Here is a 56242-nt window from a genome sequence, read left to right on the forward strand (position 1 = left end):
CCCGCCCGCCCCTCCCAGTCCACGCTCGGAGCAGTACGCATGTTTGGTGGCGATCGCCTTTCGCGCCTGGGTCACTTCAGCCCGCAGTTCCCCGACGCCGAAGCCCTGCACAAGGGTCTGGCGCACTGGAACCACGCGCGCCTCGCGCCGACCGCGCCCGTCGATGACTGGCGTGAGGAGCTCGACCGTGAGCGCCTGATGAAACGCCTGGAGGGCGAATTCATCGAAGCTTTCCGCGCCCATGTCGCCTCGCTGGTCGCCAAGGTCCCGGAGGATCCGGAGGGCTTCGTCGCCTGGTTCGAGGCGCTGAAGGACCACGGCCCCGGCCAATGGGACCCGCTGTTCGACTGGCTCGAGGGCGAGGCGTCGCTGGAGGACATCAAGTGGTTCCTGACCCAGGAGGCCGCCGGCGAAGCGGGTTTCGACGATCTCGTCGCCATGACCCAGGTCAAGATCCCCGACCGCGCCAAGCTGGAGCTGGCCCGCAACTACTGGGACGAGATGGGCCGCGGCAACGCCCGCGGCATGCACGGCCCGATGCTGGAGCGCACCACCGCCACGCTGGGCCTGACGCCGACCATCGACACCACCCTGTGGCAGTCCCTGTGCCTGGCCAACACCATGACCGCCCTGGCCACGACGCGCCGCTATGTCTGGCACTCGATCGGCGCGCTCGGCGTCGTCGAGCTGACGGCGCCCACTCGGGTGTCGTGCGTGGACGCCGGCCTCAAGCGCGTCGGCGTCTCGCCGGAGGCTCGCAAGTACTTCGCCCTGCACGCCCAGATCGACATCGAGCACTCCAAGGCCTGGAACGCCGAGGCTCTGATCCCGCTGGTGGCCGAGGACCCGTCGCGCGCCCGCTTCATCGCTGAAGGGGCGGTCATGCGCCTGATCTGCGGCGAGCAGTGCTTCGACACTTACCGCGCGCACCTGTGGGCCCACACCCATCCGCTCGTCTACGCCGCCGAGTGAGGACGCGTCATGGGTGAGGACAAGCTGCTCCGGTTTGCGATCGCTCCGACAATCGGCGGTGCGTGGCTCTGGCGAACGATCGAGCGCGACGGACGCATCCGGGGCCAGGGCGTCGCGCCCAGCAGGAAACTGGCGGCCGCCTTGGTCGTCCAAGACATCATCGCGGCGCGACTGGCCCAGCCGGAGCACCTCGCCGCCCCTCTTCCCGCAAAGGCGGCATGATGCGCGTCACAGAGACCGCTGTTTACAAGGGTCCCCACCTCTACGCCTCGCGGCCGATGGTCCGCATCCAGCTGGACCTGGAGCAGTTGGAGCACTGGCCGACCAATCGGATCAACGGCTTTACCGACCGACTGCTGGCCGCCCTGCCCGGCCTCGAGGATCACGGCTGCTCCTACCAGACCCACGGCGGCCTGGTCCTGCGGATGCGGGAGGGTACTTGGCTGGGCCACGTGATCGAGCATGTCGCCCTGGAGCTACAAAAGCTGGCCGGGACGCCGGTGACGCGGGGCAAGACACGGTCCGTCAAAGGACGGCCGGGCGTCTACAACATCCTCTACGCCTACGACGGCGCAGGGCTTGGCCGCGCCGCCGGCCGCGCGGCGGTCGAGTTGGTTCATAGCCTGCTGCCGCGCGAGCTGCAGGGCGTTGAGGGCCTGGAGCGCATCGCCGAGCCGCTGCTCGATCTCGCGCCGCCGCTATTCGACCTGCCCCGCACCCTGGAGCGCTTGGGCGCCATCGCTCGCCGCGAGGCTCTCGGTCCGACCACCCGCTCCCTCGTTCAGGAGGCGCGTCGCCGCGGCATTCCCGTCCAGCGGCTGGACGAGCACAGCCTGATCCAGCTAGGCTGGGGGGCGCGGCGCAAGCTGATCCGCGCCAGCATCACCGGCCAGACCAGCCACATCGCCGTCGAGACCGCCGGCGACAAGGCCCTAACCAAGGCGCTGCTGTCGGAGGTGGGCCTGCCGGTCCCGCGCGGCGCGGTCGTACGGACGGTGGAGGACGCGCTCACGCACGCAAGCCGGATCAACGGCCCCCTGGTGCTAAAGCCGCTCGACGGCAACCACGGCCGGGGCGTCAGCCTCGACCTGCGCACGCGCGAACAGGTCCGCTGGGGTTTCGAACAGGCCATCCAGCACGGCCGACGCGTGATCGTCGAAGAGCAGTTCGTCGGCCGCGACTACCGAATCCTGGTGGTCGGCGGTCAGGTCGCGGCCGTGGCCGAGAGGGTGCCGGCCCGCGTCGTCGGCAACGGCGAGAGCACCGTCCGAGAGCTGATCGACGCCGTGAACCGCGATCCGCGTCGCGGGATCGGCCACGAGAAGGTCATGACCCGCATCGCCATCGACGACCAGACGCGCGACATGCTGGCCCGCGCGGGTCTGACCCTGGAAGATGTCCCGCTTCCCGGCGCGGTCGTCGTCCTGCGGGCCACGGCCAACCTCTCGACCGGCGGCTCGGCGATCGACCGCACGGACGTGATCCATCCCGACAACGCCAGCATCGCCCGACGCGCGGCCTTGACGGTAGGCCTGGACGTCGCCGGCATCGACTTCATCGCGCCGGACATCACCCGCTCGGTTCGCGAGACCGGCGGCGGCGTCGTCGAAGTCAACGCCGCGCCCGGCTTCCGCATGCACCTGGAGCCCTCGGAAGGCGCGTCGCGCGACGTCGCCAGGGCCGTCGTCGCCGACCTGTTTCCGCCCGGGACCCGCAGCCGCATCCCGATCGTCGCCGTCACCGGCACCAACGGCAAGACCACCGTGGTCCGGATGGTGGCCCGCATCGCGCGCGAGATGGGCAAGACCGTCGGCCTGACCAACACCAGCGGCGTCTATATCAACGACGAGCAGATCCTGGCCGCCGACGCCAGCGGCCCCAAGAGCGCCCGCATGGTGCTGCGCGACCCGACGGTCGATGTCGCCGTGCTGGAAACCGCCCGCGGCGGCATGCTGCGCGAAGGTCTCGCCTTCGACCGCTGCGACATTGGCGTCGTGCTGAACGTCACCGCCGATCACCTCGGGCTGAAAGGCGTCGACACGCTGGAGGACCTGGCGGCCGTGAAATCGATCGTCGCCGAGTCCGTCTCACGGCGCGGCGTCGCGGTGCTGAACGGCGACGATCCCCTGACCCTGCGCATGGCCCGCCACGCCGGCGGCCGCGTCGCCTATTTCACCCTGAACGGCGGGCCCGAGATGAGCCCCTTCCTTCAGAAGCACGTGGCGCAGGGCGGCCTGCTGGCCGCGCGGGAGCCGTCGATCCATGACGGCGAGCTGGCGCTCTACGATGGGGGCCAGCGCTGGTCGGTGGTCGAGGCGGACGAGATCCCCGCGACCCTGCGCGGCCTCGCCGGCTTCAACATCGCCAACGCCCTGGCGGCGATCGCGGCGGGGCACGGCCTGGGGGCGAGCCCGGAGGTCATGGCGCGGGCCCTGCGGGCCTTCACCTCGTCGCACGCCGAGAACCCCGGACGCTTCAATGTGCATGACGCGCACGGCTTCCGCGTCATCGTCGACTACGCCCACAATCCCGGCGCCATGCGAGCGATCGGCGAACTGATCGGCCGCCTGCGCTCGGACGTCGGCCGCGTGATCGGCGTGGTCAGCATTCCGGGCGACCGCCGCGACGAGGACATCCTGGAGATGGGCGCTTTGTCGGCCGAGATGTTCGACGAGCTCATCTTCCGCGAACGCCCCGATGGTCGCGGCCGCCCGGCCGGTTCGGTCGTGTCGCTGCTGACCGACGGCGCCCTCGGCGCCGGCTTCCCAAGCGATCGGGTGCACCGGATCCTAAGCGAAGCCCGCGCCGTGGAGACGGGACTGCGCATGGCCCGGCCCGGCGATCTGGTCATGGTCTTCCCGACCTCGGTGGACGCCGTCTGGAAGCAGGTGGTGGACTTCAAGCCCGCCGCCCCCGCGTCGGTCGAACCGGGAAAGGACGCCTATGTCTGAGGGTCGCTGGGCGATCATCGTCCACGGCGGGGCGAAGGACATTCCTCCCGAGCGCTGGCAGATCCACCGAGACGGCTGCCTCGTCGCCCTCGCGGCCGGCCAAGCGATCCTGGAGGCCGGCGGCTCGGCGCTGGACGCCGTCGAGGCGTCCGTGCGCGCGCTGGAGGACGATCCGACCTTCAACGCGGGCTACGGCTCGGTCCTGAACGCCAAGGGCGAGGTCGAGTGCGACGCGGCGATCATGGACGGGCGCACCCTGGACGTCGGCGGGGTGGCGGCCGTCAAGACGCTGCGCCATCCGATCTCGGTGGCCACGGCCATGCTGCCGGAGCGCCCAGTCCTGCTGGTCGGAGACGGCGCGGAGTGCTTTGCCCGCGAGATCGACGCCGAGCTCTGCGATCCGCGCGACCTGATCGTCGATCATCCGGAAGCCGACGATCCCGGCTGCGACACCGTCGGCTGCGTGGCGCTCGATATCCACGGCGACATCGTCGCCGGCGCCTCGACCGGCGGCTTGAAGGGCGCGCGGGCCGGACGGGTCGGTGACTCCCCTCTGCCCGGCTGCGGCCTCTACGCCGATAACGCCACCGGCGGCGTCTCGTTGTCCGGCGAGGGCGAAAGTCTCATTCGGGTAACGTTGGCCTCGCGCCTGATGCGGGCGCTCGAGAGCCTGCCGCCAGGCCCCGCGATCGAGACGGCCCTTGCCGCCCTCGCCCGCGTCGGCGGCGAGGCCGGACTGATCGTCATCGACGCCGAAGGGCGCATCGACTGGGGCCACAACAGCGCCCAGTTCGCCGTCGCCCACGCTAGCTCGAACCGCCCGCCGCAGGCTTTCGTCAGCCGCGCCGAAGACACCGCCAAGGACGCCGAATGACCCTCGCCCACGCCAATGCCGAAGGCCCGCTGATCATCATCGGCGGCCACGAGAACAAGGATGGCGACAAGGTGATCCTGAAGGCGGTGGCCGAACGTCTCAAGGGCGGCCGCCTGGTCATCGCCACGGTGGCGTCGCACAATCCGGAAGGCTATTTCGAGACCTATCAGAAGGCGTTCGAGCCGCTGGGGATCAAGGAGCTGGTCGAGCTCTATGTCGAGGATCGCGCCGAGGCGCACGATCCGGAGAAGCTGGGCCTGCTGGACGATGCGGCGGGCGTATTCTTCTCGGGCGGCGACCAGCTGCGGATCAGCAGCCAGATCGGCGACACCCCCATCGAGGCCCGCATCCGCGAGATCTGGCGCGCGGGGGGCGTGCTGGCCGGCACCTCGGCGGGCGCCTCGGTGATGAGCGACACCATGATGGTGCGCGGCGCCAGCAGCGAGAGCCACCGGATCGGCGACCTGCAGATGGCGCCGGGGCTTGGCCTGGTCCGCGACGCGATCATCGACCAGCACTTCGCCGAGCGCGGCCGCATCGGCCGGCTGCTGGGCGCCGTCGCCCAGAGCCCGCGCGTGCTGGGCCTGGGCATAGACGAAGACACCGCCATCATCCTGGAGGGCGACGACTTCGACGTGATCGGCAGCGGCGCGGTCTATGTGGTGGACGCCGAGGGCGTCAGCGCCTCGAATATCGCCGAGGCGCGGGCCGAGCGGGCCTTGTCGATCTTCGACGTCCGCATGCACATCCTGGCGCACGGCGACGGCTTCAACCTCAGGAACCGGCGGCCGCACGGCCACCCGACGCGGCCGGGGCAAACATAGCGGCGCCTTCTCAAACCGCGTCGCTCTGCAGGCGCAGGTAGGTCGGATCGAACAGGGCGAAGTCGGCCAGCCGGTCCCATTCGGGAATGGTCACTTGGACGCCCTTCCACTCGATCAGCCCTTCGCGGCGCAGCTCCATCAGAACCCGGTTCACATGGATGGGCGTCAGGCCCAGCACATCGCCGAGATCGGTCTGGGTCATCGGAATCTTCACCTGTCCATCGCTGGCCAACCCCGCGGCCTCCAGACGCCGGTAGAGCTCGCAGACCAGGTGCGCCAGCCGGCTGACGGCGTCCTGCCGCCCCATGGTCACCAGCCATTGCCGATGGATCGCGCCGTCGATGACCGTCTCCAGCCAGAGCAGGCGGCCCAGGTGCGGATGCTGCTCGGTCAGCCGGCGCAGGTCCGCGTGCTGGGCGTAGGCCACGACGCAGTCCGCCAGAGCCACGACGCCGTGGTCCATCTGCCGCATCAGCATGCTGTGCAGGTCGACGAAGTCGCCGGCGACGTTGATCTCGGTCAGCTGCCGCCCGCCCGCCGCCGTCAGGTTGAAGCGCGCGCAGAAGCCGCTGACGACAAAGGTGCTGTAGCTGGGCCGGTCGCCCGGCGCGATCAGCACGCCGCCCGCCTTGATCGCGCGCTCGGGGCCCAGAAGGCCGCTGAGCACGTCCCGCTCGACGGGGGACAGCGCGTCGCGCCGCGCCAGCTTGGCCGCCAGGAGAGCGATGTTTTGCGAAGAGGACATGGCGGACGCTGCAGCTCCTTCAGAGTTCGATCGGAGCCCGCGACCGATCAAAAGATGGCCGCGGCTAACCTAGGTTAGGGTGGGACTTCGCGGACGCGCCTAAGGCGGAGCGCTCTCGCGGAGATTTTGTATTGCCGAGTTCCACCGCTCCCCGCCTCAACGAACGAAGCCGCCATTTCGTTGTCGCCGCTCCCGCGCCGCGCGCCGGAGCGTCGGCGTGAACCGGCTGCTGATCGCCAGCCTCGACCGGTTCGGCCCGCTGCGCGACGGCGTCCGGGACGATCTGATGACGTGCTCGCAGGAGGCCCGATTTTTCGAACCCGGCCAGGTCATCGTCCCCGCGGGGGCTCGCTCGCGTCTGAGCCTTCTGGCGCGGGGTCTCGCCGTAAAGCAGCAGGTGCTGCCCGACGGCGGTCGACAGATCTTCGGCGTGGCCACGCCGGGGGACCTGATCGACCTTGGCGGTCTTTACGTGGGTCTCGACCATGAAGTCCGCGCCTTGGGCGCCTGTGAGGCGCGGATGACCACCGCGCACGAACTGCGCACGATGTTGCGCGCTCACACCAACCTCCTGGCGGCCTTGTGCCGCGCGGTGCTGACCGAGGCCCAGCAGCAGCGCAACTGGATGGTTGGCCTTGGCCGCCGGACCGCGCTGGCGCGGGCGGCCAATCTGTTCTGCGAGGTCTATTGGCGGCAGACGGCGCTGCGCTTGGCCGGCGACGGCAAGTGCGACTTCCCCGCCGTCCAGGCCGATATAGCCGACGCCCTGGGCCTGTCGGTCGTGCACGTGCATCGCGTGCTCCGCACCCTGCGCGACGACGGCTTGGCGACCCTGCGCAACGGGGTGCTCAAGATCAGCGACTGGGACGCGCTGGCCCGACTTGGCGGCTTTGACCCCGAACGACTGCGTCCACAGCAGGACCCCTCGGACATCGCCTCCAGACCCGCCGGGGCCTGATCCGCGCCCTCGATCAATTGATCGGAAACAAGGTCACAGGAAAGCGCCCTCCGCCCCTGAAAAACGCCCTCGACGCGCATTGCCCACGCGCGCTTGGAACCCGGGCCCGAACGGGTCCTTGATCTGGCGTGTGATGGTCGCCCGGCGACAGTGTGCGTGGTGCGCGGATGAAGACCTACCACTTCGACATCGAGAGCGGCGCGGTCGAGACACGCGAGGTCCTTATCGCGGCCGACGATGCGGCGGCCGTTCGCCAAGCGGTCCTGCTGCTTTCCGAAATTCTGCGCGACCATGCGCTGGTGGCCAAAGGCGACATCGAGGTGCGTATCCGCGTTCGTGACAGGGTTGGCCGACCGATCTGGGCCGGCGCCTCGTCCGTCCACGCCTTGGCCCCGCCGCCGCCGTAGCGGCGACACCTCGAAAAACTTCACCGGAGACACACGTCCGCTCGCCAGGCTCGACCGTAGCTAGGAGCAAGCGCGCGTTTTGCGTCGAACTCCAGGAGACCGTCGATGAGGCCCTTGCACGGAGAGTTTCCGGCGAATCCTGAAGGCGTTCCCCTGCGGATCGCCGTGATCGGCGCCGGGATTTCGGGTCTCTCCAACGCCTGGCTCCTCAGCCAACGCCACGACGTCACCCTGTTCGAGTCCGCCGATCGCCTGGGGGGCCACGCCCACACGGTCGAGGTTTCGACCGCCAAGGGGCCCGTCCCGGTGGACATGGGCTTCATCGTCTACAACGAGTTCAACTATCCGAACCTGACGGCGCTGTTCCGCCATCTGGGCGCGCCCACCAAGCATGCGGACATGTCGCTGGCCATCTCGCTGGACGACGGCGACCTGGAGTATGGCAGCAAGAGCCTAGCCTCGCTGTTCGCCCAGCCCAGCGCGCTGCTGCGGCCGCGCTTCTGGTCGATGCTGCGCGACCTGAACCGGTTCTACCGCACCGCGCCCGGACACCTGGCGACGCTCGACCCGGTCGTGTCGCTGAGCCAGTACCTGCGCGACAACGGCTATGGCGCGGCGCTGAGCCAGGATCACCTGCTGCCGATGGCGGCGGCGATCTGGTCGGCGACGATCGAAGGCGCCGGCGAGCACCCCGCCGCGGCCTTCATCCGCTTCTTCGAGAACCACGACCTGCTGCGGTTCGTCGGCCGGCGCACCTGGCGCACGGTGGACGGCGGCAGCCGCGCCTATGTCGACGCCCTGGGCGCGGCCTTCAAAGGAAAGGTTCGCCTGTCGGCGCGGATCAAGGCCGTGACGCGCTCCGACAATGGCGTGAAGATCGTCGAGGCCGATGGCGGCGAGAGCACCTTCGACCACGTGGTCTTCGCCACCCACGCGCCCACCACCCTCTCGCTGCTGGCCGACGCCGACGCGCGCGAGCAGGCGGTGCTGGGCGCCTTCCGCTATACGACCAACGAAGTCGTGCTGCACCAGGACAAGCGCCTGATGCCGCGCCGGCGTCTGGCCTGGGCCAGCTGGAACCATCTGGGCCGCCGCGACGATCCCGCCAGCGGCTGCGTCAGCTACTGGATGAACCACCTGCAAAGCCTGAAGGGCGCGCCGCCGCTGTTCGTGACGCTGAACCCGCATATCGCGCCGCGCGAGGCGTTGGTCCACCAGGTCCGCAGCTTCGAACATCCGCACTTCGACGCCGGCGCCCTGAGGGCGCAGAACGACCTATGGAGCCTGCAGGGCGTGCGTCGCACCTGGTTCTGCGGCGCCTATTTCGGCGCGGGCTTCCACGAGGACGGCCTGCAGTCGGGCCTCGCCGTGGCCGAGCAGCTGGGCGGCGTCCGTCGCCCCTGGACCGTGGCCGACGAGAACGGCCGTATCCCGCTGCGCGCCCCGCAACGGCTGGAACAGGCCGCCTGATCATGAGCGCCTCGGCGATCTACGAGGGAGTCGTGACGCACCGGCGGTTCTCGCCCGCCTCGCATCGCCTGCGCTACCGCATCTTCATGCTGCTGCTGGATCTGGACGAGCTGACCTCGCTGGCCTCCAGGCTGCGGGTGCTGAAGTTTGGTCCGTTCGGGCTGATGTCGTTCCGCGCCGCCGATCACGGCGACCGCTCGGGCGGCGACCTGAAAGCCTACGCCCGCGCGCGCCTGGCCGAAGCGGGCATCGAAGCCGACGGGCCCGTGCGCCTGCTCTGCATGCCGCGCATCCTGGGCTACGGGTTCAATCCGCTCAGCCTGTACTTCTGCCACCGGGCCGACGGCGAGTTGGCCGCGATCCTCTACGAGGTGCGCAACACCTTCGGCCAGCGCCACAGCTATCTGGCCGCCGCGCCCGAGCCCGGCGTCGCGCCGGTGCGGCAGAGCGCGCCCAAGCGGTTCTTCGTCTCGCCGTTCATGGACATGGACCTGACCTACGACTTCGACATCCTCCCGCCGGGCGAGGCCGTCGTGGTCAATGTCTCGGCCCGTCGCGGCGACGACGCCATCCTGACCGCGCGGTTCGGCGGAGAGCGCCGCGCCCTCACCGACGCCAATCTGCTGAAGGCGTGGCTGAAGCATCCGCTGCTCAGCTTCAAGGTCATCCTGGGCATCCATTGGGAGGCCCTGAAGATTGTCGCGCGCGGCATCTGGCTGCGTCCCCGCCCGCCGCTGCCGCCTGAGCCCGTGACCCTCGGCGCCGCGCCCCAAAGCTAGAGTCATCCAAAAAGAGCCATTCGGCGTATCATGGACATGCATGCGACTCAGGCCGCCCAATCCAGCTCTCGACATCGCGCCGTGACGACCACGTCGCGCGACTTCGACGACTGCGTGCTGCGGATCGCGGCCGATCGCGACCGCGAGGCCTTCGCGACGCTGTTCGACCACTACGCGCCGCGCGTGAAGGCGCTGCTGATGCGCAGCGGATCACCCGCCGCCGCCGCGGAGGAACTGGCGCAGGAGACCCTGCTCAGCGTCTGGCGCAAGGCGCATTTGTTCAACCCGGAACGCGCCTCGTCGGCCGCCTGGATCTTCACCATCGCGCGCAACCTGCGCATCGACAGCCTGCGGCGCGGCGACGCCAGCGTCTACGCCGCCGACCTCGCCCTGGCCGCCGAAGAGCCTGAGCAACCCGACGCAATCCTCAGCGGCGCCCAGGACGCCGAACTGGTCAGGGCCGCCATGCGGACCCTGAACCCAGACCAAGCCCGAGCAATCGAGATGGCCTTCTTCCAAGAGCAAACCCACACCCAGATCTCCCAGGCCCTGGGCGTCCCCCTCGGAACCGTCAAGGCGCGCATCCGCTTCGGCATGATGAAACTGCGCGCATTCATCGAGCGCGACGGCGGAGGCGCCGCATGAGCTTGCGTCGCCAACCCAGCGAGGAACGCCTGCTGGCCTACGCCGCCGGCACCCTCAGCGCGCCCGAGGCCGTGGTCGTCGCCACGCACCTGGCGCTGAAGCCGCAGACCCGTCCGTGGGCGGACCTTGGCCGCGCCGTCGGCGGCGCCCTTCTCGAAGAGGCCGAGCCAGTCTCACTCGACGCCGGCGCGCGCGACGCGGCCTTGGCGCGCCTCGACGAGCCGACGCCGGCGGAGGAGACCGTCCTTCCGAAGTCGGCGGATCCCTCCCTGCCCGAGCCGCTTCGCGGCCTGCCGCTGGGTCCGTGGCGTTGGGCGGGTCCAGGCGTGCATGTGCGCAACGTCATCGGCCCCCGTGACGGCGACTGCCGCGTGATCCTTCTGCGGATCGCGCCGGGCCAATGCGCGCCGCGCCACACGCACGGCGGCGTCGAGCTGACCTGCGTGATCAGCGGCGCCTACGCCACCGAGGACGGCGTCTTCGCCGAAGGCGACCTGGAAGAGGCCGATCCGAACGTGACGCACCAGCCGCGCGTGGTCTCGCCCGAGCCCTGCCTGTGCGTCGCGGCGCTGGACGGCCAGATCGTGCTGCCTGGTCGCCTGGGTCGCTTGCTGGCGCCGTTCGTGAAGCTCTAGGACACGCCGCTTTCAGCGGGGCGACGTCTCGATCACCCGCACGCCCTCGGCCTCGCACTTCGCCGCCAGCTCCGGGCTGTCCAGCCGGTCGGTGACAAAGACGTGGACGTCGCCGATGTGGCCGATCCGCACCGGCGCGGGGCGTCCCAGCTTCTGGCTGTCGGCGACCAGGATCACGCGGCGCGAGCTGTGGATGATGGTCTGCGAGACCTGGACCTCGTTGATGTCGAAGTCGAGCAGCGAGCCGTCCTCGTCCATGGCCGAGGCGCCGATGATCGCAAAATCGACCTTGAAGTTGCGGATGAAGTCCACGGCGAAGGCCCCGACCGAGGCGCGGTCGGCGCTGCGCACACGTCCGCCGACCACGATGACCTCGACGCCGGGCGAGCCGGCCAGGATGTCGACGACGTTCAGGTTGTTGGTGATCACCAGCAGACCCGTGCGCCCCTGAAGCGCCTTGGCCACCTCCTCGGTGGTGGTGCCGATATTGATGAACAGCGAGGCCTTTTCGGGGATCAGGGCGGCGGCCGCCGCGCCGATCGCCTCCTTGGCCTCGCGCGCCAGCACCCGCCGCGCCTCGTACTCGAGGTTATCGACCCCGCCCGCCCCGATCACGGCGCCGCCGTGCACGCGATTGAGCAAGCCCTGGTCACAGAGGTCGTTCAGGTCCTTGCGGATGGTCTGGCGCGAGACCTGGAGTTGGTCGGACAGGGCCTCGACCGTCACCCGCCCGCTTTTCCGGGCGAGGGCGAGAATCGCCTCGTGCCGCTCCTCGATAGCCATCAGCGCACCTCCAACCCCCGCTTAGCGCGTTGGCCTCGTCCTTGACCAGCACGCCTTACGGATCGGTTTCGGATCCACGCGCGTTTTTTCGCCGTGGGTTTCGTTTTTGATTTCGTATTTGCGATTTTTAGGGGAATACGCTAGCGATGCGCAACGCGGAAGGAGCGTCAGGCATGGAGTTCGACCTTCTGGTGGTCGGCGGGGGCGTCAACGGCGCGGGCATAGCCCGGGACGCGGCGGGACGCGGACTATCGGTGCTGCTGGTCGAACAGAACGATCTGGCCAGCGCGACCTCGTCAGCCAGCACCAAGCTGGTGCACGGCGGGCTGCGCTATCTCGAATATTACGAGTTCAAGCTGGTTCGCGAGGCGCTCGAGGAGCGCGAGACGCTGCTGGCCATGGCGCCGCACATCATCTGGCCCCTGCGCTTCGTGCTGCCGCACGCCCACGCCACCCGCCCCGCCTGGCTCGTCCGGCTCGGCCTGTTCCTCTACGATCACCTGGGCGGCCGCAAGCGGCTGCCAGGCTCGCGCGGCCTGAACCTGAAGGGCGCGCCGGAGGGCGCCGCGCTGAAGCCCGACTACGTCAAGGCCTTCGTCTATTCCGACTGCTGGGTCGACGACGCCCGACTGGTGACCCTGAACGCTCTGGACGCCCACGAGCGCGGCGCGACGGTCGAAACCCGCACCAAGCTGGTCTCAGCTCGTCGCGTCGGCGCGATGTGGGAGGCGCGGTTGAAGCCCGTCGACGGTCCCGAGCGCACGGTCCGCGCCCGCGCGATCGTCAACGCCGCCGGCCCGTGGGTTTCGGAGGTCCTGACCGGCGCCTTGAACGTGAAGACCGGCAGCGGCGCGCGCCTGATCAAGGGCAGCCACATCGTCGTGCCGCGCCTGTTCGAGGGCGACCAGGCCTACATGCTGCAGAACCCGGACCGCCGGATCGTGTTCGCCATCCCCTACGAGGACCGGTTCACGCTGATCGGCACGACGGATGTCGCGTGGGACGCGCCGCCAGGGCCGGCCAAGATCTCAACCGAGGAAGTCGATTATCTCTGCGAGAGCATCAACCGCTACTTCTCCCGCCCGATCGCGCCCGGCGACGTGGTCTGGAGCTATGCGGGCGTGCGCCCCCTGTTCGACGACCATGCCGACAGCGCCTCGGCGGTGACCCGCGACTATGTCCTGGAGGTCGATGCGCCGAACGGCGAGGCGCCGGTGCTGTCGGTGTTCGGCGGCAAGATCACCACCTATCGCCACCTGGCGGATCAGGCGATGAGCCGCCTGGCGTCGTTTTTCCCAAAGGCGGGTCCGTCCTGGACGCAAGGCGCCGTCCTACCGGGGGGCGACCTGCCCGATCTCGACCGCGCCGCCCTGGCCCGGGCGCTCCGCGTCGAGTTCCCGTTTCTTTCGGAAGACCTGGCCGCACGCTGGGCGCGATCCTACGGGACGCGGGCCCGTGCGATCGTCGCCGACGCCAGGAGCCTCACCGACCTGGGCGAGGCCTTCGGCGCGGGACTTTATGCCGCAGAGATCGACTATCTGGTCTCGGTAGAGTGGGCCCGTACCGCCGAGGACATCCTCTATCGACGCACCAAGCTGGGCCTGCACCTGCCGCCCGACGGCGCCGCGCGCGCGGAGGCCTACCTCCAGCGCAAGCGTCGCCCCCGAGAACTGTTTGACCACTTCTCAAAATTGGCTTGACCAAACGCATATAACGGTTTATGCCAGTCTACAACAAAATAAAATCAACGACTTAGGGAGGGTGTCATGCGTAAGCTGATCCTGCTTGCGAGCGCGGCGTCGTGCGTCCTGGCCATGCCGGGCCTGGCGATGGCGCAAGACAAGAACGAAACCACGGGCCTGGAAGAAATCGTCGTCACGGCGACCAAGCGTTCGGCCAATCTGCAGAGCGTCCCGGTGGCGGTCACCGCCCTGACGGGCGAGACGATCCAGAACCAGCGCATCAACGAGTTCGCCGACCTGACCCGCGCGGCCGCCTCGCTGACCTTGAGCCAGAGCACCGCCTCGCCGAACAACGCCATCATCCTGCGCGGCATCGGCACCTACGCCTTCTCGATCGGCGTCGAGCCCTCGGTGGCCGTCATCATCGACGACGTGCCGGTCGTCCAGCAGGCCCAGGCCTTCGACAACCTGACCGACGTCGAGCGCATCGAAGTGCTGCGCGGCCCGCAGGGCACGCTGTTCGGCAAGAACGCCAGCGCCGGCGCGATCAATATCGTCACCCAGGAACCGTCGGTCGTCTTCAGCGGCCGCGCCTCGGCCACCGTGACGAGCGACGACGGCTACAAGGCCGACGGCGCGATCTCGGGTCCGATCAGCGACAAGACCGGCTTCCGCCTCGGCGCCTACTACAATCACTGGGACGGCAACGTCGACAACCTGACCAACGGCCATAAGCTGAACGACAACACCTCGTACGGCGTGCGCGGCAAGCTGCGGACCGAGCTGACCGACAAGCTGGTGCTGTCGCTGAACGGCTCCTACGCCAAGTCCAAGTCGGACGGCACGGCCGCCACGCTGCGCTTCATCGATCTGAACTACCTGCCGGCCGGCGCCACAACTCCGGTCATCCCGAAATACAACGGCGTCTCGATCCTGCCCGCCCTGGCCGGCGTCACGCCCGGCGCGGCCAACCGCAAGACCCGCGTTGACAACGACGGCTTCACCGAGAACAAGCAGGCCAGCTTCAGCGGCAAGCTGACCTATGACCTCGGCTTCGCCAACCTGATCTCGGTCACCTCGTACCAGGACTGGAAGTACAACTTCTCGGCCGACGTCGATGGCACGGACCTAGCGGTCAACGGGACCGCGCCGAACGTGACCAGCCCGATCGCGCCGGGCGTCGGCGTCAGCAACTCTGGCCCGTATCACTCGACCTCGTTCACCCAGGAAGTGCGCCTGACATCCAAGGGCGAGGGTCCGCTGTCCTATGTGGTCGGCGCCTTCTACGCCGACGCCAAGACCACCCGCGACTTCCAGCGCGGCCCGGCCCTGATCCTGGCCAAGTGGACCGGCTGGCAGAGCACGCGCAGCGTCGCGGCCTTCGCGGGCGTCGACTACAAGTTCCCGACCAACACCACCGTCAGCGGCGCGGTGCGCATCAACAACGAGCGGATCGAGGACAGCTTCGTCAACCTGCTCTCCAACGCGACGGTCTATGTCTCGCCTACCAGCATCGGCACATGCGGCGCGGGCAGCCAGTTCTGCGCCGGCAGCAACGAGGACACCGTCGCCACCTGGAAGCTGTCGCTGAACCAGGAACTGGCGCCGCGCGTCTCGGTCTATGCCAGCGCGGCCACCGGTTATAAGGGCTTCGCCTACGACATCTCGTCCGGCTACACGCCGCTGCGCACCCAGAACCCGGTGCAGCCCGAGAAGTCGAAGTCCTACGAAGCGGGTCTGAAGAGCCGCTTCCTCGACAACCGCCTGCAGTTGAACATCGCGGCTTTCTACACCGACTACGACAACTTCCAGGCCCAGTCGTCGCAGTACATCAACGGCGCCCTGCAGCAGAAGCTGAACAACGTCGGCAAGCTGCGCACCAAGGGCCTCGAGGTCGAAGCCCAGGCCATGCCGGTCGAGTGGCTGCGCCTGGACGCCTCGGCCGCCTACACCAACGCCAAGGTGATCTCGTTCCCGAACGCCGCCTGCTATCCCGGCCAAGCGCAAACGGGCGTGGGCTGCGCGCCCTCGACCAATCCGCCGGGCCTCGGCAACGTCCAGGACCGCTCGAACACCCAGCTGCCCAACAGCCCGAAGTTCAAGGTCAATCTGGGCGGCACGGTCACGCGCGAGCTGGCCAGCGACCTGACGGGCGTCTTCACGGTCAACTACCAGTACCAGAGCAAGGTCAACTTCGACCTGCTGGGCAACCCGCTGGCCGAGCAGAAGGCCTACGGCGTGCTCAACGCCTCGGCGTCCGTCGCGCGCGGCGACGTCAAGGCCACCCTGTTCGTCAACAATCTGCTGAACGAGCACTTCGTCACCGGCATCGGCGATGGCTTCGGCTCGTACGGCGTCCACTTCGTGACCCAGGTGCTGTCGCGCGACAGCGATCGCTACTTTGGGCTCAAGGTGGAAACCAAGTTCTAGGCCGTCCTCCCCGGACGAACCTCTGCGATGGGGAGCGGGCTTGGCCTGCTCCCCTGTTTTTTGTTCGTGTCGCACCAGGAGACCCGCATGCGCAACGCCCTCTCACGCCGCCTATTTGGCCTTACGGCCGGCGCGTCGGTCTGTCTTGCGGCCCTGGGCGCGCACGCCGCGCCGGGCGACTGGGTCAACGGCGTCTTGCCCATCGCGACGCCGAAGGAGCCGCCGGCCTTCGCCCTCCCCATCGCGACGCCGCTGGCGAACCCGGCGCGCGAGGCCTGGGCCCAGCAGGATCCCAAGCAGCGCCTCGTCTACAACGTCTCAAAGCCGACCCTGACCCTGATGCCAGGCGGCCCCGCAGGCGACAAGGACGCGCCGGCGGTGATCCTGGTTCCTGGCGGCGGCTTCCAGTTCCTGGCGATGGACAACGAGGGCTACGACGTCGCCAAGCGCCTGGCGCCGCTGGGCGTGCGGGTCTTCATCCTGAAGTACCGGACCATCCCCCTCCCCGACAGCTTCGAGGGCTTCAAGGCCGCCCTGGCGGGCACGTTCCAGCGCGGCGAAGGCGCCGAGGCGCGCGATCGGCAGGCGCCTTACGCCGTGGCCGACGCCCAGGCCGCGATCCGCGCTGTCCGCGAACACGCGGGCGAATGGCACGTCGATCCGAAACGCGTCGGCGTGCTCGGCTTCTCGGCCGGGGCGATGACGGTGCTGGGCGCGCTACAGGCCAACGCGCCCGACGCGCGGCCGGATTTCGCCGGCATGATCTATGGCCCGACCCAGTCGAGCGTCGTCCCCGCCAACGCGCCGCCGCTGTTCGCCGCTCTGGCCGCCGACGATCGCTTCTTCCGGTCGCAGGACTTCAGCCTGATCCAGAACTGGCGCGCCTCGGGCGCCTCGGTGGAGCTGCACCTCTACAGCGCCGGCGGCCACGGCTTCGCCTCCCAGCCGCACGGGACGACCAGCGACGCCTGGTTCGACCAGTACGCCCTGTGGCTGAAGGCGATGAAGTTCGCGCCGTAAGGCCACCTACCTAGCCGTGTCATCCCAGGCGGCGAAGCCGACCCAGGACCCAGGGGCCAAGCGCGGTGCGGCCGCCCCTGGGTTCCGGCTCTCCGCTTCGCTGCGGCCGGAATGACACGAAGGTGTTAGACGCTCCAGGTAAGCACGCGGCGCGAGACGCCGAGCACGGTCTCCAGGCGCGGCGTCGCCGCCTCGCCATTCAGTGTGACTGCGCGGGTATCAGCGGCCGGCAGGACAAGCTGAAGCGCTTCAGCCGGAGCCGGCGCCTCGCCCTGCCAAGCCACGGTCATCGCCAGCGACCCGGCGCTCGCCTCCACCGTGACCCGCCAATTTTGCGGCTCCGCCGGGTCGCGCGGCGCGGCGTCGGCTTCGTCGAAGCCGGTCCATGTCATCGCGCCATCGACTGGCGGATAGAGCAGCACGCCAGGCTGCGGCTTGGCGGCGGCGAAGCCCGACGCCGCCAGGTCCGCGAACACGCCCGAGCCCTCCCGCGCCAGCATCGGCGGCAGGCCGCTGAGCGGCGCGGACAAGTCGTGCTCCGCCCCGCCCGCATAGGCCCTGTCGTCGCGCAGATCGCGCCAGGCCGCGCCGGCCGGCAAGTAGGCGCGCACGGTCCGGGCGCCCTGGTCCAGCGCCGGGGCGACCAGCAGGTCCGGGCCCAGCAGGTAGGCGTCGCCGTCCTCCCAGGCGTGAGGATCCTCCGGGAAATCGAGCCACAACGGCCGCGTGACCGGCTCGTAGTCGGCGTGGTGGCGCCACAGCAGGTCATGCAGCAGCGGCTGCAAGGCGCGCCGCAACTTCATCATCTCGACGATGGCGGGGGTGACCTCCGGATACATCCAGGGCTCGTTGACCGTGCCGTCGGTGTTCCAGCTGTGGATCGAGAAGCGCGGCATCACGATCCCCGACTGCACCCAGCGCAGCAGCAGCTCCGGCTCCGGCGCCGGCCCCGCGAACCCGCCGATGTCGTGGCCGATGTTGGAGACGCCCGACAGCGCCATGCCCAGCCCCATCTTCTGATTGAAGCGCAGGGTCTTCCAGGCGGTGTAGTTATCGCCCGACCAGGTCTGGGCGTAGCGCTGCATGCCGGCCATGCCGCTGCGCGTCACCACATAGGGCCGCTCGCCGGGGCGATAGGCGATCTGGGCCGCGCGGCTGGCGCGCATCATCAAGAGGGTCTGCACTGGGCGCTCGGCCGCCGCCGCGCGAGGGCTGCCGAAGCCGGCGATGCGGGCGCGACTGTCCCAGATCTCGTACTCGTTGTTGTCGTTCCAGGTGGAGCGAACGCCGTAGGTCAGCAGCTGCTCCGTCACCTGACCACGCCACCAGGCGGCGGCGTCGGGGTTGGTGAAGTCGACATAGCTGCCGACCTCGTCCCAGAACTGGCAGACGATCGGATCGCCGTCGGCGTCGCGGACGAACCAGCCCTTGGCGGCCAGTTCGGCGTAGCGCGGGTGAGTGACCAGCAGGGCCGGCTTGATGTTCGGGACCAGCTCGACGCCGGCTTCGGCGTAACCGCGCACGAAGCCTTCGACGTCCGGGAACTTGTCGCGGTTCCAGTGGAAGACATAGCGGCGGTCGCCGATCGAGGTATAGCCCGACGACAGGTGGAAGGACTCGCACGGAATGTCGTGACGGCTGACCCCGGCGATGAACTCGCCCATCCGCTCCTGCGCGTTCGGCGCGTCGGTATAGGTCATGGTCGAGCCGGAATAGCCGACCGCCCAGCGCGGCATCAGGGCCGGCCGGCCGGTCAGCCAGGTGTAGCGGCGGGTGACCTCCCGAGCGTCGGGACCGGCGATCATGTAGTAGTCGAGGTCGCCGCTCGCCGCCCGCATGTAGCGGTAATGCGGATGGTAGTTGTCGTGCTCGTGGCCGAAGTCGAACACCGGGTCGGCCGTGGTGTCGTAGAACACGCCGTGCGCGCCGCCCTCGGCGTCGACGACCAGGACGTAGGGGATCGACTTGTACAACGGATCGTCCGCCGAGGCGTCGTAGCCCATGGGATCGAGATTGGTCAGGCGGAAGCGCCGTCCGGCGCGATCCATCGCCCCCGCCCGCTCGCCAAGGCCGTAATAGCGCTCACCCTGGCGGCGCTTGACGTAGTGATAGACCCCTTCGTCCCACCAGCCGAAATTGTAGGCTTGGGTCGGACGGTCCTCGGCGATGACGCGCCAGTCATCGCGCACGGCTTGGGACCAGCGACAGAAGAAGCCCGTCAGCGTGATCTCCAGGCGCAGGCGCGACGTGGCCAGCGTCAGGACATCCCCGCCCTCCTCCAGCGTGAACGCCGGCGCGGCGAAGCCGGATACGTCCAGGCGGTCCCGGCCCGGCTCGGCGATGTCGGTCTGGCCCGGCGCGACGGCCCAGCTGGGCGGCGAGGTCACCGCGCCGTCGGCCAGCAGCAGGACACGGATCACGTCCTCCTCCAGCACGAAGACATGGGCGACCGCGCCGGTGTCGGCGCGCAGGGTGACGCGGGGACCGTCGCGCTGGGCCAGGGCGAAGATCGGCGGCTGGGCCAGGTTGGCTTTGCGCATGGCTCAGGCCTCCTTCACGATGAGATGGCGGCGCATGGCGAACAGCCAGATCGCGCCGATCAGGTCGAAGACGCCCAGGCAGGCGAACAGCGGGGCGAAGCCGATCTTGTCGGCCAGCTGGCCGATCGCCAGCGAGAACAAGAGGCCGCCGGTCCAGCCGGCCATGCCGACCAGACCGTTGGCCTTGGCGATGTCCCCCTTGGGGAAGACGTCCGCCGACAGGGTGTTGATCAGCACCGAGATCACTTGGTGGGCGAAACCGCCGATGGCCAGCAGGGCGATCGCCGCCATCGGGTGGCCGACCAGGCCGACGAAGCCCGGCGCGATCATCAGCACCGCGCCCAGGGCCACGCCGGCGATCCGCGAGCCCTCCAGGGTCATGCCCCGCCACTTCTGCAGGAACGGCGCGAGATAGCCGCCCAGGATGCCGCCCGCGTCGGCGGCCAGGAACGGCATCCAGGCGAACAGGGCGATATGGGTCAGATCCATGCCCCGCTCCTTGGCGAGGTACAGCGGGATCCAGAACGAGAAGGTCTGCCAGGCCGGCTCGGCCAGGAAGCGCGGCACGGCGATGGCCCAGAACCGCGGCGTGGCGGCGATGGCCTTGAGAGTCGTGGCGCTGGCGACCACCGGGCGCTGGCCAGCCTCGATCTCGGCGTGTTCGGCGGGCGAGACGTAAGAAGCCTTGGCTGGCGAGCGGTAGTAGCGGAACCAGACCCCGGCGAAGGCCACGCCGATCAGACCCGTGACAAAGAACGCCGCCTGCCAGCCCCAGTGCTTGGCGACCAGAGCAACGAGGATCGGCGCGATCACCGCGCCCAGCGAGGTGCCGGCGTTGAACCAGCCGACGGCGACCGAGCGCTCGCGATCGGGAAACCACTCGCCGATCGACTTCATGCCGGCGGGGATGGCGGCGGCCTCGGCCATGCCCAGGAGGCCTCGAAACGCCGCCAGCGAGACCCAGCCTTTGGCCGCGCCGTGCAGCATGTTGGCCAGGCTCCACGCGAGGGCGAACAGGGCGAAGCCCGCGGTGAGCCCGATCTTGTCGATCAAGAGGCCCGCGATCGGCTGCATGACGGTATAGGCCAGCTGGAAGGCGCCGACGATGTAGCTGTACTGCTCGGTCGTGATCGCCAGGTCTTGCTTGAGCTGCGGAGCCAGCACGCCCAGCGAATTGCGCGCGATGTAGTTGATGATCGTCCCGACGATCACCAGCAGGAGAATGCGCAGCCGCACCGAGCGCCAAGTCATTGGTCTTCCTACCCGTTTTATTCTTGTTCTATGCGATGGGCCTTTCACGGCTCCGGTCGCTTTTCGCCCCTCCACATCCATGGCCAATGGAGATTGGCCTGTCAATTTCCAAAGAGTGGTAAGACCAATTTTGAGCTAGGCGCGCAGAGACGCGGCGACCTCAGAACAGGCCGCCGGCGTTCGTACATTCCGAGGCGCCGTTAGCGCTTGGGCAGGGCCTTCAGCTTGCCGCCGACGATCTTCTGGAAGGTCTCCAGCGGGCACAGGGTCGGCTCGCCCGCGACACGACAGCCGGGGATCGAGAGGTACGCGTACGACGGCGGATTGCTGGCGGTGAGAGGCTGCAGCTCCCGCAGCTGATCCATGGTCTGGGCCGTATAGAAGGCCCGCACATAGCGCTTGCCGCTCTGGGCCTTCAAAAGCTCGAAGCCCATGGCGCCGCCGGGCGGCGGGTCGTTGCGCGGATAGTCGGCCACGGTGAAGTTCACGCGGAAGAATCCCCGCAGGGCGGCGACGTTGGAGTCGTGGCCGACCAGCATGGTCAGCTTAGGCCCTTGGGCGCCGCTCAGCGCCTCCAGGATCTTCTGGGCGACCGGCGCGGCGTAGCGCTCGGCGACATACGGCGCGCCGATCTCGTAGTGGAACTTCAGCGCGTGGAAGCGCAGCATCGTCTGGATGTCAGCCTTCGAGGCGCGGCCCCAGCCGACCTCGCTCATCGGCTTGCCCTCGACATATTCCAACAGGACCGTCTGGCTGGCGGTCGAGGCGACCGACAGCGCGCCCTCCATCTCGGGGGTGTCGTTCTTGGCGGCTTCCAGGTGGGACGGCCTCTTGGCGATGTCGCAGCCGGCCTTGGTGGCCGGATCGCAGCCCAGCACGCGCTGCAACACGGCGAACTCGGCGGCGCGCAGCCGCGGCTCGGCCGCCAGGCCAGGCTTCTGACGCAAGGCGGCTTGCAGGGCGATGTCGCCATCGATGCCTTCCGACGGATGGAAAATCGCGTCGTTGTCCTCGCTGTCCGGATAGTCGACCTTCACGCCGCAGCCAGGCTGCAGGCCCTCGACGAACATCTCGGCCGTCTTGATCGCCCGCTGCTTGCTGCTGGCCAAGGCGACGACCTCGCCGCCGGCCGCGCACCCGTCGCGCGGCAACAGCCCTCGCGCGCTCAGGAAGGTGCGGTAGTAGACGCCCATCAGCCGAGCCCCCTCGGCGCCGCGCGGCGTCAGCTCGCCATAAGGCGTGTTCCAGGCGCTCCAAGGCTGAGCGGTCGTGCCCGCCGGCGTCGCCACGCGCTTCGTCGGCGGACGGATGCTGTGACGCATCATCATCACCACGCGCTCGAGCTTCAGGCCTTCGGTCGGACCGCCCGCCGCCGCGGCTTGCGCGACGCCCGCGCTCGACAGCGCCATCAGGCCCAAAGCCGCCACGCCCACGTTTCGAAGCCCCATCGTCCGCTCCCCAACCGCCGATATCGAACCCATGCGTCTAGGCGCCATGCGCGACATGATCGTGACAAGAGTCGAGGCGGTCGTCGTCCCCCACTGGGGCCGAGGCTTGGCTGTTGTGGTTCGCTTCCAGCGGAGACAAACAAGAATCGGAAACAGCAGCGGCGCGTCATGATCGATTCTCTGACCAACCAGGCCTGGACGCTCATCGACAACGGTCGGGCCAGCGACGCCCTGCGCCTGACGACCAATCACGCCCAATCGCCCCACGCGCCGCCCAGCCTGTTGATGGCCCACGCCGCCGCGTTGAAGGCCGTCGGGCGGACGGACGAGGCCCTGAGCTTCAACCGCCGCGCCGTCACGGTCGCGCCCGGCGATCGCTTCGCCTGGTACAATCTGGCGGCCACGCTGGGCGACCTGACCTTGCACGCGGACGCCGAGGCCGCCGCGCGCAGAACCCTCGCCCTGGGTCTCGACGTTCCCGAGGTGCGGTTGGTGCTGGGCAAGGCCTTGCAAGGCTTGCACCGCTACGACGAGGCGGAACAGGCCTTCGAGGCCGCCCTCGCCGCTCGGCCCGCCGACGCCACCGCGCATCTGGAGCTGGCCCAGCTGCGCTGGATGCGCACCGGCCGGACCGACGCCGCCCTGGCGCGCCTGGATCAAACCATCGCTCGCCAACCGACCGCCTCGAACCTGCGCATGATCCGCGGCGCGGTGTTGACCTTCGCCGGCGACCACGCCGGGGCTGACGCCACGCTGGAGGACGCCCTGGCCCGCGCGCCCGACGACCTGCTGGTCAGGATCGCCGCGGCGCGGTCGGCCGGGGCGCTTGGAGACCGCGCCCGGATGCTGCGCCACGCCCAGGAAGCGCACCGACGCGCCCCTCAGGCCGGCGAAACGCGCGCCGTTCTCTGCGAAGCGCTGCTGGCAAACGGCGAGGCCGAAGCCGCGGCGCGCATCGCCGAGCAGATGGTCGCGGCCGCGCCGGATGATCAGTACGCGCTGGTGTTGCGCAACACCGCCTGGCGGATCCTGAACGATCCGCGCGACGCGCTTTTCCGCGACTACGCCGCCCTGGTGCGCACGGATCGGCTGGACACGCCCGACGGCTGGCCCAGCCTGGACGCCTTCCTGGACGCCCTGCGCGATCGGCTCCTGGAGTTGCACGACCTGACGACCCACCCGCTGCACCAATCGCTGCGGGGCGGCACCCAGGTCCCGTCGCTGGACCGCTCACAGGATCCCCTGGTGCGCGCGTTCTTCGAGTCCGCGCGCAAGGCCGTCGGCCGCTATGTCGAGGCGCTGGGCGCGGGAGAGGATCCGATTCGTCGCCGCCGCACCCAGGACTTCGCCTTCGCGGGCGGCTGGTCGGTGCGCCTGAAATCGGCGGGCTTCCACGCCGACCACGTCCATCCCCGTGGCTGGATTTCCTCGGCCTTCTATCTGGATCTGCCCGGGCGTTTCGACGACGAGGCCACGCGGGCTGGATGGCTTCAGTTCGGGCGTCCCGGATGCCTGACCGAGCCGGCGCTCGAGGCCGAGCATTTCATCAGGCCAGAGCGTGGGACCCTCGCCCTCTTCCCGTCTTGCCTGTGGCACGGCACGCGGCCGTTCTCCGACACAGGCCATCGGCTGACGGTCGCCTTCGACGTGGTTCCCCGCTGAGGTCCGCCATCCGTCGCCCTCAACGCCCAAAAGAAAGCCCGCCCCGAATGAACGAGGCGGGCTTCTTATGGAGCCAGTCGCGAGCGACCTCCCCGCCGCCGAAGGCGACGGGGAAGCGCTCAAGCCTGGATCAGTAGCGCAGGCGAGCGTTCAGGAAGAACGTCCGGCCCAGCACGTCGTAGGTCGCGGGGTAACCGCTGTTCGACGGCGAGGCGTTGCCGCCCAGGATCGGATAGGCTTCCTGGGTCAGGTTACGAACACCGGCCGTGAAGGCCAGGCTGTCGGTGACATTCCAGTCGCCCGACAGGTCGATGTAGTTCTTCGCGCCGATACGCTCGACGGTGTAGGTGCTGGCGGGATTGTCATCCAGCACGTCGTCCAGGTGGTTCCAGACCAGGTTCACGCCGAACTGGTTCATGGTCCAGTTCACCGTGCTACGCAGCTTGTGGCGCGGGGTCGGGTTGCCGCAGCGCGTGCCGAACTTGTCGGCGCACTTGATCGGGGCCGAGATTTCGTCCGGCGTGTTCGTCCACTCCCACGTGTTGGTGTAGAGCGAACGGAACGCCAGCGAACCCCAGTCCGGCAGGCCAAGCTTTTCAAGCGTGGTGCGGTAGGTGACGCTGACGTCCAGGCCCGAGGTCTTGATCGAGGCCACGTTCTGCGCGGTCAGCGAGATGTAGTCGATCGAACCGTTGGGCAGGCGCCGGATGGCCTGGCAGTACGGCGAGTTCGGGTTGCCGTTGACCAGCGCGCCGTAGCAGACGTTCATCACGTTCGACGCGCTGCCGCCGAAGCTGGCGATCGCATCGGTGATCTTGATGTCGAAGTAGTCGGCGGTCAGCGAGAAGCCCGACAGCCACGAGGGCTGGTAGGTGAAGCCGGCCGTGAACGTCTTGCCCGCTTCAGGGCGCAGGTTCGGGTTGCCGCCCGACAGGGTTTGGGTCTGCTGGTTGGCGTTGATCAGGCCGACGACACTCGCCGCAACGCCCGAGTTGACGCAGGCCTGACGAACGGCGGCGCTCGGGGCGCCACGCGACGAGCAGGGGTCGGTGGCGCTCGGGAAGCCGTTCGATTGCGGCGCGTACAGGTCGCCGATCGACGGAGCGCGGATCGCCTTGTTGTACGAAGCGCGCAGCATCAGGTCGTCATAGACCTTCCACGAGCCGGCGACCTTGTAGGTCTTCGCCGGGTGCGGCTGGCCGGTGTAGTCCGACGTACGGCCGGCCAGTTCCAGGTCCAGAGACTTGACGAACGGCAGGTCCTTCAGGATCGGAACCAGCAATTCGCCGTAGGCTTCGTAGACGTCGAAGCGGCCCTTGACCGGCGGGCTGGCGTTGAAGCCGGTGACGTTGCCCGCCGCCAGGTCCTGGCTGGGGCTGTAGTCGAACTCTTCAGCGCGGTATTCGCCGCCGATGGCGAAACCGATCGGGCCGGCCGGCAGCGAGAAGAGGTTGGCCGTATCACCGTTGATGGTGAAGCCGCCGTACTGCTGCTCGTAGTCCTGGGCGGCGGTGATGCGGGTCTTGATGAACTCGGCGGCGGCCTTCGAGATGTTGCCTTGGCCGAACAGGTTGATCGGCACGCAGCCGTTCGAAGGATCGGCGCAGCCGGTGCCGGCGGCGTTCAGCAACAGGGCCTGCTGGATGCGCGCCAGGCTGGTGTCGCCCAGCAGCGTGTTGGTGCCGTGGGTGTTGCCGTACTGGTAGTAAACGTCGAAGCCGCCGTTGATGGCGTCGATGTCCCCCTTCAGGCCCAGTTGCATCTGGTAGCCGTAGAAGTTGAACTTCGAAATCCGCGGGCCGACTTCGGTCAGGCGGCGATTGAAGCTGCCGGTGACGGTGTCGTACAGGCCATCGCCGTCGGTATCGACGTCGGTGAACGTACCCGCGGTCCACGAGCTCGAGGCCGGGATCGTATAGGACGTCGACGACCCGAGGCTGTTCAGCGCGGTCTTGGCGGCCGCCGTCAGGAACGGGTTGTTGTCCAGCGTGAACCGGAAGGTGCGGCTGCCGATCGGCGTCGGGGCCAGCTGGGTGGTCACCTGGCTGTTGACGAAGTTGCCCTTGGCGTAGGCGCGCAGGCCCGGCTTGATTTCATAGTTCGCCAGCGACGTGACCGAGAAGCGCTCTTGCGGCGTCTGGACGTAGTTGACCGGGGCGAAGTTGTAGGTGTCGGTGGCGCTGCTGTAGAGGCGCACATTGCCGTCGGTCAGGAACAGGGCCGAATTGGCGGCGCTGTTGGTGACGCCCGGCAGGGTGATGAACTTGCCCGAGACGAAGGGGTCGACGCGGCCCGGCTCGTTGGAGCCCGAACCCGAGGGGACAAAGCCGGTCTTGGAGGCGTTATCGCCCCAGGCCGTGTTCAGCATGCCGCCACGCTGGCCTTGGGTCAGCGCTTCGCGCTTGTTGTAGCCCAGGCTCAGAACGACATTGCCCTTACGATCGGCGAAGTTGGCGCCCATCGTCAGGTCGGCCGAATAGATCGGCGCTTCGCCATTGTCGGTCTTCGAATAGCCGGTCGAGAATTCCAGGCCTTCGAAGTCGGTCTTCAGCGTGAAGTTGACGACGCCCGAGATCGCGTCCGAACCGTAAACGGCCGAGCCGCCGCCCGACACGACGTCGATGCGCTTGATCAGCGCCGGCGGGATCAGGTTCAGGTCGACGGTGCCAGTCTGGGTGGTCGGGGTCTGGCGCTTGCCGTCGACCAGCACCAGGGTGCGGTTCGAGCCCAGGCCGCGCAGGTTGACGGTGGCGGTGCCGTTGCTGCCGTTGTTGACGGTCGAGGTGATGCCCGGGACGGCCTGCGGCAGGGTGTTCAGCAGGTTTTCGGTGTTGACCACACCCGACTGCTTCAGTTCCGCCGCGCCCACTTGAGCGATTGGGCTCGACGAGGTCAGGTCGGGACGCGCGATGCGCGAGCCGGTGACGACGATTTCCTCGACCTGAGCCGGTTCTTCCGTCGACGTCTGCTGCGCCCAGGCGCCAACGGCCGGCAGCATGACGCCGCAAAGGATCGAAGACGCCAGCAGGCTCTTTCGACGGCTAACAATACCTAGCAATTCCACCTCCAAAAACTTGGCGCGGCCATCGCGGATCAATGGCGAGCGCTCCCCCCCGACCCTCCAGGAACCGGGCATTGGGGGCATGGAGGCGGTGTCCGCCGTGTCGGGTCAACCGCAACCCGCGGCGTTGGAGCAAGAAATCTACGTCAGTGTCTCAAATGCGACACATTATCGCGCGCCGCGCGACATTGCGGCTATAAAAACCCATCAATTTCAGCAAGATGGACACAACGATACCATTACTAACCTGAAACATTACACAATGTTTATCTTAGAATTTATTGATATTCGCCAAAACCCTTCCCAGTAAAGCGTAGCTTCCGATATCGTTTTTCGGGCAATAAAAACTCTAATGTGACAGCTCGAAAGCGACACAATTCCATCAAGAACGACGTTGCGCGACCACCGGTATCGGTACCATGGCGTCGCAATACAATGCGGAGCCTAAAGATTAGGCCGAAGTTGCTTTAAGCGCCCATATTTAAGGCTGACAAGGACACCAAGCGGTTGCGCTAGAAGAAGAAGCACCGCTTGAATATAGCGTCGGCAGATTGATGCCGCCCTTGTGTCGCGTGTCCGAGTTCGAATGGCCCTGCATCCGCCCCTGAGAATCAATTCCGATCTGCCGATCGACACGTTCGCCACGCGGTTCGCGCGGGAGGGTTACGTCCAGATTCCGGTGTTCCTGACGCCGGATGACGCCGAAGCCGTGGCGGGGCTGCTGGAGCCGCTCACCTGGAACATCGTCGCGCCGGACGAGACGGGCGAGACCCTGGTGATCAGCCCCGACGTCATCAAGAAATTCGGCGAGGCCCAGGTCCGCCAGTTCCTGCAAGGCGCCATCCGACGCGCCGGCAAGACGTTTTCCTTCGTGCACATGTCCTACGCGCTGCAGGACGAGTATCCCCGCGGACCTGAGGCGCCCATCCATCGCGCAACGGAGTTCTTGGAGAGCCGCGCCTTCCTGGATTTGGGCGGCCGCGTGATCGGCGCGCCCGAAGTGACGGGCGTTCGGGTCCAGGCGTCCTACTATCGCCCCGGCGACTTCCTGACCGTGCATGACGACAGCCACCGCAAGGACCATCGCCTGGCCGCCTTCACCCTGGGCTTCACGCGACGCTGGCGACCGGACTGGGGCGGTCAGCTGCTGTTCCACGACGCCGAAGGGAACGTCACCCGCGGTCTTGCGCCCGGCTTCAATGTGCTGACCTTGTTCAAGGTGCCGACCGCCCACTCGGTGGCGCAGGTCGCCAGCTACGCCGAGGCCAAGCGGCTGTCGCTGACGGGCTGGCTTTTGGGCGGCAAGGAGGCCGGCTGATGAGAAACACGATCATGGCCCGCCCTGCCCTCGCGATCGCTATCGCCCTGGCCCTGATGGCGGGCGGCGCCCTGGCCCAGACGGCGCCCGAACCCGACGTGATCAAGGCGCTGAAGGCCTGTAGCGCGATCAAGGCCGACGGCGAACGGCTGGCCTGCTACGACAAGGCCGCCCAGTCGGTCACCAAGGCGCAAGAGACGGGCGACGTGATCATCATCGACAAGACGTCGGCCCGCGCCGCGCGCCGCCAGGCGTTCGGGCTGAATCTCCCGACCCTGTCGATCCTGGATCGCGGCGCCGACAAGGCCGAAACCGAAACGCTGCAGGCCGTGATCGCGACGGCGCGCATGGACGCCGAGGGACGCCTGGTCATGACCCTGGAGGACGGCGCGGTCTGGCGTCAGATCGACGACCAGAGCCTTGGCAAGCCGCCCAGGCCTGGCGCGACCGTCGAGATCCGCAAGGCCGCCATGGGAAGCTATATGATGAAGATCGGCTCGCAGCCGGCCATGCGCGTGCGCCGCAGCGAAGCCGCCGCGGCGCGCTGACAGCCTGCCCGACCAAGAACAGGTCAGACAGCGTCGATCGGCAGCTTCAGATAGCGGACGCCATTCGCCTCCGGCTCGGGAAGTCGGCCGGCGCGGATATTGACCTGCACCGACGGCAGGATCAGGCGGGGCATGGGCAAGGTCGCGTCGCGAGCGCGACGCTTGGCCACGAACTCGCTTTCGCTGACGCCGTCGTGGAGATGGATGTTGTGGGCGCGCTGCTCGGCGACGGTGGTCTCCCAGCGAAACTCGGCGCGCGTCGACGGCAGATAGTCGTGGCAGAGGAACATCCGCGTCTGGGACGGCAAGGCGAGCAAGCGGCGGACCGAGCCGTACAGGGTCGCCGCGTCGCCGCCCGGAAAGTCGCAACGGGCCGAGCCATAGTCGGGCATGAACAGGGTGTCGCCCACGAAGACGGCGTCGCCGATGACGTAGCTGACGCAGGCCGGCGTATGCCCCGGCGTATGCAGCACGACGGCCTCCATGTCGCCGATCTCGAACCGCTCGCCGTCCTCGAACAGCTTATCGAACTGGCGCCCATTGGCCTCGAAATCCGCCCCGAGGCCGAACAGCCCTCCGAACACGCGCTGCACGGCGACGATGTGAGCGCCGATCGCGATCTTCCCGCCGAGCTTGGCCTGAAGATACGGCGCGGCGGAAAGATGGTCCGCGTGCGCGTGCGTCTCGAGAATCCAAGCCACACGCAAGCCTCTGCTCTCGATGTGGTCGATGATCTTGTCAGCGCTGGCGTGACTGGTCCGCCCCGACGCCGGGTCGAAATCCAGTACGCTGTCGATGATCGCGCAGGCGTCGGACTGCGGGTCCTTCACGACATAGGATACGGTGAACGTGGCGGGATCGAAGAAGGCTCGCACCTCGGGCTTCACCGCGCCGTCGACAAGCGCGGCGGCGGTCTCAAGAGCGGCGTCATGGAGCGGCATGGTCGAATTCCGAGTTGAAAACCGATTTGCATATATATATTCGAATGTTCGAATATATCAACGACCCGTGAGGCGATTGTGGACCCTCAGACGATCGTGACCGCGCTGGCGAGCGGCGCCCTTGTCGGCGCGCTTCTGGGAGTGTTCGGCGGCGGCGGTTCGGTGCTGGCGACGCCCCTGCTGCTGTACGTCGTCGGCGTCCGCGATCCGCATGTCGCGATCGGCACGTCCGCGGCCGCCGTGGCGGTGAACGCGGCGGCGAACCTGATGGGTCATTGGCGCGGCGGCCGCGTGAAGTGGCCATGCGCCAGCGTCTTCGCGGCGGCGGGCCTGTTGGGCTCCTTCCTGGGATCCAGCGTCGCCAAGATGGTCGAGGGGCAGCGACTGCTGCTGTTCTTCGCCTTCGCCATGGCCGCCATCGCGCTTTCGATGCTACGCAGACCGCGCTCCGAGGGCGATCCCGACGTCCACATCACCTGGCCGCTGGTCCGGCGACTGGCTCCGCTGGGCGTGCTGACTGGCGCGGCCGCGGGCTTCTTCGGCATCGGCGGCGGCTTCCTGATCGTGCCTGGGCTGATGGCGGCGACGGGCATGACCCTCGCCAACGCCGCGGCCTCGTCGCTGGTCTCGGTGGCCCTGTTCGGCGCGGCCACCTCGCTCAACTACGCGCTGTCGGGCTGGGTCGACTGGAGGATCGCCGGCGTGTTCATCCTGGGCGGCGCGGTCGGCGGGATGTTCGGCGTGAAGGGCGCGGCCCTGCTGGCCGGCCGGGCGCTGTTGGCGCGCCGGCTGTTCGCCGCCCTGGTTCTGTTGGTGGCGGCCTATGTCGCCTGGCGCGCCTTGGGCGGGCTCTGAAGCCTCAGCCGGCCGTGCGGTAGATGTCCGACAGCGTGCTCAGCACCCGCGCGGCGTTGGGGTCGCTGAGGCTATAGTAGATCGTCTGGGCCACGCGCCGGGTGGAGACCAGGCCCTCGGCGCGCATCTTGGCCAGATGCTGCGAGGTCGCCGATTGGGCGAGGCCGGCGTGGTCCGACAGCTCCCCGACCGAGGCCTCGCCGTCCGCCAGGCGGCACAGCAGAAGCAGCCGTTGCTCGCTGGCCAGCAGCTTCAGCAGGCGCGCGGCGTCGCTGGCGCAGGCGCGCAGGTCGGCGACGTCGGACGGCGAATGGCAGGAAATGGCGGGAGCAGTCATTAGAGCCAATGTAGAAACAAGGGTTTCAGGATCAAGCAGTCTTGGGCCTCACGGGAGCCTCCGCGTCGCGCAGGACGACATAGATCGCCGGAATGACCAGGACCGTCAGGACGGTGGACGAGGCCAGGCCGAACAGCAGGGAGATGGCCAGCCCCTGGAAGATCGGGTCGGTCAGGATCACCGCCGCGCCGATCATCGCCGCCAGGGCGGTCAGCAGGATCGGCTTGAAGCGGATCGCGCCCGCCGTCAGCAGCACCTCGCGCAGCGGCTTTCCGTCCTCGGCGCTGTGGCGGATGAAATCCACCAGCAGGATCGAATTGCGGACGATGATCCCGGCCAGGGCGATGAAGCCGATCATCGAGGTCGCGGTGAACGGCGCCCGGAACAGGATGTGGCCCAGCACGATGCCGACCAGGGTCAGCGGGATTGGCGTCAGGATCACCAGAGGCAGGCGGAAGCTTTTGAACTGCGCCACCACCAGGACATAGATGCCCAGGATCGCCACGCCGAACGCCGCGCCCATGTCGCGGAAGGTCACCCAGGTGATCTCCCACTCGCCGTCCCACAGCACGGTCGGCCGGCTCTCGTCCGCGGGCTGGCCGTGCATGCGGATATCGGGCTTGGGCGTCGCGCCCCAATCCATGTCGCGCAAGCGCTTGTCGACGTCCATCATGCCGTAGATCGGCGCCTCGTAGGCGCCGGCCAGCTCGGCCATGACCATGTCGACGTCGCGACCGTCGCGACGGAACACGTGGGTCGAGCCCGCCTCGCGCTTGGCCTCGACGACTTCCGAAAGTTCGACCAGACGGCCGTTGGCCGCCCGCGCCACCGGCGTCGAGCCCAGGGTCTCGCCCCAGGTGCGCGCGCTTTGCGGCAGGCGAACCGAGATTTCCAGGGGATCGCGACCTTCGCCGCGATGGGCGTAGCCGACCACCTGCCCGCCGAACGCCGCGCCGATGGAGTCGAGCACGTCGCGGTCAGCGACGCCCAAGGCCTCCAGACGCGATCGGTCGGGAACCAGTCGCAGGGTGGGACGGGGGGCGCCCCAGCTGTCGTCGATGTCGACGATGTAGGGAACGGCGTGGAACGTCGCCTTGACGCGCTCGGCGACCGCGCGGCGGGTGGCGGCGTCCGGGCCGTAGATCTCGGCCAGCAGGGTCGCCATGACCGGCGGTCCGGGCGGCGCCTCGACCACCTTGATGGCCGCGCCGGCCGGCAGAGCCACCCGCGCCAGGCGCTCGCGCAGATCCAGGGCCACGGCGTGGCTCGAGCGCTTGCGTTCGTCCTTCGGCGCCAGGGCGACGGAGAGGTCGCCCTGCTCGGGACGGCCGCGCAGATAGTAGTGGCGAACCAGGCCGTTGAAATTGAACGGCGAGGCGGTCCCCGCATAGGAATCGATCGCGACCGTCTCGGGCAGGGTTCCGGCGATGGCGGCCGCCTGGGCCAGGGTGCGCTGCGTGATCTCCAGCGACGTGCCTTCCGGCATGTCCAGCACCACCTGCAGCTCGGACTTGTTGTCGAACGGCAGCAGCTTCACCGTCACCGTCTTGGTGGCGAACATCGCGCAGGCCAGCAGGGTCGCGACGCCGACCCCGCCCAGGAACATCCAGGCCGAGCGGCGGTCCCGGATCACGCGGCCGGCGACCCGGCGATACAGCGCGCCCAGCTTGCCTTCGTCATCATGGCCGTGGCCGCTCGGCGCGCCTTCCAGCGCCTTGCGGGCGAAGCGGACCATCAGCCACGGCGCGATGACCACGGCCACGAAGAACGAGAACACCATGGCCGCAGAGGCGTTGACCGGGATCGGAGCCATGTAGGGGCCCATCAGACCGGAAACGAACAGCATCGGCAGCAAGGCGGAAACGACCGTCAGCGTGGCCACGACCGTGGGATTGCCAACCTCGGCCACCGCCTCGACGGCGGCTTCGATCCGGCCGCGTCCGTCGTTCATCGCCCAGTGGCGGGCGATGTTCTCGATCATGACGATGGCGTCGTCGACCAGGATGCCGATCGAGAAGATCAGGGCGAACAGGCTGACGCGATTGATCGTGTAGCCCATCAGGTTCGAGGCGAAGAGCGTCAGCAGGATGGTGGTTGGAATGACCACCGCGGTGACGCCCGCCTCTCGCCAGCCGATCGCCAGGCCGATCAGCACGACGATCGAGACCGTCGCCAGACCCAGGTGGAACAGCAGCTCGTTGGCCTTTTCATTGGCGGTCGCGCCGTAGTCGCGGGTGACGTCGACATTCAGCGTCTCGGGCAGCAGCGAGCCCTTCAGGGCCTCGACGCGATCCAGCACCGCCTTGGAGACGACCACGGCGTTGGCGCCCTTGCGCTTGGCGATGGCCAGGCTGACCGCCGGAGCTTCACTCCAGCCGTTCTCGAAACGCGCGTAGCGGCGGACCTGGGTCTGATCCTCGCGCGGGCCCTCGGCGACGTCGGCGACGTCGCGGACATAGACCGCCTCGCCCTTGGCCGACGGCAGGGCCAGCAAACCGATCTCGGCCGCGCTCTTCAGGTCGCGCCCGGCGGTGACAGCGACCGCCTCGCCGCCGTTGCGCACGTCGCCAGCCGGGAAGGCGCGGGTCGCCTGCCGGATGGTGTCCATCAGCGCGCCCATCGACACGCCGCGCAAAGCCAAACGCGCGGGGTCGGGCGTGACGCGGATCTCGCGGGGACGACCGCCGACGATGAAGGTCAGTCCCACGTCGTCGACCTTGGCGACCTCGGTCTTCAGCTTGCCGGCGACCTCGCGCAGGCTCTCGTCGGTCCAGCGGTTTTCGTAGCCCGGCTTGGGCGACAGGGTCAGGACCAGGCTTGGCACGTCATTGATGCCGCGGGTCTGGATCAGCGGCTCGGGGACGCCAGCGGGAATCCGGTCGTAGTTGGCGCGAACCTTCTCGTGGATGCGCACGGCCGCCGCGTCGGGATCGACACCGACCTTGAAGCGGGCCGTGACCATCACCTGATGGTCGTCGGCGAAGGTGTAAACATGCTCGACGTCGTTGACGCTCTTGACGATGGCTTCCAGCGGCTTGCCGACCAGCTCGACGGCGTCGGGCGCGGACAGGCCAGGCGCGGCGACCATGATGTCGACCATGGGCACGCTGATCTGGGGCTCCTCCTCGCGGGGGATCGAAAACAGCGCCAGCAAGCCGACGGCGATCGCCGCCATCAGGATCAGGGGCGTCAGCGGCGATCGGATCGTCGCCTTCGTCAGGCGGCCGGAGAGCCCGAGGTTCATCGCCCCGCCTCCGCCGGCGTCAGGACATCTCCGATCCGAAGGCCGGACAGGACTTCGACCATTGCGGGATCAGCGGCGGCCGAAGTCTGGACCGGGCTGTCGGCGACCGCGCCGTCCCTGCCGACCAGGCGGACATAGTCGACGCCAAAGCGGGTGACCACGTAGCGGCGCGGGATCACGACCGCCTGGCGCTGGCCGACCGAAACGAAGGCTCGAACCTTTCGCCCGATCAGCGCCTGGGGAAGATCGGCGGCGGTGACATCCGCGACGATCTGGCCGCCAGTCACGGCGGGATAGACTTGACTGATCTGCCCGGACGCGACCGCGCCGCCCAGATCCTCGGCGGCGAAGCGGACCTTGCCGCCGACCTTCAACGCCGAGGCCTCGCCCTCGGGCAGGGTTATGCGCACGACCGGCGGTCCTGCGGTGATCGTGGCGATCGACTGTCCGGGCATGACCACCGAGCCCAAGGGCACGTCGGCGGTCAGCACGCGTCCGGCCGCGGGGGCCAGCACCGCGCCCTGGACGCCGAGTTCGGCGCTGGCCCGCGCCTGGGCGCGCGCGGCGGCGAGGCCTGCGCTGGCGGCCTTGGCCGCCGCCTGCACCTGGTCCAGACGGGCCTTGGCGTAGACGCCGTGATCATAGAGGTCCTGGGTGCGGGCGAGATCGGCCTGGGCCTGGGCGGCCTGGGCTGCGGCGGCGGCGACCTGGGCGTCGTAGGCGCCGGTCTGCAGCCCGATCCGCTCGTCGTGGACGATCGCGATTGTCTGCCCCTGGCGCACGATGTCGCCTTCCTTGACCAGCAGGCGCGAAATCGTTCCCGGGATGCGGGCGCGCGCCTCGGCCATGTCCCGCGTCGTCAGCGTGGCGGGGACCGGCTTGAGATCATCGACGACCGACGCACGGACCGTCAGGCGATCGGCGGCGGGCGCCATGACCACGGCGGGCTTGGTCGAGGCTTCGTCCTTGCCGCAGGCGCCGAGCAGCGCGGCCAGCCCAAAAGCGCCGATCAGGAATGGCTTTGCGGTCATCGTCGTCCCCCCAAGGGCCTCTTTTTTGTTTAGCCGCGATCGCTGATCTGGCCGCTCGCGGCGTCCAGGCTGACGGTGGGGAGGCCCGCGGCCTTCCACGCCATGATCCCGCCGCCCAGATGGCTGTCCAACTTGTGGCCGGCGGCCCGGCAACGATCGATGGCGGTCGCCGAACGCTTGCCCGAACCACACTGCATGACGATGCGCCGGTCGTCGGCGAGCGGCAGCGCGGACGGGTCGAACGTCGACAGCGGGAAATTCAGGGCGCCATGAATCCGCTCGGCCGCGAACTCGGCGGGCTCGCGCACGTCGATCAGCAGGATCTGCCCCGCGTCCAGCGCCGCCTTCACTTCCGCGGGGCTGAGGTCCTTCACCTTAGATCCGAACATGGCCGTCTCCATCACAGGGGCGGCGTCGCCACCCTCAAAATTCGTAATTGCTAATATGCGGAGATTGGAATATGAAGTCAAGCGCGGCTGGTTGACGAACATCATGGCCGCTCCGGCCGGCCCGTGAGCTGATCGGGATCAAACCAGTAGGGAGAAGCCAGGTGGTAAAGCCTCGCATCGTCGTTCTGGGAGCCGGTCTGGGCGGCGCCATCGCCGCCTTCGAGATCAAGCTCGCTGTCGGCAAGAAAGCCGACGTCCATGTCGTCTCACAGGGCGACACGTTCCACTTCGTGCCGTCAAACCCCTGGGTCGCCGTGCGCTGGCGCACGCGCGACGCGATCGAGGTCAAGCTGCCGCCGGTCTTCCAGAAGAAGGACATCGCCTTCACCGGAGTCGGCGCCAGCAAGGTTGATCCCGCGACCAACACGCTGCATCTGGCTGACGGTCAGGCCCTGCCCTACGACTACCTCGTCATCGCCACGGGTCCCGAGCTGGCCTTCGACGAGATTCCCGGGCTGGGACCGAACGGCGGCCACACCCAGTCGGTCTGCCACGTGGCCCACGCCGAGACGGCGGCCGACGCCTTCGACAAGTTCTGCCAGGACCCCGGTCCGATCGTCGTCGGCGCCGTGCAGGGAGCCTCGTGCTTCGGGCCCGCCTATGAATTCGCTCTGATCCTCGACACCGAACTGCGCCGCCGCAAGGTGCGCGACAAGGTGCCGATGACCTTCGTGACCTCGGAGCCCTATATCGGCCACCTGGGTCTGGACGGCGTCGGCGACACCAAGGGCCTGCTCGAGAGCGAGCTGCGTCAACGCCACATCAAGTGGGTGACCAACGCCAAGGTCGCCTCGGTCGACGAAGGCCTGATGCATGTCGAGGAGATCGCCGAGGACGGTTCGGTGCATGCGCGTCACGACCTGCCGTTCGGCTTCTCGATGATGCTGCCCGCCTTCCGGGGCGTCGAGGCCGTGCGCGGTGTCGAGGGCCTGGTCAATCCGCGCGGCTTCATCCTGATCGACAAGCACCAGCGCAACCCGACCTATCCAAACATCATGGCCCTGGGCGTCTGCGTCGCGATCGCCCCGACCGGCAAGACGCCGGTGCCGGTGGGCGTGCCCAAGACCGGCTTCATGATCGAAAGCATGGTCACGGCCATCGCCCATAACTTCAAGGAGATCCTGGACGGCCAGGCGCCCACTCACGAGGCGAGTTGGAACGCCATCTGCCTGGCCGATTTCGGCGACGGCGGCGTGGCCTTCGTCGCCCAGCCGCAGATCCCGCCGCGCAACGTCAACTGGTCGGCCAGCGGCAAGTGGGTTCACCTGGCCAAGGTTGGCTTCGAGAAGTACTTCCTGGGCAAGGTCAAGCGCGGCGAGAGCGAGCCGTTCTACGAGAAGCTGGCTCTCGACATCCTGGGCGTCAACAAGATCAAGGGCGCCTAGCGATGCGCCAGTTCGCCTGCCCCGCCTGTGGCGCGTCAAACCGGATTCCCGAGGATCGCGACCCCGCGACCGCCCGATGCGGGCTCTGCAAGGCCGAGGTCTTTTCCGGCGCGCCGCTGGACGTCGACGCCCAGGGGCTCGCCCGCCACCTCTCCGGCACCAAGGGCGCGCCGGTGCTCGTCGATGTCTGGGCGCCCTGGTGCGGGCCCTGCCGGGCCATGGCCCCGCAATTCGCGGCGGCGGCCGGGCGTCTTGGCGCTCGCGCGCGGCTGCTGAAGCTCAACGCCGACGACAATCCTGGCCCCTGCGCGCAGTACGGCGTCCAAGGCATACCGGCGCTGCTGCTCTTCCAGGATGGTCGCCTGATCGCCCGCAAGGCTGGCCTGATGAGCGCCGATCAACTCGTCGATTGGGTGGGCTTGGCCACGGCCAAGGCCGCCGTCTGATAACGAAAGGAAATAATCCCATGACCCTCGATCGCGCCGTGCTGGCCTTCGCCGGCTTCGTCGTTCTGCTCGGGCTGGCGCTCGCGCACTTCGTCCATCCGTACTGGATCGGCCTTTCGATCTTCGCGGGCCTGAACATGATCCAGGCCGCGTTCACCGGCTTCTGTCCGGCGGCGATGATCTTCAAGAAGCTGGGCGTCAAGCCGGGGACGGCGTTCCGCTGATGCGTCGCGCCGCCCTGATCGCCGCCGCCGCCCTGCTGGTCTCGCCGTCCATCGGCCAGGCGACCACGCTGGAAGAGGCCATCGCCGCGGCGCGCGCCTACAATCCGCAGATCCGCGCCGCCAGGGCGCGAGCGGACGCGGCCAACGCCCGTCTGGACGCGGCCAAGGGCGCGCGGCTGCCGTCGGTTGGCCTCGCCGGCGAATACATGAGCGGTCGAAACGATCTGGGCGGCTTCTTTAACTTCGCGGCGGCGGACGTCGACCCGCGTTCGGTCCGCCTGGAGCTCTCGCAACCGCTTTACGCGGGCGGCGCGCTGTCCGCGGGCGTGGACCAGGCGCGGGCCGGCCAGGCGGGCGCCCAGGCTCGCCTGGTCCAGACCGACGATGAGCTGCAGGTCGCCGTCGCCCGCGCCTATGCCGGCGTACGCGCCGCCCAAGGCTTCTTCGAGGCGAGCCAGTCGCAAGCGAAGGCGCTCGAAGAATGGGCCCGGCAGGCGACGCTGCGCTTCAACGCGGGCGAGATCCCCCGCAGCGACCTGGACCTGACGCTGGCGCGCAAGGCCGAGGCCCGCGCGGGCGTGGCGAAGGCGCAAGCCGCCCTCGCCGTGGCCCGCGCCCATTACGCCGCGCTCGTCGGCGCCGAGCCGGTGACGCTCGAGCCGGCGGCCGACGACAGCGGCCTGCCTTCGCTGGACGAAGCCCTGGCCCGCGCCGAGACCGTCAGCCCAGCCCTCAAGGCCGCCGAGGCTGGCGTGCGCGCGGCGCGGGCGGCCGTGTCGGCCGCCGCCGCTCAGGGCCTGCCGAGCGTCAGCCTGGCCGCCCGCGCGGAGCAGGTGCGGGACCAGTTCTTTCCCGGCTACCGATCGGACGCCGTGACGGTCGGCCTGCAGGGGCGATGGACCCTGTTCGCCGGCGGACGCGTCCAGGCCGCCAAGTCCGAGGCGTCCGCGCGCGTCCGCGCCGCCGAGGCCGAGCGCGACGCCGCTCGGACCGCGCTCAAGACCGCCGTCATCAGCGCCTGGAGCGATCTTCAAGCCAATCGCCTCGCCGCGACCGCGGCCCGGGAACAGGTGCAGGCGGCCAACAGCGCCGTCGATAGCCTGCGCCAGGAGGTGCGGGTTGGGCAACGCGCGCTGCTCGACCTCCTGGACGCCGAGCGCGACCAGCTCGCCGCGATCGCCCGCGCCCTAGCCGCGGAGGGCGAGGTGACGGCCAGCGCTCGCCAGCTTGCGGTCTTGACCGGCGCGACGCCTGGGTCGCGTCCATAAGCGAGCGCCCGCCGCTCTTTCGCGCGATCGCGAAGGACTAGGCTTGCGTCGCCGCGAGGCGCGAAGCCAGGGCGACGCCGTTTATCCGGCCCAGTCCGGCGCAGGCGTTCCAGCCTGGCCCGGCGGCGTATCCGGAAACACCGCCCACACTGTTGTTCCCTGAGAGGATGGCGACCGTCCCGCCGCCGCCGGCGTAGAGGTGCGGGTTCAAGAAGCCCACGCGCCTTCCCGACGCCTGGCAAAGCCGGGCGACCAGCGCGGCGTAGAGTGGAGCGACGGCGCTGGTGCCCAATCCGCTGATCCAGGTGTTCGGCGCGACCATGATGCTGTAGCCGCTGAGACCGGAGGCGTTGCCCGCGACGTCCGGGACGCCGCGCCCGACCTTCCCGCCAGCCAGCGCGGGCGGCAGCGTCACGGCCTGCTGCCACTCCGGAACGGACATGATCTGGCTGATCCCGCCGCCGGTGACGCCGGTGCTGTCGTTCCACACGATCTCTTGGCCATCCGTCGTGATCTGAGTTCCGCCGCACGCCAGAGCGTATTGGCTCGACGCGGGATAGCCCACCTGGGGCGCCGCGCCGCCCAGGGTGACGCCGGTGTCGCCCGAGGTGGTCAGGATCGTGACGCCCATGGCTCCGGCCGACTGAAACGCCTGCTCCATCGCCAGAATGGTCGACGCGGACCATGCGCTTTCCGGCGCTCCCCAGCTGATCGACACGGCGTCCGGGGCGCCGCCGGGCCAGGCCAGGGCCGCATCCAAGGCGAGGATCCAGGCCTGGAACTGATTGGGCGCGAAGACGACGTAGAATTCCGCCTTCGGCGCGACGGCGCCCGCCACCTGTATGTCGAGCAGAACCTCGACATAGTTGGGCGAATACATCTGGTTCTGAGCGCCGAGCACGCCGGTGTCCGACAGGCTCGGCGCGGGGCCGCCGGTCAGGGTCTGGAACGCGTCGCCGAGCAGGGTCTCGTCATAGCCTCCGCCGAACTCCAGAAAGGCGATGCGCCGCCCCGTCCCATCGCCCGGCGGGAAGTCGTACAGAGCGGCGATCTTCTGGGGATTGGAGGTTCCGGCCAGGGGAGCGGCGGCGCTGGCGCCGCCGGCTGCGACCGCGTGGCCCACGCGCCGCGCGGCCGGTCGCGCATCCAGCCCGAGAACGGTCAGGATCTTGTCGGCGATCTGGGGCGGCACGGTCGGATCGCCCAGCGGCTGAAGGTGGTCGCGCCCCTCAAGCCGATAGTGATGCAGCTCGACGTCGAACGCCTTCTCCACCGCGGCGACCGGCCCCCGCGCGGTGATCAGGTGAAGCGCCTTGGAGATGGACACGATCTCCAGCCCCATGGAGCGAAGATACGCCTCGACGCTCGCGGTATCCGCATCATCGGCGCCGCAGGTCGACGCGAAGCCTTCATACGACGGAAACTCGGTCGCCAAGGGCTGAGCGGCTCGGCTCTGCATGTGCGCCCGCCACGCGTCGGACGGGCGCAGGACGACGGTGACCGTCAGGATCTCATCGGGGGAGGCTCTGCCCACATGCGCCGCCCCCGATGGAGCGGGATGGTGGACGTCCTCCAGGCGCACGCGGTTCATGATCGATCCTCCATGGTCCCGCCGGCAGCCACATCAGCCTGCTCGGCCTCAGAAACGCTTGCTGCTGGGCAGGCCAAGACCGGTGACGGTCTCGCCCTCCCGCCAGATCAACCCGTCCTTCTCGAATTCCTCGAAGATGTTATCGACCGCCCGCGCCGTGACCTCGGCCCCCTCGGCCGCCAGGCGCTTGTGAACCTGCCCGACCGGCAGGTAGGTCCGGCTGATCAAGGGATAGATGGCGCTGCCGAGACGGTCGTAGAACGCGGCCTGCGGCGTTGAGCCGTGCCGGGTGTCGACGAAGCGGATCTGAGAGGCGCTCCGCGTATAGGTCAGCTCCGGCGCGGTCTGGGGATCGGACCACGCCGCTTGCCAAGCCGCGATCCGCTGGCGCATCGGCTCATAGACCGTGTCCGGCAGCCGATGGGGGTTATGGAAGTCGAAGTAGTAGGCGATCTTTTCGGCGTCGATCGCCGTGGGATAGACCGCCGCATAGCGGGCGTCCGGACGAACTTGCGTCAGGCCCCAGCGCTCGGGCTGGCTGTGATAAGGGCTGAACCGGTCCATCCGGATCTCGCCGCAGTCATCCGGAGGCGGCAGATGACCGATACGCTCCATCAGTCCGAGGAGCTGCTGGTAGTCCTCTTCGGTCTCGCCGGGAAAACCATAGAGGACATTCCAGGCGACCTTGATCTGGTAGTAATGCGCCCATTTCAGGAAGCGTAGGTTGATGAACGAGGTGCTGCCCTTGCCCATCAGCTTCAGGATGCGCGTGTTCAGGCTTTCGATGCCTGGCTGGACCCAGACGAGGCCGCCATTGGCGAGCGCCTTGATCTGCTCTGGTTTGATGTTGGCTTTGGTCTCGTACCAGAAACCATAGTCGAGCTCGCGCCGCTCCAGGGCCCCGAAGACCTGATCGATATATCGATGGTCAAGGATGTTATCGACAGCGAAGAAACTCCGCTGGCCGTGCCGGTCCGACAACTCGTCCAGCTCGGCGAGCACACGCGCTGGCGACTTGCTGCGATAGGCCATGCCCATCGCGTTGAGGCCGCAGAACGTGCAGTGCGACGTCTCCCCCCACCAGCATCCCCGGGCCGACTCGAAGGGGACCGAGATCCACTGCCCCTCGATCTCCCGCGGCGCGCCGTTTCGGATGATGGCCTGGAAGAAATCCCGATAGTCGGGAATGGGCGCCTCATCCATGGCCTCGACGGTCGGCGTCCGCGCCTGATCGGGGGCCGGCCCTCCCCGCCGATGGACCCCTGGCAACGGGCTGGTATCCACGTCGCCCGCGAGCTGGTCCAGGAGGAGCGGAAACACCCGCTCCGCCTCGCCCGCGACGACGATGTCGACACAGTCGACGGACCGCAGGAACTCCACGCCCATGCCGCCATCGAAATTGGCGCCGCCAAACAGGGTGATCAGCTCGGGTCGCCGGCGCTTGAGCGCGCGCGCGAGCGCCAAGGAGGCGCAGGTCTGCTCGAACATCGAGGTGAAGCCGACCGCGGTCAGCCCGGCCCAGAGAGGCTGATCAGCCAGGTCGTCGATAAACCGTGGGATGGTCTCGTTGCGCCAGGCCAGAAGCGCCGCCCGGTCCAGGCCCAATTCGGCTTCGATGCCGGCAAGGTCGCTCCGGTCGAGAAAGAGCGTCTCGTCCGGGGCGGCGTCGGCAAAGGCCGCGACGGAGAAGAGCCACTCGCCGAGCAGCCGGAACTGCTGGCGACACAGGCGTTCATATCGCTCCCAGCCAAACAGGCCGGCGAATGCGAGGTTTCCGTACACCCCCTGCGCCCGCCAACCGCGATCGGCGGCCATCGCCGTGAGCAAGCCGATCTGAATGGACGGCAAGCGCGTCGATCCGAACGGCATGGAGACCAGCGCCAATTCACGCGTCATGCGGCGCCTCCGCGAACGCCCGAGCCGTCGCGCCGGCGCCGCCTGTCGTCAGCGGCAGTGAGATCGGTCCGCGCAGCATCAGCGACGGCACGTACCTCGTGAGTCCGTTCAGCCGCCAGGGCGTCGGAAAGGCGGCGAGGCGGCGCAGGACGGCGCAAAGCTCGATCCGGGCGAGGGCCGCGCCGAGGCAGAGATGCGCGCCGTGGCCGAACGCAAGATGCCGGCCGGACCGGCCGACAAGGAAACGGTCCGGCTCGGCGAAGACGCTGGGGTCTCGATTGGCCGCCGCCAGGGAGACCATCACGCGGTCGCCGGCCTCGATCTCGACGCCGCCCAGCCTGATCGCCTCGCGGGCCCGACGCGAGATGGTGGGAACCGGAGGGTCGAACCTGAGCCCCTCCTCCAAAAGGCTGGCGTTGGCCGCCTCGTCCCGCGACAGCAGCGACCAGGCCTCGGGACTTCCAGCCAGGTGGGCGAGAAGGTTCCCCGCGAGATTGGCGCTGGTGTCCTGGCCGCCAAACAACAGCAGGATGGCGTCGGCCGCCGCGTTGTCCTCGCTCTCGGTCTGAGCCAGGGCGGAGAGGATATCCTCGCCTGGACAGCGCCTGCGGTCCTGGACCAGCGAGCGCATCAGATCCCACAGGAAGACGACCTGCTCCTCGGCGCGGCGGTGCTCTTCCGCCGCCATGGGGTGACGCCCGACGAGCCGGCCCAGCACCGTGGTCAGTCCGCTAAGCCCTGGGCGCAGAGTGATCGGGACGCCGAGCAGGTCGCAGATGACATGCAAGGTCAGCGGTCGCGCGACCTCCGCCATGAAATCCCCGCCGCCCGTCGCGGCGAACGCCGTCAATCTCTCCTTGGCCAGGTCGTCGGCCAGCGGACCAGCCTTGGCCAGCGCCTTCGACAACGCCGCCCCAAGCGCCGCGCGGCGCGGGCGCTGAGGCGGCGGATCCATGAAGATGATCCAGTTTCGGATCAGGCTGTTGAAAGCCTCGGCGTCGTCGCCGCCCGTCCTCATGGCGCTCAGGGCAGGGTGCGACAGGGCTTCGGCGACAAGGGCGTGCGAGGTGACAAACCACCCTTGCAGGGACCGGCAATAGACGACCGGCGCTGTCTCGCGCAGGCGCGCCAGGCACGGATAGGGATCACGATAGAGCGACTGGTCGGCCAGAGCGCGGTCCAGCAGATTTTCAGGCGCGGCGTCACGCACGGGCGAAGCTCTCAGCCAGGAACGGTTCGACCTTCGGGTCAAGATCGAGCGTGATGAATCCCAGGCGCTCCATGTCACGCAGGTCCGAAAGGGGCAGACCGAGCTTGGCCGCCGGGCGCGCGCCGCCGCTGTCCTGCAAGGTCCGCAGGGCGGCGACCCAGTCGGCCCGCGCCGGCGCTGGCGGGCGCTGACGCCGGAAGCTCACCTGGTCGGGTTCGATCTCCGCGACGCCGGGGCCGATCGCCGCGATCAGGAAACCGTCCAGCCTGGGCGGCAGCGGGGCTTCCGCTTCTGGCGTCACCAGCCTCCCCACGCCGAGACGCAAGGCCGCCGCCGCCAGCTGCGCCAGGTCGAGCGGCGCTCCCCGCCCGCCCTGGTCGTCGATCACCACCGACCAAGGCCCTTCCGCCAGAAGTCTGCGCGCGGAAGGGGGCGCCAGCTGAATCAGGCAGCGACCGAACAGTCGGCGCAGATCGTCGAGGTCTCGCAGTTGAGGGCGCAAAGGGCCAAGGCGACCGCGCGCTAGGTCTATCCCGGGCACGAGAAACAGCCCCACCCCGCCCGCCATCAGCCCCCGCCCCTTTTCCGACAGCTCGGCGCCGGCGAGGTCCGCGGGATCGCTCGCGGGTCGACGAACCGCCGCCAAGCGTTCCGCCAAAGCGTCGATCTCGGGCCCGTCGGCGCACGGCGCGGCGCCATCCATCAAGGCGCGAAGGCGTTCGCCCAGACTGGCCGCCACCTCCGATAGGGCGTAGCTCGCGGACATCGGCCAGGGGCGAGCGAGCAGGCCGGCGATGGTGCGCGACGCCAGGGCTTCCGGTATCGGCTCGGCGAGAAACAAGGCCGTGCACGCCAGGGCGTGCGCCAAGGCCCCCGGCCGGTCACCTTCCATCTCCGCCATGCGCGAAAGGTTATGGGCGGTGTAGATCGCGTCGTTGCTGGTCCGGGTTCCGGCGTTGGCCCGCTCGGCCAAGGCCAGATAGCGCCGGGCTGGACCGGGCTCCTTCTTCAGGCGATAGAGCCGATGCAGGTTGATGGCGTTGATGTATTCGAGCGCCCATCGGCGCGGATGTTGCCGCGCAAGCGCCTGCTCGATCTCCAATTCGATAGCCTCGGCGGCGGCCAGATCGCCAAGGCGGGCGCGGGCCAGGGCGGAGATGTTCAGGACGTAGAGGTTTTCGGCCCGCTCCTCATGACTCGAAAATCGCGACCGGGCCTCCGCGAACAGTCGGTCGGCCTCGGAAGGCGCTCCCGTCATGACCTTGCCCCAGCCCTGAGTGAGAGTCAGGAAGCCGACCAGATCGTCGGGACAGTCCGGCGGCGCGGCTTCCGCCGCGGCCTCCGCGAAGCGCAGTCTGCCGATCCGCACCCCCTGCAGGCGGGCCAGCCAGGCCGCGCGCTGCGCCGGCGTCTTCGCCGCGGCCGCCAGCCTTTCCAGGCGAGCGATCGCCAGATCGGTATGTCCCTCGCGAAAAAGGAGCTCCGCCTCGCTGGCCAAGACGGCGGGCCGCACCAGCTCGAAGGCCCCATGGAGCTGGGCGTAACCTGAAAGCCATGGCAGGCGGGCGGCCCGGATCGCCAGCCAGTCATAGTCGGTTTTGCTGACGCTGTCGGGCCTGCGCCGAAGGGCTGGCGGCGCCGCCCAGACGCCTGGCCGCAGAGCCACGAGTCCGGCGGGCGTCGCGCCCAGCGCGGCCAAGGTTTCAGCCGAGATCAATCCGGGCGCGAGCGCCACCACCGGATCAAGCGCCCCCGGCTCGGGCTCGCCTGGCGGGTCCGAGACAAGCCCGACTCTTTCCGACCCGATCTCCTCGGATAGAAAGCTGAGGAACGCCTCGTCCGCGGGGTTCCAGGCCAGCCCCGGCAGGGGCGGAATGATCGCGACCGAACCCCGGATCAGCGGCGCCAAGCGGCGCGCCAACGTCCAGGCGGCGCGGATCGCCGGATCACCCCCAGCTTCGAAATCGACGCCCCAGTCCGCCGTGTCGGCGAAGTCGACGCCGGGCGATAGAGACACGGCTGGCGCGCACTCGGAAAGCTCCAGATCCACGCCCAGCTGCGTCGCGAGATCACGCGGCGCCTGCCAAGGCAGATAACCCGTTAAAGTTGCGTCCACGATCAGGGGCGCGACGCCTTCCCAGTACAATTCCTTGGCCCCAAGCGGAAGAATCTCTCTCCATACGTGCGCTGGCGATCGAGGCGGCGCGAGCGCGGATTTTGACACATCCCCGTCGTCGTGAAGCCGCGAGATCATGGATATTTCCCTGAAAATACAGCCGTTTATCGAACTATCACTCTCTTGGGGCGAGTTGATCGCGCGTGATCGCATGCGGTCAACTTGGAGCAAGTTGCACCACCATAAGCAGTATTGCAAGATATAACCACCTAAGCTAGTTGTTGATAGCGCGAATAGACGCGCTCCACCCAACTCAACCTAGGAGATACCTATGTCCGACTATATCGCCGAGTTCAAAGCGGCGGTGCCGAAGGCGATCGCCCAGGCTTGGAGTGATCCGCAGTTCGATTCCCTGCTGCTCAGCAATCCCAACAAGGCCTTCGCTTCCTTGGGCGTCGTGCTGCCTGACAACGTTCAGCTGCGTTTCGTGAAGACCGATGCGGCCGACGCCTCGAACTGGACGCTGGCCGAGAACGGCGGCAAGCACCTCATGACCATCCCTCTTCCGCCGGCTCCTGGCGGCGGCGTGACCGGCAGCGCCACCGCCGCCGGCGACTGCTCAAGCTCCAGCATCTGCTGCACCGCCTGAATTCCTCGGCTCGGCCCGGCCGTCCGTTTGCGCCGACCGGGCCGACGCTCTGCCCCTATTCCTTGCGGCGAACGAGTTGACGATGATCGATCAAACTGTGGCGAGACCTCGCTTTCGCGAGGAGTTCAAAGTTCAACAGTGCGATGGCCAGGGCGTCTTTCTCTATACGGAGGACGACTTCGCCATCCTGACCGGTCACGCCTTCGAGGCCGTCGCAAACCGATTGGACGGAACCCGAACCGCCGAACAATTGGCGCTGGACCTGGAAGGCGTCCTCGACCCTTCGCAAGTTTACTATGTGCTGATGCAGTTGCAGGCCAAGGGGTACTTGGTCGACGCGCCCCAGGCGGTGATGCCCAAGGCGGAGGCGGCGTACTGGCGCCTCAGCGGCTTCGATCCGGCCGAGGCTCGGAAATCACTGGCCGGGCGCCGCGTTCAGATTCACGCGCTGAACGGCGCCAACGAGACGGATGCGTCCATCTTGAAAGGCCTTCTGGCCGGATATGGCGTCAGCCTGGCCTCCAGCGAGGCGACCGACGACGCCGATCTGACCGTCGTCCTGACCGACAACTATCTCAACCCAGCGCTCTCCCGCTTCAACGCGGCGACCATAGCCGGAGGCAAGCCGTGGCTGCTGGCCCGCCCGGTCGGCATCCAGAGCTGGCTCGGCCCCTATTTCGACGGCCAGAACGCCTGCTGGAGCTGTCTCGCGCAGCGGCTCCGCGGACATCGGATGGTCGAGACGTTCCTGGAGAACAAGCTGAATCTGGACGGACCGCCGAGTGCGGCCTTCGCCTCGACGCCGGCCACCCGGGCCACGGCGCTGGCGCTGCTCGCCGAGGAGATCGCGCGCAGCCTAGCCGGCGCGCCGCGCATGAAGAACAAGGTGGTCAGCTTCGATCACAACGCCATGACGACGGCGGAACACGTCCTAGTGCGCCGCCCGCAGTGCCCTGATTGCGGGGATTCCAGCATCAAGGACGGGACGGTCATCGCGCTCGAGCCCTGCGCTCGCACCTTTACGGCCGAGGCCGGACATCGCTCGATATCGCCGGAAGAGACCGTCCGGCGTTTTCAACACCACGTCAGCCCGATCACCGGCGTGATCCGGGAGCTCACATCGCTTCGCCAAGAGGGCGACGACGTCAAATGCATCTACGGCGCCGGCCACAACTTCGCGATGATGATCGAAGACGTGTCCTTCCTCCGCGCCACGCTCCGCATGGGGTCGGGCGGCAAGGGCAAGACAGACACCCAGGCCAAGGCCAGCGCGATCGGCGAGTCGCTCGAACGCTATTCCGGCCTCTTCCAGGGCGATGAACCGCGCCGTCTGGGCCGCATGGTCGACATCGGCGAGTCGGCCATCCATCCCAACGACTACCTGCTGTTCAGCGACAATCAGTTCCGCAATCGCATCGATTGGAACCGGGAGCATGACCGCTACCAATATGTGCCGGAACCCTTCGACCCCGAACGGCCGGTGGAGTGGACGCCGCTGTGGTCGCTGACGCAACAGCGCTTTCGCCACCTGCCGACGGCTTGCTGCTATTACGGATACAGCCACCACAGCCTGCCACGCGACCAGAAGATATGGGCGGCCTTCTCGCATGCGGATTCAAACGGCTGCGCGGCGGGAAACACGCGCGAGGAAGCGATCCTGCAGGGACTTTTCGAACTGGCCGAGCGCGATAGCGTCGCCTGCTGGTGGTACACGCGCTGCCAGCGCCCCGCGGTCGATCTATCGGGCTTCGAGGAGCCGTATTTCGACCGGATCCAGGCTCACTATCGCGCCATGGGCCGCAAGATCTGGGTTATCGACGTCACCAACGACACCGGCATCCCGACCTTCGTCGCCGTATCCTGCCGAGAGGACTCGGCGCACCAGGAGATCATCTGGGGCTGCGGGGCCCATCTTGAAGCGCGCATCGCCATCCTTCGCGCCCTGACCGAGGCCAATCAGTTCCTAGCGGCGTTCGATCGGTTCACGACCGACGGCGACCGCTACATCGGGTTCGATCCCGAAGCCGTGCGTTGGTTCCAGACGGCCCATATGGATGACCAGCGCCACCTGGCGCCCAATCCCGACCTTCCGGCCCGCCAGGCCCGGGACTACGCCAGCGCCCCGGCGGGCGACCTGACGGAAGAACTGCGGGACTGCATCGGTCGCCTCGAAAGACTGGGATTGGAAGTGCTCGTCCTGGATCAGACCCGGGCCGACGTCCAACTGCCGGTCGTGCGCGTCGTCGTTCCCGGCCTCAGGCACTTCTTCGCCCGCTTCGCGCCGGGGCGGCTGTACGACGTTCCCCATGCGCTCGGTTGGGCTCCGACCCAACTGTCGGAAAGCCAGCTCAATCCGATCCCGGTCTTCTTCTAGACGTCGCGCCTTTTCCAGGATCAGGTCATGACAGCCCTCCAACATGGCCCCTCGCCCGCCGATCTCGGGTTAGCGCTGGCGCAGACGGCGACGCTGCGCCACACCGACGATGCCATCGAAGTCACCAGTTTCCGCCGGTCCTTCAGGATCACCGACCTTCGGCCGGAAATCAGCGCGCTGGTGGATTCGCTGCGTCATGGTCCGCGCTCCCGCTCCGATCTGGCCGTCGCGCCATCGGCGGGAGACGGACTGGAGGGCGCCCGGATCGACTATGTCCTCACCCAATTCGATCGCATGGGCGCTCTGTCGCGCACCTTGACGGTCGACGGCGAAGGCTTGGCCACCCTGCACCCCAACCACGGCTTTTCGCCGCAACCGCCGCTGATCCACGCGGACGGAACCTATCGGCTGAGCCGCTTCGCCGCGCTGCAACCCTACCATTGCGGGCCAGAGACCGGCTGGCAGCTCACCTCGCCCTTGGGCGCGGCGAGGCTGGTGCTGACGGATACGCGGTGCGTCGCCGCGGCGGCCGCGCTGGTCGACGGCCTGACCCCAGCCGCCCTGGCCGAGCGCGCGCGGCTGCCCCTCGATGTCACGGCCGCCCTGCTCCAGATGATCGTCTGGTGCGGCGCGGCGGAACGCCAGGCGCACGACGGCGCCCTGCCGGAAGAGACCAGCGTCGCCTTGCGTCATTGGGAGCCGCACGATCTGCAGTTCCATACGCTCTCGCGCCTGGGCCGCCATCAGGGCGTCTTCGGCGGCGCCTTCCCCTTCCGCGGCGTGGAGCCGGAACTCCCCGCCATACGACCGCTGGCGACCGAGAATATCTTGCCCCTGAAGCGGCCCGATCCCGCCGCGCTGCGCCAGGCCGACCCGCCGTTCGCCCATGTGCTGCAATCGCGCCAATCGATACGGACCTTCGCCTCCCGGCCGCTTGAAATGGACCAGGTCGGCGAGTTTCTGTTCCGGTCGGCGGCGCTCAAGGAGGTGCGGCGCAAGGATGGGATCGAGGTGGCGTTCTATCCCTATCCCGGCGGCGGGGCGCGATCGGAGTTGACCCTCTATCTCGCCGTTCCGACCGACCAGGCTCTGGAGCCCGGCCTCTATCGCTATGAGGCCGAAGCGCATGGGCTGACGCGCCTCTCAAGCCTGACGACGGAGGTCTCGGAGCTGCTTACAGACGCCAAGACCACGGCGGGGCTAGCGGGACATCCGCCGCTGCTGCTGATCATCGCCGCGCGCTTCCGACGGGTAAGCTGGAAGTATCGCGCCATGGCCTACGCCGTGATGCTGAAGAACGCCGGCGCGCTCATCCAGACCCTCTACCTGAACGCCACGGCGATGGGGCTTGCGGGCTGCGCCCTGGGCGGCGGCAACGCCGACCTGTTCTCCCGCGCGATCGGCAGCGACTATTATGAGGAGACCTCCATCGGCGAGTTTGTCCTAGGCCCGATGCCGGCATGATCGCCGAGCGCGACATCGCGGCCCGGGCCGAGGCGCGGCTCGCACAATGGCTGCCCAAGCTGGTCGATCTATCGGACAGGCTATTCCACGCCCCCGAACTGGCCTTCGTCGAGTACGAGGCGGCGCGCCTGCTCTGCGAGACGCTGTCCGGCGCCGGCTTCGCCGTCGAGACTGGCGTCGCGGGCATGCCCACCGCGTTTCGCGCGAGCGCCGGATCGGGAACCCGCGACCTCATCCTCTGCGCGGAATACGACGCCCTGCCGGGGATTGGTCACGCATGCGGCCACAACCTCATCGCCGCCGCCAGTTTGGGCGCGGCCCTGGCCCTCGCCCCGGAAGCCGATCTCCTGGGCCGCCGCATTCAGGTTCTGGGCGCGCCCGGCGAGGAATGTCTCGATAACGGCGGCAAGATCCGGCTCTTCGACGCGGGCTTCTTCGACGCCGCCACAGCGGTTCTCATGGTCCATCCGGCCCCGTTCGACGCCGCCGGACCACGCATGGGCGCGGGCGGTCTGTGGCGCTATCGGTTCCACGGCGATGGCGGACATGCGTTCGGAGGCTGGGGTGCGCGTCTGGCTGAAATCTCGGATGCGCTGATGATGGCCGAGCTGGGCCTCACCCTGCTGGCCCGCAGGTTGGCGCCCAGCGAAGGAATCTCTGTCCATCGCGCGACCGACAGCGGCGCGGTGAATTGCCGGCCCCGCGCGGGAAATCTGGAGGTCGCCGTGCGAGCGCCGACCCTGCGCGACCTGCTGACCTTGGCCGACCGGATCACGCTCAGCGTAACGGGCGCCGCCCAGGCCGCCGAGCTCAAATGCGAGGTGCTGCCGCCCGAGCGCCCCTATGTCGAATTCTACCCCGATCCGGCGCTGGCCACGGCGTGCCGAGACGTCTTCGATCGCCTGGGACGACCAAGTCGGGACGACCTTCCGCCGCTGACCATCACCACCGATCTCGGGCTGGTCTCGACCCTGGCTCCCTGCCTGCACGCCTTCATCGCGCTTTCGCGAGACGGAAGCGCGAACCACGACGCCGCCTTCGCGAGCCACTGCATCGGTCCGGATGCGGAACGGTGCGTCCACGACGGCGCGCTGGCGTTGATTGGGACCGCGATCCGTCACTGCCTGTCGGAAGACAAGCCGTCGGGCGGGTGCTGACTGTCTAAGGCTGGCCTCGCGGCCTCGGCCACGGGGCTCTCAAGATACGGACCGAAGAGAGAAAGGTGGCGGTGAGAGAGTCCGCCAAACCAGTATTCCCATACCGCATCATAGCGACCCACAAGGACCCACTATCGCGTTGATTATAATGGATTAATTTTCGCGATCGTGTCACCTTGTCCATCAGCTACCCACTCGATCCTGAGTACAAAATGGGACCGGAAGTGGGACCCGAAGTGGGGCCGAAAATGAAATTCGGCGAACTTCGCCGGAAGGACAGGCCGGGGCTGCCGGAAGTGGGACCGAGCGGCATTTGAAAAGTGGGGCCGCACTAGCTGGAGGCTTGGCATGGGACGTTCACTTCACAAACTGACCGCAATCCAAGCAGCGAAGCTCAACAAGCCAGGCCGCCATTCCGATGGCGGCGGCCTCTATCTCTCGATCGATGAGAGAGGGCGTCGGCGGTGGGTCTTCATGTACACGCGAGCCGGTAAGCGCGTTGAACTAGGGCTTGGAGGCCGCCGCGATCTTTCCCTGGCGGACGCTCGCGCGGAAGCGGCGACTTTCCGCGCAATGCTGGCGGCAGGCGCCGACCCCAAGGTCGAGCGCGCCAGGGACGACAAGGTCCAGACCTTCGGCGCCTGCGCCGATGCCTACGTTGAAGCCATGCAGCCCTCATGGCGTAACGCCAAGCACGCCGCGCAATGGAAGATGACGCTCACCAAATACGCCGCGCCGATCCGCGAGCGCCCGGTCAACGACATCGCCACACAGGACATTCTGGACGTTCTGCAACCGCTGTGGACCCGCACGCCCGAAACGGCCGAGCGTTTGCGCGGGCGGATCGAGAACGTCTTGGATGCGGCTAAGGCCAAGGGATTGCGCACTGGCGAGAATCCGGCGCGGTGGCGGGGCCATTTAAACCAGCTCCTGCCCAAGCGACAGCGATTGAAGCGCGGCCATCATGCGGCATTACCCTACGACCTCATGCCTGAGTTTATGGCCAATCTCCGCACGCGCAGCGCGGTTGCAGCCCGCGCCTTGGAGTTCTTGATCCTAACCGGCGCGAGATCGGGTGAGGTGCTGGGCGCGACTTGGGATGAGTTCGATCTCCAAAAGGAGATCTGGACGGTGCCAGCCGCTCGCATGAAGGCCGGCCGCGAACATCGCGTCCCCCTCTCAAGTCGCGCGATGAAGATCATCGCCGAGCGACTTGAGGCCGGATCGGTCGGTCATGTGTTCCCAGGCGCAACTTCGGCGTCACCGTTGTCCTCTATGGCCATGGCGATGCTGCTGCGGAGAATGAAAAGCGACATCACCGTACACGGCTTTCGGTCAACGTTCCGCGATTGGGCCTCAGAGACGACGGGTTTCTCGCACGAGGTCTGCGAGATGGCCTTGGCCCATACCATCGCCAACAAGGCTGAGGCTGCCTACAGGCGTGGCGACCTGTTCGAGAAGCGCCGTAAGCTGATGGAAGCGTGGGCTGGTTACTGCTCCACTCCGAAGAGCGGGAAGGTCGTAGCCTTGCGCCATGGCTAGCCGACGTCGGGGCGGTAGTTAGCGGGATCGGCGATCCACCGATTGATCGCGGACTCGTGCCATCCAGCACCGTGGACGCTGATTGGAACTTGGCGAGGGAAAGTGCCCTCGCCGATCTTCCGATAAAGGGTCGATCGGCTAAGGCCCGTGCGCGCCAGCACGGTTTTGAGGCGAACGATACGGTCGAGATCGGCCATCGTTTAAGCTCCACAGACTGGGATCTGAAGGCATTCGATGAGCCAGAATTGGATCGCTCTCCGCTGGCGGCAAGGCCTTGCGGGGCGGGATCGTACTCTGGGAAACAAAGACAGGCCCTAGGCACCTCTAGCGTAGGTAAGACCGGACCTTCACGATGCTGGCTGCGCCTCGGCACCGCCAATTTCGTCCTGGCTCCCCGTATTGGCTGCGCTATTTTTTTAAACGCACACCGGCGCCGAGGAAGTCATCCTCGGCCTCAAACACGATGCCAGCATCTTCCAGTGCCCGCCTTGCAGCCTGGACGTTAGCCGCCGTACTGCGTTCAGGCCCCAGGGTTTCCATACGTCGGATGGTATGGAGGCTGAGTCCGGACGCCTCGGCAAGCTTCGGCCCACTCCAATCGAGCAGGCCGCGAGCAGCCCTCATTTGGCCTGCGGAGATTTTCAAGTTGTCATCTTTAGTGTGAGATGGCACTTTTAGTTGGACTTGATGCTGTGAACACGGTACAAGGCGACTAATACACATCAAAGGTCAGAGGTCATGAGTCCGCGTCGAAAGACGGGGCGCGAACCTGCGCGCCCATGTGAGCCCTCACGGCGGGCTCTGATAGCCAGCCTTTCGGTCGCGCCTCTGATCGGCGATGCATCTGCGATGCACGCTCGGATCGATCCTAGTATCGACACCTGCCATCGCTGGCTCGCCATCGACGCCGAGCAGCGCCGCCTCCAACTCGAATGGGGCAGGCTCGAAGGCCGGCTGATGACCAAGCACGATTGGTACAAGCTCACGCCGGACCAACAGGCCACGATCCCCGAAGGCGCCAGACTTGCCGAGATCGATGCGCGTCTCGATGTGCTGGAGGTCGAGGGACACGCCCTCCTGAAGGCGATGCGGCCAAAACCGGCGAAGAGCTTTGAAGCGGTCATCGCCAACCTCTCGGTGGCGGCGCGGCTGATCTTCGTTGAAGATCATCCCGAGGCCCACGGCCTCATCACCCGCGCGGCCCGCGACCTCGCCGCGCTCTCGGGTGGAAAGTGACCCGCCGCGTCGCCCGGCGACGCGATGGCGCCGACCGCCGGCTGGCGGCGACGTTCCGCCGTAACGCCACCGGCTTCCTCGAAGGCGCCGAGGCAGCGCTGCCGCGACACCCAGAGGCGACGCCCTACTTCCTGGCCATCGCCATCGAACTGGCGCTGAAGGCTTACCTGCTCGACCGAGGGATCAGCGACGACTGGAACCGCGTCTATCTTCGGCACGATCTGGCCAAGACGCTGAGGTTCGCGCGCCGCGCCGGCTTCAATGGCGCTTCTGCCGGGGCCGCCGAGCTGGCCGCGCTCCTTGGCCCCTATTACCAAGTCCATGGCATCTCGCGGATGACGCCGGACGAGGTTGCATCTGTATGCTGGCGTCAGGCCTGCACGACCGTTCGGGAGCTCATCGCCGCCGTGGCTGAGACCGCGGGGCTCGCCCCGTCTGGTCAGGAGAACGTCGCGTGACAATGCGCCTCCGCATGCCTTGGCCGCTCGTGGTGAGTCAGTGGTGGCGCTGGCGACATCCCTATCTCTGGCGCGGCCGGATCTTCGATCCACAGAATACCCAGCAGGTGATGTCCTACGCGGTGCTGCGCCTTCGCCAGGAGACGCGGGATGTCTTCCTGCTCAATCACATTCAGGCGCTCGACTACGCTCTGATCGCTCGCCACCTGGGTATCTCCGCCGCCGAAGTCCAGGCGCGCCTGGCCGATGCGCTTTGCGAGATTTCCCGGACGATCGCTCTGATCGAGCGCGCCCGTCCTCATCCCAACAATCCAGCCAATGCGGAGCATCCCGATGTCTGACGACAAGGGGCCATTCGCCGTCTCCCGCCGCGTCGTGATCGGCGCCGCGGGCGCCGCGCCCGTCGCTGACAACACCGGCGCCGGAGCAGCCATGCAGGACCAAGCCATCGCCCGCTGCGATGAATGGCTGGCGCTCGACGCGGAGATCGACCGGCTGGGTAATCGCTGGTCGGATCTGGAGACCATTCTCGTGCGGCAGAAGCGTTGGGAGCGCATGACGCCCGAGGAGCGCGGAGAGCTGTTGCCCTCCGAGGAGATGGACGCCATCGACAAGCAGCTCGAACCGCTATTCGAGCAGCGCGAGACATGGCTGGAGGCTCTCGCCGCTATCCGCGCCACCGACATTCATGGCGTCGTCGCCAAGCTGGAGGTGGCGTTGCGGGTCATGGTCCATCAGCAGGGTGACGGCTACGACCTCTTCAAGGCGACGATGGAGGAGCTGCGCACCGCGCGCTGTCCGAACTGCGGGACGCCCGTTTGCAGGCGCTAGCCGCGCCCCCTCCGGCAACCGCCTTGCCCACCCCACCCTGCGGGAGCCAGGACCGGAACGGTCGGTGCTCGCCCTGGAGCGCTTGGAGAGCGTCTGCCGGGCGGGCTGGTGCGGGTCAAGGGCGGCTTCGCCGTCGCTCCGCGAGACGCCCAGAGGGCGTCCCCTTGACGCGCGCCAGCCCGTCCGGCCCTTGTTCCACCAAGCGATCCAGGGCGTCTTACCTCCGAGCGAGACGGCAGCTCCAGCTCGGGTCTAGCCCCCCAAGTTTCACGGAAGCAGGCCCAGAGTTCCGCCAACTCTAGCGCTTCTTCGCACCGCTCTTGGCCTTGCGGCCGCCCTGCCCCAGGCCGCTGGCCTTTGCCATCGCGCTGCGCGCTGCGCTGTAGGCCGGCGCGGACATGGGGTAGTCGGTCGGCAGGCCGTAACGCGTCCGATATTCCTCGACGCTCAGACCGTGCGTGCCGATGTGACGCTTTAAGGTCCTATAAGGACGTCCATCAATGAAGCTGATCAGCGCTTCGGGCGTAATGCTCTT

General features: G+C 68.0%; 50 protein-coding genes (1 of these 50 cut by a window edge). 32 read left to right on the top strand and 18 right to left on the bottom strand.

Annotated elements, in window-relative coordinates; translation table 11 throughout:
- The 5 genes from AX690_RS15410 to AX690_RS15430 all read left to right on the top strand — a co-directional run.
- Window positions 1-972 (top strand): iron-containing redox enzyme family protein (locus tag AX690_RS15410; RefSeq protein ID WP_231732217.1); only part of this gene is annotated, 972 nt, incomplete at its 5' end.
- Between the two features lie 9 nt (window positions 973-981).
- Window positions 982-1194, top strand: coding sequence for a hypothetical protein (locus AX690_RS15415; RefSeq protein ID WP_066684512.1), 213 nt, complete (start codon window positions 982-984; stop codon window positions 1192-1194).
- Window positions 1191-3923: a cyanophycin synthetase gene (cphA, locus tag AX690_RS15420; RefSeq protein WP_197426879.1), complete on the top strand. Its 2733-nt coding sequence runs from the start codon at window positions 1191-1193 to the stop codon at window positions 3921-3923. The genes AX690_RS15415 and cphA overlap by 4 nt, the downstream gene beginning before the upstream one ends.
- The gene (locus AX690_RS15425; RefSeq protein WP_066684518.1) at window positions 3916-4797 is read left to right on the top strand and encodes an isoaspartyl peptidase/L-asparaginase family protein; all 882 of its coding nucleotides are present in this window, start codon (window positions 3916-3918) and stop codon (window positions 4795-4797) included. The genes cphA and AX690_RS15425 overlap by 8 nt, the downstream gene beginning before the upstream one ends.
- Window positions 4794-5621, top strand: a complete 828-nt coding sequence (locus AX690_RS15430; RefSeq protein WP_066684520.1) for a cyanophycinase — start codon at window positions 4794-4796, stop codon at window positions 5619-5621. The genes AX690_RS15425 and AX690_RS15430 overlap by 4 nt, the downstream gene beginning before the upstream one ends.
- A gap of 10 nt (window positions 5622-5631) precedes the next feature.
- Here the strand turns inward: AX690_RS15430 and AX690_RS15435 are convergent, their stop codons facing one another.
- A complete protein-coding gene (locus tag AX690_RS15435; RefSeq protein ID WP_066684522.1) occupies window positions 5632-6366 on the bottom strand; it encodes a Crp/Fnr family transcriptional regulator in 735 nt (244 codons plus the stop codon).
- Window positions 6367-6583: 217 nt separating this feature from the next.
- On the opposite strand from AX690_RS15435, the gene AX690_RS15440 reads away from it, so the two are divergent.
- The 6 genes from AX690_RS15440 (at window position 6584) to AX690_RS15465 (ending at window position 11260) form a co-directional block, all read left to right on the top strand.
- A complete protein-coding gene (locus AX690_RS15440) occupies window positions 6584-7324 on the top strand; it encodes a Crp/Fnr family transcriptional regulator (RefSeq protein ID WP_066684525.1) in 741 nt (246 codons plus the stop codon).
- Window positions 7325-7491: 167 nt separating this feature from the next.
- Window positions 7492-7731 (top strand): hypothetical protein, encoded by a 240-nt coding sequence (locus tag AX690_RS15445; protein WP_066684535.1) that lies wholly within the window; start codon window positions 7492-7494, stop codon window positions 7729-7731.
- Between the two features lie 105 nt (window positions 7732-7836).
- On the top strand, window positions 7837-9201 hold the full coding sequence (locus tag AX690_RS15450) for an NAD(P)/FAD-dependent oxidoreductase (RefSeq protein WP_066684537.1): 1365 nt from the start codon (window positions 7837-7839) through the stop codon (window positions 9199-9201).
- A 2-nt stretch (window positions 9202-9203) separates the two neighbouring features.
- Complete coding sequence (locus tag AX690_RS15455; RefSeq protein WP_066684539.1) at window positions 9204-9980, top strand: DUF1365 domain-containing protein; 777 nt, start codon at window positions 9204-9206, stop codon at window positions 9978-9980.
- Between the two features lie 30 nt (window positions 9981-10010).
- Window positions 10011-10625 (top strand): sigma-70 family RNA polymerase sigma factor, encoded by a 615-nt coding sequence (locus tag AX690_RS15460; RefSeq protein WP_066684545.1) that lies wholly within the window; start codon window positions 10011-10013, stop codon window positions 10623-10625.
- Window positions 10622-11260 carry a ChrR family anti-sigma-E factor gene (locus tag AX690_RS15465; RefSeq protein WP_066684547.1) on the top strand — a complete coding sequence of 213 codons (639 nt, stop codon included), beginning with the start codon at window positions 10622-10624 and terminating at the stop codon, window positions 11258-11260. Before AX690_RS15460 ends, AX690_RS15465 begins: the two co-directional genes overlap by 4 nt.
- Before the next feature lie 12 nt (window positions 11261-11272).
- On the opposite strand, the gene AX690_RS15470 is transcribed toward AX690_RS15465, so the two are convergent.
- On the bottom strand, window positions 11273-12043 hold the full coding sequence (locus AX690_RS15470; protein ID WP_066684550.1) for a DeoR/GlpR family DNA-binding transcription regulator: 771 nt from the start codon (window positions 12041-12043) through the stop codon (window positions 11273-11275).
- A gap of 173 nt (window positions 12044-12216) precedes the next feature.
- Between AX690_RS15470 and AX690_RS15475 the strand changes: the two genes are divergently transcribed.
- From AX690_RS15475 to AX690_RS15485, 3 genes are all read left to right on the top strand, one after another.
- Window positions 12217-13743: a glycerol-3-phosphate dehydrogenase gene (locus AX690_RS15475; RefSeq protein ID WP_082769689.1), complete on the top strand. Its 1527-nt coding sequence runs from the start codon at window positions 12217-12219 to the stop codon at window positions 13741-13743.
- A gap of 66 nt (window positions 13744-13809) precedes the next feature.
- Entirely contained in the window at window positions 13810-16155 is a 2346-nt protein-coding gene (locus tag AX690_RS15480) for a TonB-dependent receptor (protein WP_066684554.1), read from the top strand.
- 87 nt (window positions 16156-16242) lie between these two features.
- Window positions 16243-17175 carry an alpha/beta hydrolase gene (locus AX690_RS15485; protein ID WP_066684556.1) on the top strand — a complete coding sequence of 311 codons (933 nt, stop codon included), beginning with the start codon at window positions 16243-16245 and terminating at the stop codon, window positions 17173-17175.
- Between the two features lie 125 nt (window positions 17176-17300).
- On the opposite strand, the gene AX690_RS15490 is transcribed toward AX690_RS15485, so the two are convergent.
- The 3 genes from AX690_RS15490 to AX690_RS15500 form a co-directional block, all read right to left on the bottom strand.
- The gene (locus AX690_RS15490; RefSeq protein ID WP_066684559.1) at window positions 17301-19715 is read right to left on the bottom strand and encodes a TIM-barrel domain-containing protein; all 2415 of its coding nucleotides are present in this window, start codon (window positions 19713-19715) and stop codon (window positions 17301-17303) included.
- 3 nt (window positions 19716-19718) lie between these two features.
- Window positions 19719-20966 (bottom strand): MFS transporter, encoded by a 1248-nt coding sequence (locus AX690_RS15495; RefSeq protein WP_066684562.1) that lies wholly within the window; start codon window positions 20964-20966, stop codon window positions 19719-19721.
- A gap of 200 nt (window positions 20967-21166) precedes the next feature.
- Window positions 21167-22414, bottom strand: a complete 1248-nt coding sequence (locus tag AX690_RS15500; RefSeq protein ID WP_082769690.1) for a histidine-type phosphatase — start codon at window positions 22412-22414, stop codon at window positions 21167-21169.
- 168 nt (window positions 22415-22582) lie between these two features.
- On the opposite strand from AX690_RS15500, the gene AX690_RS15505 reads away from it, so the two are divergent.
- Window positions 22583-24076, top strand: a complete 1494-nt coding sequence (locus tag AX690_RS15505) for a putative 2OG-Fe(II) oxygenase (RefSeq protein ID WP_066684564.1) — start codon at window positions 22583-22585, stop codon at window positions 24074-24076.
- A 130-nt stretch (window positions 24077-24206) separates the two neighbouring features.
- On the opposite strand, the gene AX690_RS15510 is transcribed toward AX690_RS15505, so the two are convergent.
- Window positions 24207-27134, bottom strand: a complete 2928-nt coding sequence (locus tag AX690_RS15510; RefSeq protein ID WP_066684620.1) for a TonB-dependent receptor domain-containing protein — start codon at window positions 27132-27134, stop codon at window positions 24207-24209.
- A 94-nt stretch (window positions 27135-27228) separates the two neighbouring features.
- Here AX690_RS15510 and AX690_RS23390 point away from each other — a divergent pair, with 94 nt between their 5' ends.
- From AX690_RS23390 to AX690_RS15520, 3 genes are all read left to right on the top strand, one after another.
- Window positions 27229-27447 (top strand): hypothetical protein, encoded by a 219-nt coding sequence (locus AX690_RS23390; protein WP_197426880.1) that lies wholly within the window; start codon window positions 27229-27231, stop codon window positions 27445-27447.
- A 276-nt stretch (window positions 27448-27723) separates the two neighbouring features.
- Window positions 27724-28455: a 2OG-Fe(II) oxygenase family protein gene (locus tag AX690_RS15515; RefSeq protein WP_066684565.1), complete on the top strand. Its 732-nt coding sequence runs from the start codon at window positions 27724-27726 to the stop codon at window positions 28453-28455.
- Complete coding sequence (locus AX690_RS15520) at window positions 28455-29003, top strand: hypothetical protein (protein ID WP_066684567.1); 549 nt, start codon at window positions 28455-28457, stop codon at window positions 29001-29003. The genes AX690_RS15515 and AX690_RS15520 overlap by 1 nt, the downstream gene beginning before the upstream one ends.
- A 23-nt stretch (window positions 29004-29026) precedes the next feature.
- Here AX690_RS15520 and AX690_RS15525 read toward each other — a convergent pair whose 3' ends face one another.
- Entirely contained in the window at window positions 29027-29944 is a 918-nt protein-coding gene (locus AX690_RS15525) for an MBL fold metallo-hydrolase (protein WP_066684569.1), read from the bottom strand.
- A 78-nt stretch (window positions 29945-30022) separates the two neighbouring features.
- On the opposite strand from AX690_RS15525, the gene AX690_RS15530 reads away from it, so the two are divergent.
- Window positions 30023-30799 (top strand): sulfite exporter TauE/SafE family protein, encoded by a 777-nt coding sequence (locus AX690_RS15530; protein WP_066684571.1) that lies wholly within the window; start codon window positions 30023-30025, stop codon window positions 30797-30799.
- A 4-nt stretch (window positions 30800-30803) separates the two neighbouring features.
- Here the strand turns inward: AX690_RS15530 and AX690_RS15535 are convergent, their stop codons facing one another.
- From AX690_RS15535 to AX690_RS15550, 4 genes are read right to left on the bottom strand one after another with little or no spacing between them, the layout of a single operon-like run.
- Window positions 30804-31136, bottom strand: coding sequence for a helix-turn-helix transcriptional regulator (locus AX690_RS15535; protein ID WP_066684573.1), 333 nt, complete (start codon window positions 31134-31136; stop codon window positions 30804-30806).
- A 31-nt stretch (window positions 31137-31167) separates the two neighbouring features.
- Window positions 31168-34380, bottom strand: a complete 3213-nt coding sequence (locus tag AX690_RS15540; RefSeq protein WP_066684575.1) for an efflux RND transporter permease subunit — start codon at window positions 34378-34380, stop codon at window positions 31168-31170.
- The gene (locus AX690_RS15545; protein WP_066684577.1) at window positions 34377-35411 is read right to left on the bottom strand and encodes an efflux RND transporter periplasmic adaptor subunit; all 1035 of its coding nucleotides are present in this window, start codon (window positions 35409-35411) and stop codon (window positions 34377-34379) included. Before AX690_RS15545 ends, AX690_RS15540 begins: the two co-directional genes overlap by 4 nt.
- 29 nt (window positions 35412-35440) lie before the next feature.
- Entirely contained in the window at window positions 35441-35905 is a 465-nt protein-coding gene (locus tag AX690_RS15550; RefSeq protein WP_231732218.1) for a rhodanese-like domain-containing protein, read from the bottom strand.
- Between the two features lie 56 nt (window positions 35906-35961).
- Here AX690_RS15550 and AX690_RS15555 point away from each other — a divergent pair, with 56 nt between their 5' ends.
- From AX690_RS15555 to AX690_RS15570, 4 genes are read left to right on the top strand one after another with little or no spacing between them, the layout of a single operon-like run.
- Window positions 35962-37245, top strand: a complete 1284-nt coding sequence (locus AX690_RS15555) for an NAD(P)/FAD-dependent oxidoreductase (protein WP_066684588.1) — start codon at window positions 35962-35964, stop codon at window positions 37243-37245.
- A 2-nt stretch (window positions 37246-37247) separates the two neighbouring features.
- Window positions 37248-37691: a thioredoxin domain-containing protein gene (locus AX690_RS15560; protein ID WP_066684591.1), complete on the top strand. Its 444-nt coding sequence runs from the start codon at window positions 37248-37250 to the stop codon at window positions 37689-37691.
- A 20-nt stretch (window positions 37692-37711) separates the two neighbouring features.
- The gene (locus tag AX690_RS15565; protein WP_066684593.1) at window positions 37712-37915 is read left to right on the top strand and encodes a DUF2892 domain-containing protein; all 204 of its coding nucleotides are present in this window, start codon (window positions 37712-37714) and stop codon (window positions 37913-37915) included.
- A complete protein-coding gene (locus tag AX690_RS15570; protein WP_066684596.1) occupies window positions 37915-39183 on the top strand; it encodes a TolC family outer membrane protein in 1269 nt (422 codons plus the stop codon). The genes AX690_RS15565 and AX690_RS15570 overlap by 1 nt, the downstream gene beginning before the upstream one ends.
- A gap of 37 nt (window positions 39184-39220) precedes the next feature.
- Here the strand turns inward: AX690_RS15570 and AX690_RS15575 are convergent, their stop codons facing one another.
- From AX690_RS15575 to AX690_RS15590, 4 genes are read right to left on the bottom strand one after another with little or no spacing between them, the layout of a single operon-like run.
- Window positions 39221-40774 carry a protease pro-enzyme activation domain-containing protein gene (locus AX690_RS15575; RefSeq protein WP_066684599.1) on the bottom strand — a complete coding sequence of 518 codons (1554 nt, stop codon included), beginning with the start codon at window positions 40772-40774 and terminating at the stop codon, window positions 39221-39223.
- Window positions 40775-40822: 48 nt separating this feature from the next.
- Window positions 40823-42670 carry a RiPP maturation radical SAM C-methyltransferase gene (locus AX690_RS15580; protein ID WP_066684602.1) on the bottom strand — a complete coding sequence of 616 codons (1848 nt, stop codon included), beginning with the start codon at window positions 42668-42670 and terminating at the stop codon, window positions 40823-40825.
- A complete protein-coding gene (locus AX690_RS15585; RefSeq protein ID WP_066684605.1) occupies window positions 42660-43880 on the bottom strand; it encodes a cytochrome P450 in 1221 nt (406 codons plus the stop codon). Before AX690_RS15585 ends, AX690_RS15580 begins: the two co-directional genes overlap by 11 nt.
- Window positions 43873-45996 carry a hypothetical protein gene (locus AX690_RS15590; protein WP_156449694.1) on the bottom strand — a complete coding sequence of 708 codons (2124 nt, stop codon included), beginning with the start codon at window positions 45994-45996 and terminating at the stop codon, window positions 43873-43875. Before AX690_RS15590 ends, AX690_RS15585 begins: the two co-directional genes overlap by 8 nt.
- Before the next feature lie 331 nt (window positions 45997-46327).
- Here AX690_RS15590 and AX690_RS15595 point away from each other — a divergent pair, with 331 nt between their 5' ends.
- The 5 genes from AX690_RS15595 (at window position 46328) to AX690_RS15615 (ending at window position 53182) form a co-directional block, all read left to right on the top strand.
- Complete coding sequence (locus tag AX690_RS15595; RefSeq protein WP_066685863.1) at window positions 46328-46645, top strand: hypothetical protein; 318 nt, start codon at window positions 46328-46330, stop codon at window positions 46643-46645.
- An 82-nt stretch (window positions 46646-46727) separates the two neighbouring features.
- The gene (locus AX690_RS15600) at window positions 46728-49019 is read left to right on the top strand and encodes a TOMM precursor leader peptide-binding protein (protein ID WP_066685862.1); all 2292 of its coding nucleotides are present in this window, start codon (window positions 46728-46730) and stop codon (window positions 49017-49019) included.
- A gap of 27 nt (window positions 49020-49046) precedes the next feature.
- Window positions 49047-50483, top strand: a complete 1437-nt coding sequence (locus tag AX690_RS15605) for a SagB family peptide dehydrogenase (protein WP_066685860.1) — start codon at window positions 49047-49049, stop codon at window positions 50481-50483.
- Window positions 50480-51640, top strand: coding sequence for a M20/M25/M40 family metallo-hydrolase (locus AX690_RS15610; RefSeq protein WP_066685859.1), 1161 nt, complete (start codon window positions 50480-50482; stop codon window positions 51638-51640). Before AX690_RS15605 ends, AX690_RS15610 begins: the two co-directional genes overlap by 4 nt.
- A gap of 348 nt (window positions 51641-51988) precedes the next feature.
- Window positions 51989-53182, top strand: coding sequence for a site-specific integrase (locus AX690_RS15615; protein WP_066685858.1), 1194 nt, complete (start codon window positions 51989-51991; stop codon window positions 53180-53182).
- Here AX690_RS15615 and AX690_RS15620 read toward each other — a convergent pair.
- Window positions 53179-53379, bottom strand: coding sequence for an AlpA family transcriptional regulator (locus AX690_RS15620; RefSeq protein WP_066685857.1), 201 nt, complete (start codon window positions 53377-53379; stop codon window positions 53179-53181). The two genes, AX690_RS15615 and AX690_RS15620, sit on opposite strands and share 4 nt — an antisense overlap.
- A gap of 211 nt (window positions 53380-53590) precedes the next feature.
- A complete protein-coding gene (locus AX690_RS22405) occupies window positions 53591-53827 on the bottom strand; it encodes a transcriptional regulator (protein WP_231732219.1) in 237 nt (78 codons plus the stop codon).
- A 204-nt stretch (window positions 53828-54031) separates the two neighbouring features.
- Between AX690_RS22405 and AX690_RS15625 the strand changes: the two genes are divergently transcribed.
- The 4 genes from AX690_RS15625 to AX690_RS15640 are packed head-to-tail and all read left to right on the top strand — an operon-like array spanning window position 54032 to window position 55707.
- Window positions 54032-54418: a hypothetical protein gene (locus AX690_RS15625; protein WP_066685856.1), complete on the top strand. Its 387-nt coding sequence runs from the start codon at window positions 54032-54034 to the stop codon at window positions 54416-54418.
- A complete protein-coding gene (locus AX690_RS15630; protein ID WP_066685855.1) occupies window positions 54415-54876 on the top strand; it encodes a hypothetical protein in 462 nt (153 codons plus the stop codon). The genes AX690_RS15625 and AX690_RS15630 overlap by 4 nt, the downstream gene beginning before the upstream one ends.
- Before the next feature lie 2 nt (window positions 54877-54878).
- On the top strand, window positions 54879-55217 hold the full coding sequence (locus tag AX690_RS15635; RefSeq protein ID WP_066685853.1) for a sigma factor-like helix-turn-helix DNA-binding protein: 339 nt from the start codon (window positions 54879-54881) through the stop codon (window positions 55215-55217).
- Window positions 55210-55707 carry a hypothetical protein gene (locus AX690_RS15640; RefSeq protein WP_066685852.1) on the top strand — a complete coding sequence of 166 codons (498 nt, stop codon included), beginning with the start codon at window positions 55210-55212 and terminating at the stop codon, window positions 55705-55707. The genes AX690_RS15635 and AX690_RS15640 overlap by 8 nt, the downstream gene beginning before the upstream one ends.
- A gap of 298 nt (window positions 55708-56005) precedes the next feature.
- On the opposite strand, the gene AX690_RS15645 is transcribed toward AX690_RS15640, so the two are convergent.
- A protein-coding gene (locus tag AX690_RS15645) for a MucR family transcriptional regulator (protein ID WP_066684825.1) crosses the window boundary here: on the bottom strand, window positions 56006-56242 show its 3' portion. It continues 198 nt past the right edge of the window; the window shows 237 of its 435 coding nt (coding positions 199-435); the start codon falls outside the window, past its right edge — the gene reads right to left on this strand; its stop codon occupies window positions 56006-56008.

The organism is Caulobacter sp. CCH9-E1, assembly GCF_001556515.1.
GTDB lineage: Bacteria > Pseudomonadota > Alphaproteobacteria > Caulobacterales > Caulobacteraceae > Caulobacter.

Bases quoted from the DNA above. Each gene is read 5' to 3' on its own strand.
- AX690_RS15485 (WP_066684556.1), top strand. From the start codon at position 16,243: ATGCGCAACGCCCTCTCACGCCGCCTATTTGGCCTTACGGCCGGCGCG.
- AX690_RS15605 (WP_066685860.1), top strand. From the start codon at position 49,047: ATGACAGCCCTCCAACATGGCCCCTCGCCCGCCGATCTCGGGTTAGCG.
- AX690_RS15615 (WP_066685858.1), top strand. From the start codon at position 51,989: ATGGGACGTTCACTTCACAAACTGACCGCAATCCAAGCAGCGAAGCTC.
- AX690_RS15500 (WP_082769690.1), bottom strand. From the start codon at position 22,414: ATGGGGCTTCGAAACGTGGGCGTGGCGGCTTTGGGCCTGATGGCGCTG.
- AX690_RS15445 (WP_066684535.1), top strand. From the start codon at position 7,492: ATGAAGACCTACCACTTCGACATCGAGAGCGGCGCGGTCGAGACACGC.
- AX690_RS15560 (WP_066684591.1), top strand. From the start codon at position 37,248: ATGCGCCAGTTCGCCTGCCCCGCCTGTGGCGCGTCAAACCGGATTCCC.
- AX690_RS15525 (WP_066684569.1), bottom strand. From the start codon at position 29,944: ATGCCGCTCCATGACGCCGCTCTTGAGACCGCCGCCGCGCTTGTCGAC.
- AX690_RS15460 (WP_066684545.1), top strand. From the start codon at position 10,011: ATGGACATGCATGCGACTCAGGCCGCCCAATCCAGCTCTCGACATCGC.
- AX690_RS15470 (WP_066684550.1), bottom strand. From the start codon at position 12,043: ATGGCTATCGAGGAGCGGCACGAGGCGATTCTCGCCCTCGCCCGGAAA.
- AX690_RS15640 (WP_066685852.1), top strand. From the start codon at position 55,210: ATGTCTGACGACAAGGGGCCATTCGCCGTCTCCCGCCGCGTCGTGATC.
- AX690_RS15520 (WP_066684567.1), top strand. From the start codon at position 28,455: ATGAGAAACACGATCATGGCCCGCCCTGCCCTCGCGATCGCTATCGCC.
- AX690_RS15610 (WP_066685859.1), top strand. From the start codon at position 50,480: ATGATCGCCGAGCGCGACATCGCGGCCCGGGCCGAGGCGCGGCTCGCA.
- AX690_RS15635 (WP_066685853.1), top strand. From the start codon at position 54,879: ATGCGCCTCCGCATGCCTTGGCCGCTCGTGGTGAGTCAGTGGTGGCGC.
- AX690_RS15430 (WP_066684520.1), top strand. From the start codon at position 4,794: ATGACCCTCGCCCACGCCAATGCCGAAGGCCCGCTGATCATCATCGGC.
- AX690_RS15565 (WP_066684593.1), top strand. From the start codon at position 37,712: ATGACCCTCGATCGCGCCGTGCTGGCCTTCGCCGGCTTCGTCGTTCTG.
- AX690_RS15625 (WP_066685856.1), top strand. From the start codon at position 54,032: ATGCACGCTCGGATCGATCCTAGTATCGACACCTGCCATCGCTGGCTC.
- AX690_RS15535 (WP_066684573.1), bottom strand. From the start codon at position 31,136: ATGACTGCTCCCGCCATTTCCTGCCATTCGCCGTCCGACGTCGCCGAC.
- AX690_RS15595 (WP_066685863.1), top strand. From the start codon at position 46,328: ATGTCCGACTATATCGCCGAGTTCAAAGCGGCGGTGCCGAAGGCGATC.
- AX690_RS15425 (WP_066684518.1), top strand. From the start codon at position 3,916: ATGTCTGAGGGTCGCTGGGCGATCATCGTCCACGGCGGGGCGAAGGAC.
- AX690_RS15495 (WP_066684562.1), bottom strand. From the start codon at position 20,966: ATGACTTGGCGCTCGGTGCGGCTGCGCATTCTCCTGCTGGTGATCGTC.
- AX690_RS15480 (WP_066684554.1), top strand. From the start codon at position 13,810: ATGCGTAAGCTGATCCTGCTTGCGAGCGCGGCGTCGTGCGTCCTGGCC.
- AX690_RS15620 (WP_066685857.1), bottom strand. From the start codon at position 53,379: ATGGCCGATCTCGACCGTATCGTTCGCCTCAAAACCGTGCTGGCGCGC.
- AX690_RS15570 (WP_066684596.1), top strand. From the start codon at position 37,915: ATGCGTCGCGCCGCCCTGATCGCCGCCGCCGCCCTGCTGGTCTCGCCG.
- AX690_RS15415 (WP_066684512.1), top strand. From the start codon at position 982: ATGGGTGAGGACAAGCTGCTCCGGTTTGCGATCGCTCCGACAATCGGC.
- AX690_RS15575 (WP_066684599.1), bottom strand. From the start codon at position 40,774: ATGAACCGCGTGCGCCTGGAGGACGTCCACCATCCCGCTCCATCGGGG.
- AX690_RS15455 (WP_066684539.1), top strand. From the start codon at position 9,204: ATGAGCGCCTCGGCGATCTACGAGGGAGTCGTGACGCACCGGCGGTTC.
- AX690_RS15540 (WP_066684575.1), bottom strand. From the start codon at position 34,380: ATGAACCTCGGGCTCTCCGGCCGCCTGACGAAGGCGACGATCCGATCG.
- AX690_RS15450 (WP_066684537.1), top strand. From the start codon at position 7,837: ATGAGGCCCTTGCACGGAGAGTTTCCGGCGAATCCTGAAGGCGTTCCC.
- AX690_RS15545 (WP_066684577.1), bottom strand. From the start codon at position 35,411: ATGACCGCAAAGCCATTCCTGATCGGCGCTTTTGGGCTGGCCGCGCTG.
- AX690_RS15490 (WP_066684559.1), bottom strand. From the start codon at position 19,715: ATGCGCAAAGCCAACCTGGCCCAGCCGCCGATCTTCGCCCTGGCCCAG.
- AX690_RS15475 (WP_082769689.1), top strand. From the start codon at position 12,217: ATGGAGTTCGACCTTCTGGTGGTCGGCGGGGGCGTCAACGGCGCGGGC.
- cphA (WP_197426879.1), top strand. From the start codon at position 1,191: ATGATGCGCGTCACAGAGACCGCTGTTTACAAGGGTCCCCACCTCTAC.
- AX690_RS15600 (WP_066685862.1), top strand. From the start codon at position 46,728: ATGATCGATCAAACTGTGGCGAGACCTCGCTTTCGCGAGGAGTTCAAA.
- AX690_RS15465 (WP_066684547.1), top strand. From the start codon at position 10,622: ATGAGCTTGCGTCGCCAACCCAGCGAGGAACGCCTGCTGGCCTACGCC.
- AX690_RS15435 (WP_066684522.1), bottom strand. From the start codon at position 6,366: ATGTCCTCTTCGCAAAACATCGCTCTCCTGGCGGCCAAGCTGGCGCGG.
- AX690_RS15505 (WP_066684564.1), top strand. From the start codon at position 22,583: ATGATCGATTCTCTGACCAACCAGGCCTGGACGCTCATCGACAACGGT.
- AX690_RS15580 (WP_066684602.1), bottom strand. From the start codon at position 42,670: ATGACGCGTGAATTGGCGCTGGTCTCCATGCCGTTCGGATCGACGCGC.
- AX690_RS15550 (WP_231732218.1), bottom strand. From the start codon at position 35,905: ATGATGTTCGTCAACCAGCCGCGCTTGACTTCATATTCCAATCTCCGC.
- AX690_RS15515 (WP_066684565.1), top strand. From the start codon at position 27,724: ATGGCCCTGCATCCGCCCCTGAGAATCAATTCCGATCTGCCGATCGAC.